The sequence below is a fragment of the Streptomyces sp. NPDC030798 genome, assembly GCF_055572275.1.
Genome location: NZ_JBVIDR010000009.1, coordinates 56070 through 109772, shown reverse-complemented (window position 1 = coordinate 109772; position 53703 = coordinate 56070). Strand labels below are relative to the sequence as shown.

At 69.0% G+C, this 53703-nt stretch carries 65 protein-coding genes and 2 pseudogenes (1 of these 67 cut by a window edge); 15 read left to right on the top strand and 52 right to left on the bottom strand.

Features of this window, described 5'->3' with window-relative positions; all coding sequences use genetic code 11:
• Nucleotides 1-116: 116 nt before the first annotated feature.
• The 3 genes from glmM to rplM form a co-directional block, all read right to left on the bottom strand.
• On the bottom strand, nt 117-1475 hold the full coding sequence (gene glmM, locus ACZ404_RS21600; RefSeq protein ID WP_468442206.1) for a phosphoglucosamine mutase: 1359 nt from the start codon (nt 1473-1475) through the stop codon (nt 117-119).
• 165 nt (nt 1476-1640) lie between these two features.
• On the bottom strand, nt 1641-2153 hold the full coding sequence (rpsI, locus tag ACZ404_RS21595; RefSeq protein ID WP_020941689.1) for a 30S ribosomal protein S9: 513 nt from the start codon (nt 2151-2153) through the stop codon (nt 1641-1643).
• Between the two features lie 42 nt (nt 2154-2195).
• Nucleotides 2196-2639, bottom strand: a complete 444-nt coding sequence (rplM, locus tag ACZ404_RS21590; protein WP_014674395.1) for a 50S ribosomal protein L13 — start codon at nt 2637-2639, stop codon at nt 2196-2198.
• A 266-nt stretch (nt 2640-2905) separates the two neighbouring features.
• Between rplM and ACZ404_RS21585 the strand changes: the two genes are divergently transcribed.
• Nucleotides 2906-3784, top strand: a complete 879-nt coding sequence (locus ACZ404_RS21585; protein ID WP_468442204.1) for a hypothetical protein — start codon at nt 2906-2908, stop codon at nt 3782-3784.
• A gap of 6 nt (nt 3785-3790) precedes the next feature.
• Here ACZ404_RS21585 and truA read toward each other — a convergent pair whose 3' ends face one another.
• The 38 genes and pseudogenes from truA to ACZ404_RS21395 all read right to left on the bottom strand — a co-directional run.
• Complete coding sequence (gene truA / locus ACZ404_RS21580) at nt 3791-4645, bottom strand: tRNA pseudouridine(38-40) synthase TruA (protein WP_468442202.1); 855 nt, start codon at nt 4643-4645, stop codon at nt 3791-3793.
• Between the two features lie 91 nt (nt 4646-4736).
• Complete coding sequence (rplQ, locus tag ACZ404_RS21575; RefSeq protein WP_468442200.1) at nt 4737-5249, bottom strand: 50S ribosomal protein L17; 513 nt, start codon at nt 5247-5249, stop codon at nt 4737-4739.
• A 96-nt stretch (nt 5250-5345) separates the two neighbouring features.
• Nucleotides 5346-6368, bottom strand: a complete 1023-nt coding sequence (locus tag ACZ404_RS21570; protein ID WP_003966937.1) for a DNA-directed RNA polymerase subunit alpha — start codon at nt 6366-6368, stop codon at nt 5346-5348.
• A 252-nt stretch (nt 6369-6620) separates the two neighbouring features.
• Nucleotides 6621-7025 (bottom strand): 30S ribosomal protein S11, encoded by a 405-nt coding sequence (rpsK, locus tag ACZ404_RS21565; RefSeq protein WP_003956432.1) that lies wholly within the window; start codon nt 7023-7025, stop codon nt 6621-6623.
• Between the two features lie 65 nt (nt 7026-7090).
• Nucleotides 7091-7471: a 30S ribosomal protein S13 gene (gene rpsM, locus ACZ404_RS21560; protein WP_361119960.1), complete on the bottom strand. Its 381-nt coding sequence runs from the start codon at nt 7469-7471 to the stop codon at nt 7091-7093.
• A gap of 192 nt (nt 7472-7663) precedes the next feature.
• The gene (gene rpmJ / locus ACZ404_RS21555; RefSeq protein WP_003998809.1) at nt 7664-7777 is read right to left on the bottom strand and encodes a 50S ribosomal protein L36; all 114 of its coding nucleotides are present in this window, start codon (nt 7775-7777) and stop codon (nt 7664-7666) included.
• Between the two features lie 65 nt (nt 7778-7842).
• Nucleotides 7843-8064 (bottom strand): translation initiation factor IF-1, encoded by a 222-nt coding sequence (gene infA / locus ACZ404_RS21550; protein WP_003948620.1) that lies wholly within the window; start codon nt 8062-8064, stop codon nt 7843-7845.
• A 337-nt stretch (nt 8065-8401) separates the two neighbouring features.
• Entirely contained in the window at nt 8402-9238 is an 837-nt protein-coding gene (map, locus tag ACZ404_RS21545; RefSeq protein ID WP_468442197.1) for a type I methionyl aminopeptidase, read from the bottom strand.
• A gap of 101 nt (nt 9239-9339) precedes the next feature.
• The gene (locus tag ACZ404_RS21540) at nt 9340-10005 is read right to left on the bottom strand and encodes an adenylate kinase (protein ID WP_468442195.1); all 666 of its coding nucleotides are present in this window, start codon (nt 10003-10005) and stop codon (nt 9340-9342) included.
• Nucleotides 10005-11318 carry a preprotein translocase subunit SecY gene (secY, locus tag ACZ404_RS21535; RefSeq protein WP_468442193.1) on the bottom strand — a complete coding sequence of 438 codons (1314 nt, stop codon included), beginning with the start codon at nt 11316-11318 and terminating at the stop codon, nt 10005-10007. The genes ACZ404_RS21540 and secY overlap by 1 nt, the downstream gene beginning before the upstream one ends.
• 191 nt (nt 11319-11509) lie before the next feature.
• Entirely contained in the window at nt 11510-11965 is a 456-nt protein-coding gene (gene rplO / locus ACZ404_RS21530; RefSeq protein ID WP_030745257.1) for a 50S ribosomal protein L15, read from the bottom strand.
• Nucleotides 11966-11967: 2 nt separating this feature from the next.
• Nucleotides 11968-12150 carry a 50S ribosomal protein L30 gene (gene rpmD / locus ACZ404_RS21525; RefSeq protein WP_003974250.1) on the bottom strand — a complete coding sequence of 61 codons (183 nt, stop codon included), beginning with the start codon at nt 12148-12150 and terminating at the stop codon, nt 11968-11970.
• Nucleotides 12151-12152: 2 nt separating this feature from the next.
• Nucleotides 12153-12758 carry a 30S ribosomal protein S5 gene (gene rpsE, locus ACZ404_RS21520; protein ID WP_003998815.1) on the bottom strand — a complete coding sequence of 202 codons (606 nt, stop codon included), beginning with the start codon at nt 12756-12758 and terminating at the stop codon, nt 12153-12155.
• A 36-nt stretch (nt 12759-12794) separates the two neighbouring features.
• On the bottom strand, nt 12795-13178 hold the full coding sequence (gene rplR / locus ACZ404_RS21515; RefSeq protein WP_468442191.1) for a 50S ribosomal protein L18: 384 nt from the start codon (nt 13176-13178) through the stop codon (nt 12795-12797).
• A 3-nt stretch (nt 13179-13181) separates the two neighbouring features.
• Nucleotides 13182-13721, bottom strand: coding sequence for a 50S ribosomal protein L6 (gene rplF, locus ACZ404_RS21510; RefSeq protein WP_468442189.1), 540 nt, complete (start codon nt 13719-13721; stop codon nt 13182-13184).
• A 24-nt stretch (nt 13722-13745) separates the two neighbouring features.
• Nucleotides 13746-14144: a 30S ribosomal protein S8 gene (rpsH, locus tag ACZ404_RS21505; protein ID WP_116148541.1), complete on the bottom strand. Its 399-nt coding sequence runs from the start codon at nt 14142-14144 to the stop codon at nt 13746-13748.
• Nucleotides 14145-14353: 209 nt separating this feature from the next.
• Nucleotides 14354-14539, bottom strand: coding sequence for a type Z 30S ribosomal protein S14 (locus ACZ404_RS21500; protein ID WP_003948630.1), 186 nt, complete (start codon nt 14537-14539; stop codon nt 14354-14356).
• Between the two features lie 5 nt (nt 14540-14544).
• Nucleotides 14545-15102: a 50S ribosomal protein L5 gene (gene rplE, locus ACZ404_RS21495; RefSeq protein ID WP_061920719.1), complete on the bottom strand. Its 558-nt coding sequence runs from the start codon at nt 15100-15102 to the stop codon at nt 14545-14547.
• Nucleotides 15102-15425, bottom strand: a complete 324-nt coding sequence (gene rplX, locus ACZ404_RS21490; protein WP_076097138.1) for a 50S ribosomal protein L24 — start codon at nt 15423-15425, stop codon at nt 15102-15104. The genes rplE and rplX overlap by 1 nt, the downstream gene beginning before the upstream one ends.
• A 2-nt stretch (nt 15426-15427) precedes the next feature.
• Complete coding sequence (gene rplN / locus ACZ404_RS21485) at nt 15428-15796, bottom strand: 50S ribosomal protein L14 (protein ID WP_003998823.1); 369 nt, start codon at nt 15794-15796, stop codon at nt 15428-15430.
• Between the two features lie 95 nt (nt 15797-15891).
• Entirely contained in the window at nt 15892-16176 is a 285-nt protein-coding gene (gene rpsQ, locus ACZ404_RS21480) for a 30S ribosomal protein S17 (RefSeq protein WP_014674375.1), read from the bottom strand.
• Entirely contained in the window at nt 16176-16400 is a 225-nt protein-coding gene (gene rpmC, locus ACZ404_RS21475; protein WP_003974259.1) for a 50S ribosomal protein L29, read from the bottom strand. The genes rpsQ and rpmC overlap by 1 nt, the downstream gene beginning before the upstream one ends.
• Nucleotides 16400-16819 (bottom strand): 50S ribosomal protein L16, encoded by a 420-nt coding sequence (gene rplP / locus ACZ404_RS21470; protein ID WP_468442186.1) that lies wholly within the window; start codon nt 16817-16819, stop codon nt 16400-16402. The genes rpmC and rplP overlap by 1 nt, the downstream gene beginning before the upstream one ends.
• Nucleotides 16820-16824: 5 nt before the next feature.
• Complete coding sequence (rpsC, locus tag ACZ404_RS21465) at nt 16825-17646, bottom strand: 30S ribosomal protein S3 (RefSeq protein ID WP_003998826.1); 822 nt, start codon at nt 17644-17646, stop codon at nt 16825-16827.
• A complete protein-coding gene (gene rplV, locus ACZ404_RS21460) occupies nt 17646-17993 on the bottom strand; it encodes a 50S ribosomal protein L22 (RefSeq protein WP_006130776.1) in 348 nt (115 codons plus the stop codon). The genes rpsC and rplV overlap by 1 nt, the downstream gene beginning before the upstream one ends.
• A gap of 45 nt (nt 17994-18038) precedes the next feature.
• Nucleotides 18039-18320 carry a 30S ribosomal protein S19 gene (rpsS, locus tag ACZ404_RS21455; RefSeq protein WP_030641188.1) on the bottom strand — a complete coding sequence of 94 codons (282 nt, stop codon included), beginning with the start codon at nt 18318-18320 and terminating at the stop codon, nt 18039-18041.
• Nucleotides 18321-18332: 12 nt separating this feature from the next.
• Nucleotides 18333-19169: a 50S ribosomal protein L2 gene (gene rplB, locus ACZ404_RS21450; protein ID WP_028420773.1), complete on the bottom strand. Its 837-nt coding sequence runs from the start codon at nt 19167-19169 to the stop codon at nt 18333-18335.
• Nucleotides 19170-19207: 38 nt separating this feature from the next.
• Complete coding sequence (rplW, locus tag ACZ404_RS21445; RefSeq protein ID WP_468442183.1) at nt 19208-19627, bottom strand: 50S ribosomal protein L23; 420 nt, start codon at nt 19625-19627, stop codon at nt 19208-19210.
• Nucleotides 19627-20283, bottom strand: a complete 657-nt coding sequence (gene rplD / locus ACZ404_RS21440; protein ID WP_468442181.1) for a 50S ribosomal protein L4 — start codon at nt 20281-20283, stop codon at nt 19627-19629. The genes rplW and rplD overlap by 1 nt, the downstream gene beginning before the upstream one ends.
• 8 nt (nt 20284-20291) lie before the next feature.
• Complete coding sequence (gene rplC, locus ACZ404_RS21435) at nt 20292-20936, bottom strand: 50S ribosomal protein L3 (RefSeq protein WP_029380970.1); 645 nt, start codon at nt 20934-20936, stop codon at nt 20292-20294.
• A gap of 16 nt (nt 20937-20952) precedes the next feature.
• Nucleotides 20953-21261 carry a 30S ribosomal protein S10 gene (gene rpsJ, locus ACZ404_RS21430; RefSeq protein ID WP_003948644.1) on the bottom strand — a complete coding sequence of 103 codons (309 nt, stop codon included), beginning with the start codon at nt 21259-21261 and terminating at the stop codon, nt 20953-20955.
• Nucleotides 21262-21873: 612 nt separating this feature from the next.
• On the bottom strand, nt 21874-22410 hold the full coding sequence (locus tag ACZ404_RS21425) for a hypothetical protein (protein WP_468442179.1): 537 nt from the start codon (nt 22408-22410) through the stop codon (nt 21874-21876).
• A complete protein-coding gene (locus tag ACZ404_RS21420) occupies nt 22407-24419 on the bottom strand; it encodes a hypothetical protein (protein ID WP_468442177.1) in 2013 nt (670 codons plus the stop codon). Before ACZ404_RS21420 ends, ACZ404_RS21425 begins: the two co-directional genes overlap by 4 nt.
• A gap of 36 nt (nt 24420-24455) precedes the next feature.
• Nucleotides 24456-24815, bottom strand: a complete 360-nt coding sequence (locus tag ACZ404_RS21415) for a hypothetical protein (RefSeq protein ID WP_468442175.1) — start codon at nt 24813-24815, stop codon at nt 24456-24458.
• 210 nt (nt 24816-25025) lie between these two features.
• Nucleotides 25026-25361: a hypothetical protein gene (locus tag ACZ404_RS21410; RefSeq protein WP_468442173.1), complete on the bottom strand. Its 336-nt coding sequence runs from the start codon at nt 25359-25361 to the stop codon at nt 25026-25028.
• Nucleotides 25362-25712: 351 nt separating this feature from the next.
• Entirely contained in the window at nt 25713-26891 is a 1179-nt protein-coding gene (gene mycP / locus ACZ404_RS21405) for a type VII secretion-associated serine protease mycosin (RefSeq protein ID WP_468442171.1), read from the bottom strand.
• Between the two features lie 1662 nt (nt 26892-28553).
• Entirely contained in the window at nt 28554-29099 is a 546-nt protein-coding gene (locus ACZ404_RS21400; RefSeq protein WP_468442169.1) for a hypothetical protein, read from the bottom strand.
• Nucleotides 29100-29152: 53 nt separating this feature from the next.
• Nucleotides 29153-29239: pseudogene (locus ACZ404_RS21395) on the bottom strand (hypothetical protein); the annotation flags it as partial.
• Nucleotides 29240-29286: 47 nt separating this feature from the next.
• Here ACZ404_RS21395 and ACZ404_RS21390 point away from each other — a divergent pair.
• Nucleotides 29287-29478: pseudogene (locus ACZ404_RS21390) on the top strand (ATP-binding protein); the annotation flags it as partial.
• 111 nt (nt 29479-29589) lie between these two features.
• On the opposite strand, the gene ACZ404_RS21385 reads toward ACZ404_RS21390, so the two are convergent.
• The 7 genes from ACZ404_RS21385 to ACZ404_RS21355 all read right to left on the bottom strand — a co-directional run bounded on the left by ACZ404_RS21385 (nt 29590) and on the right by ACZ404_RS21355 (nt 39337).
• Nucleotides 29590-32610, bottom strand: coding sequence for a glycosyl hydrolase 115 family protein (locus ACZ404_RS21385; protein ID WP_468442167.1), 3021 nt, complete (start codon nt 32608-32610; stop codon nt 29590-29592).
• A gap of 115 nt (nt 32611-32725) precedes the next feature.
• On the bottom strand, nt 32726-33499 hold the full coding sequence (locus ACZ404_RS21380; protein ID WP_468442165.1) for a hypothetical protein: 774 nt from the start codon (nt 33497-33499) through the stop codon (nt 32726-32728).
• Nucleotides 33500-33677: 178 nt separating this feature from the next.
• Nucleotides 33678-34871, bottom strand: a complete 1194-nt coding sequence (gene tuf / locus ACZ404_RS21375) for an elongation factor Tu (protein ID WP_468442163.1) — start codon at nt 34869-34871, stop codon at nt 33678-33680.
• Between the two features lie 156 nt (nt 34872-35027).
• Nucleotides 35028-37154: an elongation factor G gene (fusA, locus tag ACZ404_RS21370; RefSeq protein WP_468442161.1), complete on the bottom strand. Its 2127-nt coding sequence runs from the start codon at nt 37152-37154 to the stop codon at nt 35028-35030.
• A gap of 39 nt (nt 37155-37193) precedes the next feature.
• A complete protein-coding gene (gene rpsG, locus ACZ404_RS21365) occupies nt 37194-37664 on the bottom strand; it encodes a 30S ribosomal protein S7 (RefSeq protein WP_003998848.1) in 471 nt (156 codons plus the stop codon).
• 2 nt (nt 37665-37666) lie between these two features.
• Nucleotides 37667-38038, bottom strand: coding sequence for a 30S ribosomal protein S12 (rpsL, locus tag ACZ404_RS21360; RefSeq protein WP_003948652.1), 372 nt, complete (start codon nt 38036-38038; stop codon nt 37667-37669).
• A 324-nt stretch (nt 38039-38362) separates the two neighbouring features.
• Nucleotides 38363-39337: a glycosyltransferase family 2 protein gene (locus ACZ404_RS21355; protein WP_468442159.1), complete on the bottom strand. Its 975-nt coding sequence runs from the start codon at nt 39335-39337 to the stop codon at nt 38363-38365.
• Nucleotides 39338-39483: 146 nt separating this feature from the next.
• Here ACZ404_RS21355 and ACZ404_RS21350 point away from each other — a divergent pair, with 146 nt between their 5' ends.
• A complete protein-coding gene (locus tag ACZ404_RS21350) occupies nt 39484-40773 on the top strand; it encodes a hypothetical protein (RefSeq protein ID WP_468442157.1) in 1290 nt (429 codons plus the stop codon).
• Here the strand turns inward: ACZ404_RS21350 and ACZ404_RS21345 are convergent.
• From ACZ404_RS21345 to ACZ404_RS21335, 3 genes are all read right to left on the bottom strand, one after another.
• Nucleotides 40770-41039 carry a MerR family transcriptional regulator gene (locus tag ACZ404_RS21345; protein ID WP_468442155.1) on the bottom strand — a complete coding sequence of 90 codons (270 nt, stop codon included), beginning with the start codon at nt 41037-41039 and terminating at the stop codon, nt 40770-40772. The genes ACZ404_RS21350 and ACZ404_RS21345 overlap by 4 nt on opposite strands.
• Nucleotides 41036-41839 (bottom strand): hypothetical protein, encoded by an 804-nt coding sequence (locus ACZ404_RS21340; protein ID WP_468442153.1) that lies wholly within the window; start codon nt 41837-41839, stop codon nt 41036-41038. Before ACZ404_RS21340 ends, ACZ404_RS21345 begins: the two co-directional genes overlap by 4 nt.
• A 310-nt stretch (nt 41840-42149) precedes the next feature.
• On the bottom strand, nt 42150-42914 hold the full coding sequence (locus ACZ404_RS21335; protein ID WP_468442151.1) for a WhiB family transcriptional regulator: 765 nt from the start codon (nt 42912-42914) through the stop codon (nt 42150-42152).
• A 202-nt stretch (nt 42915-43116) separates the two neighbouring features.
• Here ACZ404_RS21335 and ACZ404_RS21330 point away from each other — a divergent pair, with 202 nt between their 5' ends.
• From ACZ404_RS21330 to ACZ404_RS21310, 5 genes are all read left to right on the top strand, one after another.
• Nucleotides 43117-43608: a helix-turn-helix domain-containing protein gene (locus tag ACZ404_RS21330; RefSeq protein ID WP_468442149.1), complete on the top strand. Its 492-nt coding sequence runs from the start codon at nt 43117-43119 to the stop codon at nt 43606-43608.
• A gap of 403 nt (nt 43609-44011) precedes the next feature.
• Nucleotides 44012-44425 carry a hypothetical protein gene (locus ACZ404_RS21325; protein ID WP_468442147.1) on the top strand — a complete coding sequence of 138 codons (414 nt, stop codon included), beginning with the start codon at nt 44012-44014 and terminating at the stop codon, nt 44423-44425.
• A 112-nt stretch (nt 44426-44537) separates the two neighbouring features.
• Nucleotides 44538-45137: a phage tail tube protein gene (locus ACZ404_RS21320; protein ID WP_468442145.1), complete on the top strand. Its 600-nt coding sequence runs from the start codon at nt 44538-44540 to the stop codon at nt 45135-45137.
• A gap of 98 nt (nt 45138-45235) precedes the next feature.
• Entirely contained in the window at nt 45236-45526 is a 291-nt protein-coding gene (locus tag ACZ404_RS21315; RefSeq protein WP_468442143.1) for a hypothetical protein, read from the top strand.
• A 188-nt stretch (nt 45527-45714) separates the two neighbouring features.
• A complete protein-coding gene (locus ACZ404_RS21310; RefSeq protein ID WP_468442141.1) occupies nt 45715-45969 on the top strand; it encodes a hypothetical protein in 255 nt (84 codons plus the stop codon).
• Between the two features lie 18 nt (nt 45970-45987).
• Here the strand turns inward: ACZ404_RS21310 and ACZ404_RS21305 are convergent, their stop codons facing one another.
• Entirely contained in the window at nt 45988-46782 is a 795-nt protein-coding gene (locus tag ACZ404_RS21305) for a hypothetical protein (RefSeq protein WP_468442139.1), read from the bottom strand.
• A gap of 482 nt (nt 46783-47264) precedes the next feature.
• On the opposite strand from ACZ404_RS21305, the gene ACZ404_RS21300 reads away from it, so the two are divergent.
• The 7 genes from ACZ404_RS21300 to ACZ404_RS21270 all read left to right on the top strand — a co-directional run.
• Complete coding sequence (locus tag ACZ404_RS21300) at nt 47265-47468, top strand: hypothetical protein (RefSeq protein WP_468442137.1); 204 nt, start codon at nt 47265-47267, stop codon at nt 47466-47468.
• 383 nt (nt 47469-47851) lie between these two features.
• Nucleotides 47852-48775 (top strand): hypothetical protein, encoded by a 924-nt coding sequence (locus ACZ404_RS21295; protein ID WP_468442135.1) that lies wholly within the window; start codon nt 47852-47854, stop codon nt 48773-48775.
• Between the two features lie 30 nt (nt 48776-48805).
• Entirely contained in the window at nt 48806-49996 is a 1191-nt protein-coding gene (locus ACZ404_RS21290) for a phage tail protein (RefSeq protein ID WP_468442133.1), read from the top strand.
• Nucleotides 49993-51264, top strand: a complete 1272-nt coding sequence (locus ACZ404_RS21285; protein ID WP_468442131.1) for a phage tail family protein — start codon at nt 49993-49995, stop codon at nt 51262-51264. The genes ACZ404_RS21290 and ACZ404_RS21285 overlap by 4 nt, the downstream gene beginning before the upstream one ends.
• A gap of 18 nt (nt 51265-51282) precedes the next feature.
• Nucleotides 51283-52203: a phage distal tail protein gene (locus ACZ404_RS21280; protein WP_468442129.1), complete on the top strand. Its 921-nt coding sequence runs from the start codon at nt 51283-51285 to the stop codon at nt 52201-52203.
• A 43-nt stretch (nt 52204-52246) separates the two neighbouring features.
• Nucleotides 52247-53434, top strand: a complete 1188-nt coding sequence (locus ACZ404_RS21275; protein ID WP_468442127.1) for a hypothetical protein — start codon at nt 52247-52249, stop codon at nt 53432-53434.
• A gap of 33 nt (nt 53435-53467) precedes the next feature.
• A protein-coding gene (locus ACZ404_RS21270; protein WP_468442125.1) for a hypothetical protein crosses the window boundary here: on the top strand, nt 53468-53703 show its start. The gene runs 784 nt beyond the window's last position; only the first 236 of its 1020 coding nucleotides appear in the window; it begins with the start codon at nt 53468-53470; its stop codon lies beyond the right edge, outside the window.

The following is a 53703-nucleotide window of genomic DNA, read 5'->3' as shown; positions in this document are numbered from 1 at the left end:
TCTCTCTTCCGTCGAGGCGGGAACCCCCTCGACCAAAGTGAACAGTCAGCTGTCGGTCGTGCGCTCTCTGTCGCATTCGTTCGGGTGACGCGCGGGCCTCAGCAGCCGGAGAGGACCTAGCCCAGCGCCGACTTCACCGCGTCGGCCAGGCGTCCGGCCACGGACCGCGCCTGCTCGATGTCCGCCGCCTCGACCATCACCCGTACCAGCGGCTCGGTCCCGGAGGGACGCAGCAGCACCCGGCCGGTCTGCCCCAGCTCCCGCTCCGCCTCGGTGACGGCGGCGGCGAGGTCGGCCGACGTGCCGACCCGGGACTTGTCCACGTCCGGCACGTTGATCAGGACCTGCGGCAGCCGCTCCATGACGGACGCCAGCTCGCGCAGCGTACGGCCGGTCTCGGCGACCCGGGCCGCCAGCAGCAGGCCGGTCAGCGTGCCGTCGCCGGTGGTCGCGTGGTCGAGGATGATGACGTGCCCGGACTGCTCGCCGCCCAGGGCGTAGCCGTGCTCCTTCATCTCCTCCAGCACGTACCGGTCGCCGACCGCGGTCTGCACGAGCCGGATCCCGGCCCGCTCCATGGCCAGCTTGAAGCCCAGGTTGGACATCACCGTGGCGACGACGGTGTCGGCGCGCAGCACGGACCGCTCCCGCAGGGCCAGCGCGAGCACGGAGAGGATCTGGTCGCCGTCGACCTCCTCGCCGGTGTGGTCCACGGCCAGGCAGCGGTCGGCGTCGCCGTCGTGCGCGATGCCGAAGTCGGCGCCGTGCTCGACGACGGCGGCCTTCAGCTTGTCCAGGTGCGTGGAGCCGCAGCCGTCGTTGATGTTGAGACCGTCGGGTTCGGCGCCGATCGTGACGACCTGGGCACCGGCCCGCCGGAACGTTTCGGGAGAGACACCCGAGGCCGCGCCGTGCGCCTCGTCGAGGACGACCGTCAGCCCGTCCAGCCGGTTCGGCAGCGCGCCGAGGAGATGGCCGACGTAGTCCTCGAAGCCCTCGTCGTAGGACCGCACCCGGCCGACCCCGGCACCGGTGGGCCGCTCCCAGGGCTCGCCGTGGCGGTGGGACTCGTAGACGGCCTCGATGCGGTCCTCGAGCTCGTCGGCGAGTTTGTGGCCGCCGCGGGCGAAGAACTTGACGCCGTTGTCCGGCATGGCGTTGTGGCTCGCGGAGAGCATCACACCGAGGTCCGCGCCGAGCGAGCCGGTCAGGAACGCCACCGCGGGCGTCGGCAGCACGCCGACCCGCAGCACGTCCACGCCCGCGCTCGCCAGACCCGCCACGACGGCGGCCTCCAGGAACTCCCCGGACGCGCGCGGGTCCCGCCCGACCACGGCCTTCGGCCGGTGGCCCGCGAACGTGCCCGCCTCGGCCAGCACGTGCGCCGCCGCGACGGACAGGCCGAGCGCCATCTCGGCGGTCAGGTCCGCGTTGGCGACACCGCGCACGCCGTCCGTGCCGAAGAGTCGTCCCACTTGTCCTCCTGAGGAAGCATCAGTTCGTGCGCGGCCGGGCATCCCATCACACCAGCCTCTGAGCACCTTGTGCCGTTATACGCCCAAGTCCTGTGATAAACGAACGCCCCGGTGGCACAGTGGCGTGCCGCCGGGGCGTTCGGAGTACGTGCAGGCAGCTGCTGATTAGCGCTTGCTGTACTGCGGGGCCTTGCGGGCCTTCTTCAGACCGGCCTTCTTGCGCTCGACCGCGCGGTCGTCGCGCTTGAGGAAGCCGGCCTTCTTCAGCGGGCCGCGGTTGTTGTCCACGTCGGCCTCGTTCAGCGCGCGGGCGACACCGAGACGGAGCGCACCGGCCTGACCGGAGACACCGCCACCGGCGATGCGGGCGATGACGTCGTAACGGCCCTCGAGCTCGAGCACCTTGAAGGGCTCGTTGACTTCCTGCTGGTGCACCTTGTTCGGGAAGTAGTCCTCGAGGGTGCGACCGTTGATCTTCCACTTGCCGGTGCCCGGGACGATCCGGACGCGGGCGATGGCGTTCTTGCGGCGACCCAGGCCGGCGGCCGGCTGGGGCTCGCCGAAGCGGGAGGCCAGGGACTCGGAGGTGTACTCGCCCTCGACGGGGACGTCCGACTCCGTGGTGTAGCTGTCGATGTCAAGCTCTTCGAGCGGCTGCTCGGCAGTGGTCTCGGCCACGATTCTCCTCAGATTCTCTTCAGTCTTAGGGGGTGGCCGGACTTACTGCGCGACCTGGGTGATCTCGAACGGCACCGGCTGCTGGGCAGCGTGCGGGTGCTGGTCACCCTTGTAGACCTTCAGCTTCGAGAGCATCTGACGGCCCAGGGAGTTCTTGGGGAGCATGCCCTTGACGGCCTTCTCGATGGCCTTCTCCGGGTTCTTGTCCAGCAGCTCGTCGTAGCGGACGGAGCGCAGACCGCCCGGGTAGCCGGAGTGGCGGTACGCCATCTTCTGGGTCCGCTTGTTGCCGGAGAGGTGCACCTTGTCGGCGTTGATGATGATGACGAAGTCACCAGCGTCGACGTGCGGCGCGTAGATCGGCTTGTGCTTGCCCCGCAGAAGAGTGGCAGCGGTGGTGGCGAGACGGCCCAGGACAACGTCCTGAGCGTCGATGACGTGCCACTGGCGCGTCACATCGCCGGGCTTGGGGCTGTACGTACGCACGGTTCGTAGCCTTCGCTTCGAGTGAATGGTCCTGAACAGGTCACCGAAACGATCACGACAGCCTTGACCGCACCGCGGTGACGCAAACCGCGTGCTGGTCGCTGGTCATCGGCCCGGTGGACCGGTGTAAGGGCCCGTCCCGTGAGAATGAGCAAGCCAATACACAACGAAGAAGCAGGTTACCCGGGCGCCCCCGGACCGGTCAAAACGAGGCATGCCGCCGCTCGCACTCCAGCACCCCCCGCCCCCCGTCTAAGATGCGCCCCATGAGTTACGGGCAGGGGGGACCCCAGTCTCAGTGGGATCCCTGGAAACCGAGTTCCCAGCAGCCCTGGAGCAGCGGCGGCAGCGACGGGTCACCGGACTGGGCCGCGCTGGCCGAGGCCTCGGAGACGCGGAACAAGCGCCGCAAGCTGCTGTTCGTCGGTGGGGGCGTGGTCGCCACGGTCGCGGTCGGCACCGCCGTCGCGATGGCCGTCGTGTCCGCGAACAGCGACAACCACGCCTCGAACAAGCCCACCAACCTGCCCGCCAGCGGGGCCCTGCCCAGCGGCTCGGCCACCGCGCCGTCCTTCGCGCCCACCAGCGCGCCGCCGCCGCTGGACCCCAGGGACTTCATAGCCAGCGTGAAGAAGGACACCGCGCCGCTGAGCCCGGAGACCCTCTTCCCGGGCACCCAGCTGACCATGAACGGCACGGTGTACAAGAAGGGCGCCACGGCCGACACCACGAACTGCGCCTCCGCCGCCGACGCCACCCTGCCCAAGGTCCTCACCGCCAACGGCTGCACCCGCCTGATGCGCGCCACCTACACCAAGGGCGGGATCGCGGTCACCGTCGGCGTCGCCCTCTTCGACACCCAGGCCCAGGCGACGAAGGCCAAGTCCCAGACCGACGACAAGAGCATCGTGCGCTCCCTGTCCGGCAAGGGCGTCAAGCCGTTCTGCGACGGCGCGATCTGCTTCTCGACCCGCAACGCCGTCGGCCGCTACGGCTACTTCACGATCGTCGGCTTCACCGACGGCAAGAACGTCACGAAGAAGGACACGAAGGTCTTCGCCGTCGGCAACGACCTGCAGAAGTTCACCTTCGACCAGATCTACCGCCGCGGCCAGGCCCAGGCCTCGGCGGCCGCCGAGCAGTAGGTCCGCTCAGCAGCACCCCGCCGGCGGAAGCGAGCGCTTGTTCCGCGCCTCCTTGGTGCGCGCGGCCAGCAGCTCGTCGGCGGGGTAGCCGACCTCCTCCAGGGTCAGCCCGTGCGGTCGTACGACATGCACGGCCGAGTCGCGCACCCCGGCGGCCAGCACCTTCCCGGGCCACTGAGGGTCCCGGTGCCCGTCCCCGACGAACAGCAGCGCGCCGATCAGCGAGCGCACCATGTTGTGGCAGAACGCGTCGGCGCGGACGGTGGCCGTGATGATCCCGTCGTCGCCCCGCGCCAGGCTCAGCTCCTGCAGGGTCCGGATCGTCGTCGCCCCCTCGCGCTTCTTGCAGTAGGCGGCGAAGTCGTGCTCGCCGAGCAGGTGCCGCGCCGCCTCGTTCATGGCGTCGACGTCGAGCGGCCAGTCGTGCCACAGGACGTGGTTGCGCAGGATCGGGTCGACACCGCCGGGGTTGTCGGTGACCCGGTAGGCGTACCGGCGCCAGACGGCGGAGAAACGGGCGTTGAACCCGCTCGGCGCCGGCCTGAGGGCCCACACCCGCACATCCTTCGGCAACCGCCCCGCGAGGCGCTTGAGCAGCTTCTGGTTGTGTTCGCGCCAGACTCCCTCGGGCAGGTCGACGTGGGCCACCTGCCCGCGCGCGTGCACCCCGGCGTCGGTCCGTCCGGCGACGGTCAGCTCGTACGTCTCCCGTGACCGCGTCACCGTGCGCAGGGCGTCCTCGATCTCGCCCTGCACGGTCCGCTTCCCGCCGGCCTGCTTGGCCCAGCCGTGGAAGTCGGTGCCGTCGTAGGAGACGTCGAGGCGGACACGGACGTACCCGGGCTGTACTTCATCACTCACGGGGGAATCCTCTCAGGGCGCTGCTGATCGAAGAAACGCGAAAGCGGGCCCGCCCCGAAGGGCGAACCCGCTTCCCGCGTCAGGCAGGGCCTCAGGCGTCCTTGGACTCCTCGGCAGCCTCCTCGGCGGGAGCCTCGGCGGCCTCGGTCTCCTCGACCTTGGTCTCCTCGGCCTTGGCCTCGTCGGCCTCCTTGACCGCGCGCTTGGTGGCGGCCTCGGCCTCACCCACGGCCTTCTGCTGCACCGTCAGCGCCTCGACCAGCTCGATGACGGCCATGGGCGCGTTGTCGCCACGGCGGTTACCGATCTTGGTGATGCGGGTGTAGCCACCGGGACGGTTCTCGTACCGCGGGCCGATCTCGGTGAAGAGCGTGTGGACGACGCCCTTGTCCGTGATGACCTGGAGCACCTGACGGCGGTTGTGAAGGTCGCCCTTCTTCGCCTTGGTGATCAGACGCTCGGCGTACGGGCGCAGGCGGCGGGCCTTCGCCTCGGTGGTGGTGATGCGGCCGTGCTCGAAGAGGCTCTTCGCCAGGTTGGCGAGGAGCAGCTTCTCGTGCGCGGCGCTGCCGCCCAGACGGGCACCCTTGGTGGGCTTCGGCATGGTTCTTCTCCTGTGTGTCTGCCCCGGCCGTATCAGGTACCGGGGTCAGGAACCCGATGAGCGGATGCTCACCGGCAACAACCGATCAAGTACTGATCAGTACTGCTCGGTCTCCACGAAACCCGCGTCCGCGTCGTCGTCGGCGCCGAAGGCGTCGGCAGCGGCCGTGGGGTCGAATCCGGGCGGGCTGTCCTTCAGGGCCAGGCCCATGCCGGCCAGCTTCGCCTTGACCTCGTCGATGGACTTCGCACCGAAGTTGCGGATGTCCAGGAGGTCGGCCTCGGAGCGCGCCACGAGCTCACCCACGGAGTGGATGCCCTCGCGCTTGAGGCAGTTGTAGGAGCGGACGGTGAGCTCCAGCTCCTCGATCGGCAGCGCCAGGTCGGCGGCAAGGGCGGCGTCCGTCGGGGACGGGCCCATGTCGATGCCCTCGGCGTCGATGTTCAGCTCGCGGGCGAGACCGAACAGCTCGACCAGGGTCTTGCCGGCGGAGGCCATGGCGTCACGCGGACGCATCGCCTGCTTGGTCTCGACGTCGACGATCAGCTTGTCGAAGTCGGTGCGCTGCTCGACACGGGTGGCCTCGACCTTGTACGTGACCTTCAGCACCGGGCTGTAGATGGAGTCGACCGGGATACGGCCGATCTCCTGGCCCACCTGCTTGTTCTGCACGGCGGAGACGTAACCGCGGCCGCGCTCGACCGTCAGCTCCATCTCCAGCTTGCCCTTGCCGTTGAGCGTGGCGAGGACCAGGTCGGGGTTGTGCACCTCGACACCGGCCGGGGGCGCGATGTCGGCGGCGGTGACCAGACCCGGGCCCTGCTTGCGCAGGTACATCACGACCGGCTCGTCGTGCTCCGAGGAGACGACCAGCTGCTTGATGTTGAGGATCAGGTCGGTGACGTCCTCCTTGACGCCCGGCACGGTGGTGAACTCGTGCAGGACGCCGTCGATGCGGATGCTGGTGACAGCGGCACCGGGGATCGACGACAGGAGGGTGCGGCGGAGCGAGTTGCCGAGGGTGTAGCCGAAGCCCGGCTCCAGCGGCTCGATCACGAACCGGGAGCGGAACTCGTCGACGACCTCTTCGGTCAACGAGGGACGCTGAGCGATCAGCATGTGTGGATCAGATCCTTCATTCGTGGACGCCCGCTATTTGACGTCCGACGGAAACCGCGCCCATGAAAAGCGCGGGTACTGCAAGGGTACGGGCGATACGGCCCTGGAGAGCCGTACCGCCCGGTACCACAGCCGTTGAGGCGACCGCGCGTCAGACGCGGCGGCGCTTCGGCGGGCGGCAGCCGTACTGCGACATGTGGGGGATGACCCCCACACCCCCAGCCGGAAGCCGAGCCGCCGTGAGCCCCTGCGTCAGACGCGGCGGCGCTTCGGCGGGCGGCAGCCGTTGTGCGGGGTCGGGGTGACGTCCTGGATGGAGCCGACCTCGAGGCCCGTGGCCTGCAGGGAGCGGATCGCGGTCTCACGACCGGAACCCGGGCCCTTCACGAACACGTCGACCTTGCGCATGCCGTGCTCCTGGGCGCGGCGGGCAGCCGACTCGGCGGCCATCTGCGCGGCGAACGGCGTGGACTTCCGCGAGCCCTTGAAGCCGACGTGGCCGGCGGAGGCCCAGGAGATCACGTTGCCGGACGGGTCCGTGATGGAGACGATCGTGTTGTTGAACGTGCTCTTGATGTGCGCGTGGCCGTGAGCGACGTTCTTCTTTTCCTTGCGGCGCACCTTCTTGGCAGCGCCCTGACGACCCTTGGGGGGCATCCTTTAACTCCTACGGGAGGTGGTCGGTCCTACAGCGAAGACCGTGGACAGGTGTCCGCTGCGGACTACTTCTTGCCCGGCTTCTTCTTGCCGGCGATGGCGCGACGCGGGCCCTTGCGGGTGCGGGCGTTGGTGCTGGTGCGCTGGCCGCGGACGGGCAGACCGCGGCGGTGACGCAGACCCTGGTAGCAGCCGATCTCGACCTTGCGGCGGATGTCGGCCTGGATCTCGCGACGGAGGTCACCCTCGGTCTTGATGTTGTTGTCGACGTACTCGCGGATCGCGACCAGCTGCTCTTCGGTCAGGTCGCGGACGCGGGTGTTCGGGTCGATGCCGGTCTCGGCCAGCGTCTGCTGGGAGAGGGTCCGGCCGATGCCGAACACGTAGGTGAGGGCGACTTCCACGCGCTTGTCGCGCGGGATGTCAACACCGGAAACGCGTGCCATTCAATGGCTCCTGGTGATCTTCGGAGGTCTGCCGCAGAACCGGTTCCCGGCCGCCGTATCAGGTACGGACCGGGTCCCCGGCCTCCGAACCGGGGGTGTCAGGCGGACGCTCGTCCGCCCGGGTTCTGCGTATGAACATTCAGCTTGCGTCGCGCGAATCCCTGCGATGGATGCAGAGGGATCGGTCGTGCGTCAGCCCTGGCGCTGCTTGTGGCGCGGGTTCTCGCAGATGACCATGACCCGACCGTGACGGCGGATCACCCTGCACTTGTCGCAGATCTTCTTGACGCTCGGCTTGACCTTCATGGGATTGAGGTTCTCCGGGTCAGTTGCCGGCGGCCCCGCGCGTGAACACGGGACGTGGGCAAGATCTACTTGTACCGGTAGACGATCCGGCCACGCGTCAGGTCGTACGGAGACAGCTCCACCACGACCCGGTCGTCAGGGAGGATGCGGATGTAGTGCATGCGCATCTTGCCGCTGATGTGTGCCAGGACCTGGTGGCCGTTCTGGAGCTCGACCTTGAACATGGCGTTCGGCAGAGACTCGACGACAGTGCCCTCGATCTCGATGGCACCTTGCTTCTTGGCCACGCTTCGCCCTTCGAATCGACTACCTTGATCGACTCTCGAGCTTCCCCTTGCGGGGCGCATGCGGACATGCGGGTGCACGAGAGCCGACGAGTCAGTCTACGTCAGCGCACCCGGAAACACGAATCGAGGGAGTCTGCCCCGCAGGGGTGATCGTCATGCGCGGGCCGTGCGCCGCCCAGCTGGTCGGGCGCCGCCGTGATGCCGTGCTCCGCCGACTTCGCCCTGCCGCCGGCCCACTCCTCGACGCAGCTCTCGCGGGCTCGGCGCCCCGGGCGCCTCACAGGCTTCGAGCGGCTGCGCCGGCCTCCGACCGGCGGCCGTGGGCGCGGGCCGTCCGTCAGCCCAGGGGGTCGGGCGCCGCCGTGATGCCGTGCTCCGCCAACTTCGCCCTGCCGCCGTCCGGCGCCGTCAGGACCAGGGGACCCTGTTCGGTGAGGGCGACCGAGTGCTCCCAGTGGGAGGACCAGGTGCCGTCGGTGGTGATGACCGTCCAGTCGTCCGAGAGGACCTCGGTGCGCGGGGTGCCGAGCGAGACCATCGGCTCGATCGCGAGGCAGAAGCCGGGGACCAGCTTCGGGCCCTTGCCGCGGCGGCGGTCGACGTAGTTCAGCAGGTGCGGGTCCATGTGCATCTCGGTGCCGATGCCGTGGCCGCCGTAGTCCTCGATGATCCCGTACTTGCCGCCGCCCGGCTTCGGCTGGCGGCGGATGTACGTCTCGATGGCGCGGGAGACGTCGACCAGGCGGTTGCCCTGCTTCATGGCCGCGATGCCGGCCCACATCGACTCCTCGGTCACCCGGGAGAGCTCGATCAGCTCCGGGGCGTGACCGGAGCCCACGAAGGCGGTGTAGGCCGCGTCGCCGTGCCAGCCGTCGACGATCGCGCCGCAGTCGATGGAGATGATGTCGCCGTCCTTGAGGACGACGTCGTCGGAGGGGATGCCGTGGACGACGACGTCGTTCACGGAGGTGCAGATGGTGGCGGGGAAGCCGCCGTAGCCGAGAAAGTTCGACTTGGCGCCGTGCTCGGCGAGGACCTTGCGGGCGACCTCGTCCAGGTCCTTGGTGCTGGCGCCGGGGACCGCCGCCTCCCGGGTGGCCGCGTGGATCGCGGCGACCACCAGCCCCGCCGCACGCATCTTCGCGATCTGCTCGGGGCTCTTGATCTGCACCATGGGGGGCCTGCGCTCTCCGTCACTCGGGTCGGGTCGGGTACGTACTCAACAGTACGGCCGCGGCGCCCCGGGGAGGGCACCGCGGCCGGAAGGACCGCGCTCTACTGGTGTTCGGCCTTCTCCCGCTTGAGGGCCTCCAGCGCCCGCTGCGTGATCTCGTCCACCGGGCCCAGGGAGGAGATCGTCACGACCAGGCCCTGCGCCTTGTAGTAGTCGATGATCGGCTCGGTCTGCGTGTGGTAGACCTCCAGCCGCTTGCGGACGGTCTCCTCGGAGTCGTCGTCGCGCTGGTACAGCTCTCCGCCGCACACGTCGCACACGCCCTCCTGCTTCGGCGGGCTGTACGTCACGTGGAAGACGTGGGAGGAGTCGTTGCGGCAGATGCGCCGGCCGGCGATCCGCTTGACGACCTCTTCCTCCGGGACCTCCAGGTCCAGGACGGCGTCCAGCTTGATGCCCTCGGTCTCCAGCAGCTCGTCCAGCGCCCCCGCCTGCGACACGTTGCGCGGGAAGCCGTCCAGCAGGAAGCCCTTCTCGGCGTCCGGCTGCTCCATGCGGTCCTTGGCCATCGCGATGGTGACCTCGTCGGGCACGAGGTTGCCGGCGTCCATGTACGACTTCGCGAGCTTGCCCAGCTCGGTCTGCCGGCTGATGTTGGCCCGGAACAGGTCACCCGTGGAGATGTGCGGGACGGCCAGCTTCTCTGCGAGCCGGACGGCTTGCGTTCCCTTACCGGCACCAGGCGGCCCGACGAGGACGATACGCATCAGCGGAGGAACCCTTCGTAATTGCGCTGCTGGAGCTGGCTCTCGATCTGCTTCACCGTCTCCAGACCCACACCCACGATGATGAGGATGCTCGTCCCGCCGAACGGGAAGTTCTGGTTCGCGTTGAAGCCCACCAACGCCATTGTCGGCACGAGAGCGATCAGACCCAGGTACAGCGAACCCGGCCAGGTGATCCGGTTGAGCACGTAGCTGAGGTACTCAGCGGTCGGTCGGCCAGCCCGGATGCCCGGGATGAAGCCACCATACTTCTTCATGTTGTCGGCGACTTCCTCGGGGTTGAAGGAGATCGCCACGTAGAAGAACGCGAAGAAAACGATGAGCAAGAAGTACGAAACGATGTAAATCGGGTGATCACCCTTGGTCAGATTCTGGGTGACCCACTGCTTCCAGCCCGAGTTGCCGCCCGCGAACTGCGCCACCAGTGCCGGAATGTAGAGCAGCGAGGAGGCGAAGATGACGGGAATCACACCGGCCTGGTTCACCTTGAGCGGGATGTACGTGGACGTACCGCCGTAGGAGCGCCGGCCGATCATGCGCTTCGCGTACTGCACCGGGATGCGGCGCTGGGCCTGCTCGACGAAGACGACGAGCGCCACCATGACCAGGCCGACCAGGATGACGGTGCCGAACTCGATCCAGCCGCCGGCCAGGGTGCCCTGCTTCTTGATGGCCCAGACGGCGGACGGGAAGGTCGCGGCGATCGAGATGAACATCAGGATCGACATGCCGTTGCCGATGCCGCGGTCGGTGATCAGCTCACCGAGCCACATGACGACGGCCGTACCGGCGGTCATGCAGATGACCATGGTGATGGTGGTGAAGATCGCCTGGTCCGGGACGATGTTCGCGGCCTGCGAGCAGCCGTTGAAGAGGGCGCCGCTGCGGGCGGTGGCCACCAGGCCGGTGCCCTGCAGGATGGCGAGCGCCACGGTCAGATAACGCGTGTACTGCGTGATCTTCGTCGTGCCCGCCTGGCCCTCCTTCTTCAGGGCCTCCAGACGCGGGATGACCACGGTCAGCAGCTGGAGAATGATGCTGGCCGTGATGTACGGCATGATGCCGAGCGCGAAGACCGTGATCTGCAGCAGCGCGCCACCGCTGAACATGTTCACGAGACCGAACAGGCCCTGGTTGCCGGACGCCTCGGTCACGCACTGCTGGACGGCCTTGTAGTTGACGCCGGGGATCGGGACGTGGGTACCGACCCGGTAGACCACGATGATGGCCAGCGTGAAGAGCAGCTTCTTGCGCAGGTCGGGCGTCCTGAACGCCCGGGCGAACGCGGTGAGCACGGTGCCTCCTGCGACCCCCGCGCAACTGCGTCAAGGGTGACGGTCTTGAGGTTCGACGAATACGAAAAAGAACAGTGCAGGCCACCTTACCGGCGACACTGCCCCCCTTGGAACGACCAACCGGGGATACCCCATTGTGGGGTATCCCCGGTCGGGATCGTCTACGACGTCATCGAGCGTCCTGAAAAGACTCAGACCAGCTCGGTGACCGTACCGCCGGCGGCGGTGATCTTCTCCTTGGCGGAGCCGGAGACGGCGTCGACCGTCACCTGCAGCGCCACGGAGACCTCGCCCTGGCCGAGGACCTTGACGAGGCTGTTCTTGCGAACGGCACCCTTGGCCACCAGGCCCTCGACGGTGACCTCGCCACCCTCGGGGTACAGCGCGGCCAGCTTGTCGAGGTTCACGACCTGGTACTCGGTCTTGAACGGGTTCTTGAAGCCCTTCAGCTTCGGGAGGCGCATGTGGAGCGGCATCTGGCCACCCTCGAAGCGCTCCGGAACCTGGTAGCGGGCCTTGGTGCCCTTGGTACCACGACCGGCCGTCTTACCCTTCGACGCCTCACCACGACCGACACGGGTCTTGGCGGTCTTGGCGCCGGGGGCGGGACGGAGGTTGTGGATCTTGAGCGGGTTCTGCTCCGCCATGATCAGTCGACCTCCTCGACCGTCACGAGGTGGCGGACGGTGTGCACCATGCCGCGGAACTCGGGGCGGTCCTCCTTGACGACCTGCGTGTTGATGCCCTTGAGACCAAGGGAGCGCAGGGTGTCACGGTGGTTCTGCTTGCTGCCGATGTAGGACTTGACCTGCGTGATCTTGAGCTGCGCCATGATTACGCACCCACCCCGGCACGCGCACGCAGCAGGGCCGCGGGGGCGACGTCCTCGAGCGGCAGACCGCGGCGGGCCGCGATCTCCTCGGGACGCTGCAGGCCCTTGAGGGCCTCCACGGTCGCGTGCACGATGTTGATGGCGTTGTCGGAGCCGAGCGACTTCGACAGCACGTCGTGGATACCGGCGCACTCGAGCACGGCGCGCACCGGACCACCGGCGATCACACCGGTACCGGGGGACGCGGGCTTGAGCAGCACGACGCCGGCAGCCTTCTCACCCTGGATGGGGTGCGGGATGGTGCCCTGGATCCGGGGGACCTTGAAGAAGTGCTTCTTGGCCTCCTCAACGCCCTTGGCGATGGCGGCCGGCACCTCCTTGGCCTTGCCGTATCCGACACCCACGGTGCCGTCACCGTCGCCCACCACGACCAGCGCGGTGAAGCTGAAGCGACGACCACCCTTCACAACCTTGGCGACACGGTTGATCGCGACGACGCGCTCGACGTACGCGGTCTTCTCGGCGGCAGCAGCGCCGCCGTCACGGCCCTTCCGGTCCCGCCGCTCGCCGCCACCGGCACCGCCACCGCGGCGCTGGGGTCCAGCCATTGGATTACCTCTCTCTTTCCGCTAGCTACAAGCGGCTCAGAACTTGAGCCCGGCTTCGCGGGCGGCGTCCGCCAGAGCGGCGATGCGCCCGGCGTACTGGTTACCACCACGGTCGAACACGACGGCCTCGACACCGGCGGCCTTGGCACGCTCGGCGACCAGGGCGCCGACCTGCTTGGCCTGCGCGGACTTGTCGCCCTCGCCGCCGCGGATCGACGCGTCCAGGGTGGACGCCGACGCCAGGGTGTGGCCCTTCAGGTCGTCGATCACCTGCGCCACGATGTGGCGGTTGGAGCGGGTCACGACCAGACGGGGACGCTCCGACGTACCGTTGATCCGCTTGCGGATCCGGATGTGACGGCGCTTGATCGCGGCGCGCTTGTAGGCGTCGCCCTTGAGGATCTTCTGCCCGTATGCCATGGCTTACTTACCCGCCTTTCCGACCTTGCGGCGGATGACTTCGCCCTCGTACTTGACGCCCTTGGCCTTGTACGGGTCGGGCTTGCGCAGCTTGCGGATGTTGGCCGCAACCTCGCCGACCTTCTGCTTGTCGATGCCCTCGACCTGGAAACGGGTCGGGGTCTCCACCTTGAAGGTGATGCCCTCGGGGGCCTCGACCACGATCGGGTGGCTGTAACCGAGCGCGAACTCGAGGTTGGCGCCCTTGGCGGTCACGCGGTAACCGACACCGCTGATCTCGAGCTTCTTCACGTAACCCTGGGTCACGCCGGTGATCATGTTCGCCACCAGCGTGCGGGACAGGCCGTGGAGGGCCTTGTTCTGACGCTCGTCGTTGGGGCGGGTCACCTGCAGGGTGCCGTCCTCGCCCTTGGCGATGTCGATCGGTGCCACGACGGTGTGGGTCAGCGTGCCCTTGGGGCCCTTGACCGACACAGTGCGGCCGTCGATGGTGACGTCCACGCCGGCGGGAACCGCGATGGGGAGCTTGCCGATGCGCGACATAGCTGTTTCCTCCGTTCCCTTCTGCTACCAGACGTAGGCGAGGACTTCCCCACCCACGCCCTTCTTGCCGGCCTGCTTGTCGGTGAGGAGCCCGTGCGACGTGGAGATGATCGCCACGCCGAGGCCGCCGAGCACCTTCGGCAGGTTGGTGGACTTCGCGTACACCCGGAGACCGGGCTTGGAGATCCGCTTGATGCCCGCGATGGAGCGCTCACGGTTCGGGCCGAACTTCAGCTCGAGGGTGAGGTTCTTGCCGACCTCGGCGTCCTCGACGCGCCAGCCGGTGATGAAGCCCTCCTGCTGGAGGATCTCCGCGATGTGAGACTTGATCTTGGACGCCGGCATCGTCACGGAGTCGTGGTACGCCGAGTTCGCGTTCCGCAGACGCGTCAGCATGTCTGCGATCGGATCAGTCATGGTCATGAATTGGCCTGTGGCCTCTCTCGCCGGGGTTTCCTGGTGCGCCATCCCTCTCCCCGATCCGAGACGGGACGGGTGCGGCGCGGTGGACCTACGGCGTAGTAAGTCGTACGGGCGGCAGACGCCCAACCCCACAAGCCTAAGGCATGCGAGGGAGGGCCCCTGCCGACCCAGATGCTTACCGAGAGCTTCCGGAAACCCTAAATGCGGGGTTACCAGGAGCTCTTGGTCACGCCCGGCAGCTCGCCACGGTGAGCCATCTCACGAAGGCACACGCGGCACAGGCCGAACTTGCGGTACACGGAGTGCGGACGGCCGCAGCGCTGGCAGCGGGTGTAGCCACGCACACCGAACTTGGGCTTGCGAGCAGCCTTGGCAATCAGAGCCTTCTTCGCCATCTCGCTCACGCCTCCTTGAACGGGAAGCCGAGGTGACGAAGGAGCGCGCGGCCCTCAGCGTCGTTGGTCGCCGTGGTGACCACGGTGATGTCCATGCCCCGGGTACGGTCGATCTTGTCCTGGTCGATCTCGTGGAACATGACCTGCTCCGTGAGACCGAAGGTGTAGTTGCCACGGCCGTCGAACTGCTTGGGGGACAGGCCGCGGAAGTCGCGGATGCGCGGCAGCGCGAGCGACAGGGTGCGGTCCAGGAACTCCCACATGCGGTCGCCACGGAGCGTGACGTGGGCACCGATCGGCTGGCCCTCACGCAGCTTGAACTGCGCGATGGACTTGCGGGCCTTGGTGACGGCCGGCTTCTGACCGGTGATGGTGGTCAGGTCGCGGATCGCGCCCTCGATCAGCTTCGAGTCACGGGCGGCGTCGCCGACACCCATGTTGACCACGATCTTGACGAGGCCGGGAACCTGCATGACGTTCTCGTACTTGAACTCGTCACGCAGCTTGCCCGCGATCTCCTCGCGGTACTTCTGCTTCAGACGCGGAGTCGTGGTGGTAGCCATCAGATGTCCTCACCCGTCCGCTTGGCAACGCGGATCTTGTTGCCTTCGTCGTCGAAGCGGTAACCGACACGCGTGACGACCTTCTGACCGTCCTTCTCAACGACCAGCTGGACGTTGGAGACGTGGATCGGCGCCTCGGTCGTGACGATGCCGCCGGCCTGGGAACCGCGAGCGGTCGGACCGGCCTTGGTGTGCTTCTTGACCCGGTTGACACCCTCGACCAGGACGCGCTCCTCGCGCGGGTAAGCGGCAATGACCTTGCCCTGCTTGCCCTTGTCCTTGCCGGTGATGACCTGGACCAGGTCGCCCTTCTTGATCTTCATGCTTACAGCACCTCCGGAGCCAGCGAGATGATCTTCATGAACTTCTTCTCGCGCAGCTCACGCCCGACCGGGCCGAAGATGCGGGTGCCGCGAGGGTCGCCGTCGTTCTTCAGAATGACGGCGGCGTTCTCGTCGAAGCGGATGTACGAGCCGTCCGGACGGCGGCGCTCCTTGACGGTGCGAACGATGACCGCCTTGACGACGTCACCCTTCTTCACGTTGCCACCGGGGATCGCGTCCTTGACGGTGGCGACGATGACGTCACCGATGCCCGCGTAGCGGCGACCGGAGCCACCGAGCACACGGATGCAAAGGATCTCCTTCGCCCCCGTGTTGTCGGCGACGCGCAGTCGCGACTCCTGCTGGATCACGTCTATCTCCTGATCGTCTGCCGGTTCCCCGGGGGCCGTCTCTCAACGGCCCCCGGAGCCTGGCGGAACTGACCTGCGGGTTTGCCCCGCAGGAATTACTTGGCCTTCTCGAGGATCTCGACGACGCGCCAGCGCTTCGTCGCGGACAGCGGCCGGGTCTCCATGAGGAGGACGCGGTCGCCGACGCCCGCAGCGTTCTGCTCGTCGTGGGCCTTGAGCTTGTTCGTACGGCGGATGACCTTGCCGTACAGCGCGTGCTTGACACGGTCCTCGACGGCGACGACGACGGTCTTGTCCATCTTGTCGCTGACGACCAGACCCTCACGGGTCTTGCGGAATCCGCGTGCCTCGGTGTTCTCAGTCACGTTGCTCTCGCTCATCAGGCGCTCTCCACCGTCTCGATGCCCAGCTCGCGCTCACGCATCAGGGTGTAGATCCGCGCGATGTCCTTACGGACGGCCTTCAGCCGACCGTGGTTCTCGAGCTGACCCGTCGCCGCCTGGAAGCGGAGGTTGAACAGCTCTTCCTTGGCCTCGCGGAGCTTCGCCAGAAGCTCCTCGTTGCCCAGCTCGCGCAGCTCGGACGCCTTGGTACCGGCCGACATCACGCTTCACCTGCCTCGCGCTTGACGATCCGGCACTTCATCGGCAGCTTGTGGGCCGCACGAAGGAGCGCCTCACGGGCGATCTTCTCGTTGGGGTACGACAGCTCGAACATCACACGTCCGGGCTTGACGTTGGCGATCCACCACTCCGGAGAACCCTTACCGGAACCCATGCGGGTCTCGGCCGGCTTCTTGGTGAGGGGACGGTCCGGGTAGATGTTGATCCAGACCTTGCCGCCACGCTTGATGTGGCGGGTCATGGCGATACGAGCGGCCTCGATCTGGCGGTTCGTCACGTACGCCGGGGTGAGCGCCTGGATGCCGTACTCGCCGAACGCAACCGTCGTGCCACCCTTGGCAGCGCCGCTGCGCTTGGGGTGGTGCTGCTTGCGGTGCTTGACCCTACGGGGGATCAGCATGTCGGTCAGGCCTCCGTTCCGGTGCTCTCAGCCGGAGCGGACGCGGGAGCCTCGGCCTTGGGGGCCTCGGCGCCGGCAGCCTGCTGCGGCTTGCGACCGCGCCGCTCGCCACCACGGCCACCACGGGCCGGGCGGTCGGCACCACCACGGGCCGGGCGGTTACCCGCACGGGCCGCAGCGTTCTCGGCGCGGACCTCGGCGATGTTCTTGACGTCGCCCTTGTAGATCCAGACCTTCACACCGATGCGGCCGAAGGTCGTCTTGGCCTCGAAGAAGCCGTAGTCCACGTTCGCGCGGAGCGTGTGCAGGGGCACGCGGCCCTCGCGGTAGAACTCCGAGCGGGACATCTCGGCGCCGCCGAGGCGGCCACCGCACTGGATCTTGATGCCCTTGGCGCCGGCCTTCATGGCGGACTGCATGCTCTTGCGCATGGCCCGACGGAAGGAGACGCGGGAGGAGAGCTGCTCGGCGACGGCCTGGGCAACCAGCTGAGCGTCGGTCTCGGGGTTCTTGACCTCGAGGATGTTCAGCTGGACCTGCTTGCCCGTGAGCTTCTCGAGGTCACCGCGGATGCGGTCGGCCTCGGCGCCACGGCGGCCGATGACGATGCCCGGACGCGCGGTGTGGATGTCCACGCGAACGCGGTCACGGGTGCGCTCGATCTCCACCTTGGAGATGCCGGCGCGCTCCATGCCGGACGTCATCATCCGACGGATGGCGACGTCTTCCTTGACGTAGTCCTTGTACAGCTTGTCGGCGTACCAACGCGACTTGAAGTCGGTCGTGACACCGAGCCGGAACCCGTGCGGGTTTACCTTCTGGCCCATTACCGGGTTCCTTCCTTGCTGCTGACGACCACGGTGATGTGGCTGGTCCGCTTGCGGATCCGGTAGGCACGGCCCTGGGCACGCGGACGGAACCGCTTCAGGGTCGGGCCCTCGTCGACGTAGGCCTCGGAGATGAAGAGGCTGTCGACATCGGTGTGGTCGTAGTTGTGCGCGGCGTTGGCGATGGCGCTGTCGAGCACCTTGCCGACGGGCACGGAGGCTGCCTGCGGAGCGAATCGCAGAACAGCCTGGGCCTCCGTGGCGTCCATGCCACGGATGAGGTCCACCACACGGCGGGCCTTCATGGGCGTGACGCGGATGTACCGCGCCTGGGCCCTGGCTTCCATGGTTGTCCCTTCAGAGTTACTTACGTGTCTGAATGCGATCCGCTACTAGCGGCGCTTCGACTTCCGGTCTTCCTTGACGTGGCCCCGGAAGGTGCGGGTCGGCGAGAACTCGCCGAGCTTGTGGCCGACCATCGACTCGGTGACGAACACCGGGATGTGGGTCTTGCCGTTGTGCACCGCGATCGTGTGGCCGAGCATGGCCGGGACGATCATCGAGCGACGGGACCAGGTCTTGATGACGTTCTTGGTGCCGGCTTCGTTCTGCGTGTCCACCTTCTTCATCAGGTGGTCGTCGACGAAGGGCCCCTTCTTCAAGCTACGAGGCATCTCAACCCGTCCTTAGCGCTTCTTGTTCGTCTTGCGGCGGCGGACGATGTACTTGTTCGACGCCTTCTTGGGCGAACGAGTACGGCCTTCCTTCTTGCCCCACGGGGACACAGGGTGGCGACCACCGGAGGTCCGGCCCTCACCACCACCGTGCGGGTGGTCAACCGGGTTCATCACGACACCACGGACGGTCGGGCGGACGCCCAGCCACCGCTTACGGCCGGCCTTACCCCAGTTGATGTTGCTCTGCTCGGCGTTGCCGACCTCGCCGACGGTGGCGCGGCAGCGCACGTCGACCAGGCGGATCTCACCGGACGGCATGCGGAGGTGGGCCATGGAGCCCTCCTTCGCGAGCAGCTGCACCGAGGCGCCGGCGGAGCGGGCGAACTTGGCGCCGCCGCCCGGACGCAGCTCGATGGCGTGCAGCGTGGTACCGACCGGGATGTTGCGCAGGGCGAGGTTGTTGCCCGGCTTGATGTCGGCCCCGGGACCGTTCTCGACGCGGTCGCCCTGGTTCAGGCCACGCGGCGCGAGGATGTAGCGCTTCTCGCCGTCCGCGTAGTGCAGGAGCGCGATGCGCGCGGTGCGGTTGGGGTCGTACTCGATGTGCGCGACCTTCGCCGGCACGCCGTCCTTGTCGTGACGACGGAAGTCGATCACGCGGTAGGCGCGCTTGTGTCCGCCACCCTGGTGGCGAACGGTCACACGACCGGAGTTGTTACGGCCACCCTTGCTGTGCAGGGGGCGGACCAACGACTTCTCCGGCGTGGACCGCGTGACCTCGACGAAGTCGGCGACGCTGGCGCCACGACGGCCCGGCGTAGTCGGCTTGTACTTGCGGATTCCCATTTCTCAGTCCTCGTCCGATATCGGACGATCCGACCCGCTTACGCGGTCGGACCGCCGAAGATGTCGATACGGTCGCCCTCGGCGAGGGTCACGATCGCGCGCTTGGTGGCGGCACGCTGGCCGAAGCCCGTGCGGGTCCGCTTGCGCTTGCCGGCGCGGTTGATCGTGTTGACCCCGGTGACCTTGACGTCGAAGACCGCCTGGACGGCCTGCTTGATCTGGGTCTTGTTGGCGTTCGGGTCGACGATGAACGTGTACTTGTTCTCGTCGAGGAGCGCGTAGCTCTTCTCGGAGACGACCGGCTTCAGCAGGACGTCACGGGGGTCCGTGTACGACTTGCTCAGCGGGGTCTCGACGGTGTTCTTGCCCTCGGTGGCGTGGCGGCGCGCCTTGGCGACGCGGGCGGCCTTGGCGGCCTTGGCGGCCTTCGAGGCAATGCTCGGGTGACGGGTAGCCATCAGGCTTCGCTCCCTTCGGTGTCGTTGGCCTTGTTCGGGCCGGCGACGAAGGACTCGAAAGCGGCCTGGGTGAAGACCACGTCGTCCGAGACGAGAACGTCGTACGTGTTCAGCTGGCCCGGCTCCAGGATGTGGACCTGGGGCAGGTTGCGGGCGGACAGCCACGCGGCCTCGTCGGAGCGGTCGACGACCAGGAGCAGGTTCTTGCGCTCGCTGATCTTGCCGAACAGGCTCTTGGCGGCCTTGGTGCTGGGGTTCTCGCCCTCGACCACGCCGGAGACGACGTGGATGCGGTTGTGACGCGCCCGGTCGGTGAGGGCACCGCGCAGGGCGGCGGCCTTCATCTTCTTGGGGGTGCGCTGCGAGTAGTCGCGCGGCACGGGACCGTGCACGACGCCACCACCGGCGAACTGCGGCGCGCGGGTCGAACCCTGACGGGCGCGACCGGTGCCCTTCTGGCGGTACGGCTTCTTGCCACCGCCGCGGACCTCGCCACGCGTCTTGGTCTTGTGGGTGCCCTGGCGGGCGGCAGCCAGCTGCGCGACGACGACCTGGTGGATCAGCGGGACGCTGACCTTGGCGTCGAAGATCTCCGCGGGGAGCTCGACGGAACCGGCCTTCTCGCCCGCCGGCGAAAGGATGTCAACAGTGCTCATCGGTTACCTCAGGCCCCCTTGGCCGCGGTGCGGACCAGGACGAGGCCGCCGTTCGGACCGGGAACCGCGCCCTTGATGAGCAGCAGACCCTTCTCCGCGTCAACGGCGTGGACGGTCAGGTTCTGGGTGGTGACCCGCTCGTTGCCCATGCGACCCGCCATGCGGAGGCCCTTGAACACACGGCCCGGGGTGGCGCAGCCACCGATGGAACCGGGGGAGCGGTGCTTGCGCTGGGTGCCGTGTCCGGCGCCGAGGCCACGGAAGTTGTGGCGCTTCATGACACCGGCGAAGCCCTTGCCCTTGCTCTTGCCGGTCACGTCGACCTTCACGCCGGCCTCGAACACCTCGGCGGTGATCTCCTGGCCCAGCGTGTACTCGGAGGCGTCCGACGTGCGGATCTCAACGAGGTGACGACGGGGGGTGACGTCGGCCTTGGCGAAGTGGCCCTTGAGGGGCTTGTTCACCTTGCGCGGGTCGATCTCGCCGAAGGCGATCTGCACGGACTCGTAGCCGTCGACGTCGTTCGTACGAACCTGGGTGACGACGTTCGGGCCGGCCTTGACGACGGTGACCGGAACAACACGGTTGTTCTCGTCCCACACCTGCGTCATGCCGAGCTTCTCGCCCAGGATGCCCTTGATCTGCTTAGCCATTCTCAGATCACCGGCCTCAGAGCTTGATCTCGATGTCGACACCGGCCGGGAGGTCGAGTCGCATCAGAGAGTCAACGGTCTTGGGGGTCGGGTCGAGGATGTCGATCAGGCGCTTGTGCGTGCGCATCTCGAAGTGCTCGCGCGAGTCCTTGTACTTGTGCGGCGACTTGATGACGCAGTACACGTTCTTCTCAGTGGGCAGCGGCACCGGGCCCGCGACCGACGCACCAGTGCGGGTCACCGTCTCGACGATCTTCTTCGCCGAGGAGTCGATGACCTCGTGGTCGTAGGCCTTGAGCCGGATGCGGATCTTCTGTCCCGCCATGGCTACTCAGTAGTCCTGTCTCTCTTACGCTCTGGAACCCGGCGGATTCCTTCTGCTGCCTTCGGTTTCTCCGACCCACGCGGTCGGGCGTGTCGCGCTTCCGCTGACACAGATGTCCCATCTCTCGAACATCCCTGCGGGGAATGCGACGGCCCTTCCGGAACCGCGGACCGGGGACCTCGGGCCCACCGGGCGCCTGGCCGGTGCCGCGCCCACGCTTCCCGGAAGATTCCCGTACTTCCAACCCGCGCGGGGTTGACGAGTACCGTGGGACTCGCTTCCGGTCCTCCCGGCGGGAGGCGCGCAGCATCAACACTCGACCGAGCAACTCGGACAGTCTGCCATATGGGGCGGGGGGCTGGCCAATCGGGTCGATGAGGGTACCCGTGGGGTGACGTAGGTCAAACCCGGGGTGACGCGGGCGCCATTCGCTGTCCTCGACCGTGCACGTACGCCCGTCATCGCGTGCGTGAGTCCGCGGCCGGCGCGTCGACCGGTCCCCGGAGAGCGAGCTGCGCGCCCTGGTGGACGTGGGCGCGTCGAAGTCGCACAACCAGCGATGCCGCGATCACCGGCAGGCCTGCCTGATCGCGAAGCGAGCGGCTGAGGGGGCTACCCGCAGCCCAGTGTTTTGACGGTGGCCGGGAAGTAGGCGCGGATGAAGGTTTCGATGTCTTTGCGGTGGGATTCGTCGTCTACTTTCACTCCGGGTAATTGGAGGGTGAGTGCGAAATGATCGCCCTTCCCGCTGTTGCACTGAGTCGCGGCAACCGCACCGTCGGTGCCGACAAGCGCCTCGTACCATGCATTGATTTTTCGGGCGCTCGTCACATGCGACACCGAACCGGTCTCCTCCGCCATGTACCGGAGATCGGCTGGACCATCAGCCCACCAGAAGCGCAACCTGAGCACGGGATCTTCACCGGACAGTAGAGTGCATGGAGCCGAGAGGGCTGCAGAACGGTCAATCCTGTTGAGCTCGTGATAGTCGCTACCCGACGCCAGCAACCGACGTGTGATGTCCGGATCGACACGCGTTCCGCAAATGACTTGAGGCGGCGACTGAGAAGAGTCCGTGCAAGACACTGCGGTGGCCGCCAACGACAAGTAGACCAGGCTGAGCAGCGTGGCCTGCAGGCAGTTTCTCATGTGGGTTGCTTCCCTGAGACACCGGCGGCTTGGGCGGCGCCACTCTCGGAAGCCTCAACGACCATGGACCTGGTGACGAAGTTTGCATGACCGTGCGTGGTCTGAACCTTGTGCCACTCGTCCGCAAGGGCCATCAGCTGGCCGTTCCTTGCCTCGAAGGCATCAGTGTTGCTCTTGCTCTGACGCTCGTCCAGCCGCTTCTGCTCATCCGCCAACCACTTGTCCGTGACATAGTCGAATCCGGCCTGGACGTCATCACTGGCGACCGGAATATAACTGATCGCTTTATCGAACAGCGGCTTGGTCGCGAACGTCGCCGTCTTCGGATCGCCCTGCGCCTGGATACGCGCCTCCTCCAGAAAGCCGACAGTTCGCCCCGCTCGGACCAGCGGTTCCGTCGAACTGGAGTGGTCGTCGTGGATGCTCGAGACCATGGCCTGGTTCAATCCCCCGTTCAGCGTGCCGTACGCGTCCTTGTCCTTCGAGACCTGCTTGGCGACCTCGAAGAGCTGCCCCTGGTCCAGGGGAGACTTCGAGATGTCGATCTCGCTCATGGACGCATGCACAGTCGCCCCATGGTTGACCAGAACCGAGGCCACGGGCTGCCGCAGGGACGGGGGAAACTTGTCGCCCCTTTCGGCCAGGTAGCCGATCGCCGACTTGAAGACCCCCTCGTTCTGCGTGGTGTGGGCCACATAGCGCGCGTGTTTGTCGGACGGGTCGATCCCGGTCGTAGCCGCCTGCAGGGCCCTGCCGAAGCCGGCGCGGTCGTCCCCGTCCAGACCGGCCGCGTACGTGCTGACCGCCGGGCCCCCGTGCTCGTGCAGGACGACGTTCCAGTCACGCTCCTTCATCAGGTACTTCATACGGGCGTCCGAGGAGAGATAGTGCGCGGCGGTAGCCGGGTCCCGGCTCATGATGCCCAGCGCGCCGTCCACCGGATCGTTGGCGAACCAGCCACCCCGCTCGCCGCTGTACTCGCCCTTCAGCCGCCAGATGCCCGGATCGCTCCTCTCCGCCGCGATCATGTCGTCGGTCAGGTCCTCGAGCATCTTGGGCGCGTACCCGTGGCCCTTGCTCATGAGGGTGACGAGGGACTGGTAGCCCACCGCCTTGTCCAGGCGTACGCCCTGCGCGTCCGTGGCGTGGTGCTCCACGCCGGCATGTCGCATGCCGGCGCGCCAGTGCCGGTACCAGGCCGAGTGCGTGTCCCTCGTCGCCGTAGCGAGTGTGTTCGCCAGGCCCGACTCGATCGTCGCGTACGTCCCCGATCCCGGGCCGCCCCGGGCATGGATCAGATCGTTCAGTTCGTTCGTGAGCGTGATCGTGCCCGCGGGTCCGAGGTCGTCCAGCAGAGTGCGGGAAAACGCCTCGTCACCGGAGTTGTCACGGAACACTCGCTCCAGTTCGCCCAGTTGCCGCTGCGACAGGTGCCCGCCGCGGCTCAGCTTCCGCAGCGCTCCCTCCGCCGCCAGCGCCTCGTACTTCTCGACGTCCCCGACCGCCCTGCCGTTGAATCCGTGTCCTGCGACCAGCGGATCCGCGTCGACGACCACGGCCTTCAGCGCGACCTCGACGCCCGCGTCCGCATCCGTCACCGCCCGTACCGCCGCGTCGATGCGGTCCTGCCAGGTCCGTACGGCCGACTCGTCGGCCTCTTTCACCCGCGCCGGATCCGCGCTCACCCGGCCACCGTCCGAGACCAGCATCCCGGCTGCCAGCGCTTCCTTCCGGGCCGCCGTCAGCCGGGCCTTCAGCTCCGTGAACTGGACGTGGGCGTCCCGGAGCAGGGAGGCGATCGCCTTCGCCTCCGTCTGCGCGTACTGGAACTCCGTCAGCGTGACGCCGAAGCGCCCGTGCGCCGCCTCCGCGCTCATGCCCCTCCAGGAGGGGGCGATCGTGATGCCGTGGACGTCCCGGCGGTAGGCCTTCTCCTGTTTCGCGAACTCCGCCGCCATGCCGTCCCAGCGTTCGGCGGCGCTGGTGAGGGCGGTGAGGTCCGTGCTCATGATCTCGTGGTACGTCGGCATGCCCGGCCGCCCCCGTCAGTACCGTTCCAGCGCCGAGGTGCGGCGCAGCTCCGACCCGACGGCAAGGTCGGCGCCGGTCAGCACCGTGTTCGTGCTACGCAGCGCGTCCTTCTCGGCGCCCAGCCGGTCCATCAGGTTCTTCACCTGGGCGCCCCACGTCCCGTGGGCCTTGCGCAGCGCCGCGGAGGTCAGCCAGCCGTCCCCGTCCCGGGCGCCGAACGCCTTCACGGCCGCGCCGGTCTCGTCGTCGGCCCATTCCCCGGCCTTGCGAGTGCCCGGCTCGATGTGGTCGTGGATGGCCCTGGCCGCCGCCCTCTTCTCGGCCGGCGAGGAGGCCAGCGCCCCCGCCCCGAAGCCATCGGTCAGAACGCCCACCCCACACCCCTTGCCGCTCTCGGCCCGCAACCGTCAGTGCTTCAACCGATGGACGCCGATCTTCGTCACGGGTGACATCTGTTTCTCACCGTCGCTGTTGAGCCATCAGTCGGGGCCCACCTCTGTGCGGAACTCCTCCAGCGTCATGGTCTGGTCGGAGCTCGGGAGGGTGACGTCACGTCGCCGCCGCGATCAGCACCACCGGCCACGTCAGGCAAGGTCACGAAGCGCTTGGCGGTGTGCGCTGAACTCGTCGTTCAGCGCGTTTTCGCGAAGCGAGTCCCGTGTCTTGGTGCCGAGTCCCAGAGTCTTTCCCCAGGCGTCCGCCATGTCGGCGCCCTGTTGCTGAAAGACTTCCGCGCTGTTGTCGCTCCCGCCCGTGCGCACGGTGTTCCACCAACTGGTGACAAGGTGCCCGACCGGGTCGGTCTCGTACGGCGGCGGTGTCGCGGCCTGCTTCGTCGCCGTCATGAAGACGCCCCGTTGCCATTCCTTCGCCCGGGCATCTCCGAGGCCGCGCCGGACGTCGGTGGCGACGGCGTCCAAGGAACCGAGCACCCGAGCGTTCCGCGCTGGTGGAACGGGTGAGCTGGTTGCGGGTGGCGTCCTTGGCGTCGAACGCCTTCACCACGGCGCCGGTCTCGTCGTCCGCCCAGCGGCCCGCCGCCTTGGTGTCCGGCTCGATGTGGTCGTGGAGGGCGTTCACCGCCGCTTGCTTCTCGGCGGACGAGGAGACAGGTCAGGCTTGCCGCCACGGGTCGATCCGCCACCCACCTTAGTAAACGGCCTGTGATCTGGACGAGTTGAGATGCGTTTCTTCGATTCGGTGGAGCCGCGCAAGGCGCTCACTGCTTGAGGCCGAGGTAGTGAGGGCTGCCGCGACTGCCTAGTCCTTGCTCATGCCGCGGACCGGCGTCGCCTCGCGAGGACGAAGGCCGTCGCGGTTCCGCCCGCGATGACGACCGCGCCGGCGCCCAGTCCGATCCAGAGCGTGTTGTCGTCGCCGTCGCTCTTGGTGGACGCGGCGGCCTCGGCCTTCTGCCCTGCGGGCCGCTTCGCCGGCGTCGAGGCAGTGGCCTTGGGGGATGCCGATGCCGCCGCTGCCAGGTCGGGGAGCGGATAGACGTCCGCCGGGCCCGGGTCGCCCGGGTTCTGTAGGGCTACGCGGGGGCGCACAATGCCGTAACCGATGGAGTCGTTGCGCTTGGCGCCGTTCGTGGGGGCGCCGATGGTGTTGAGCATGACGCGGAGGACCTGGTTGTTGGTCCACTTCGGGTGGGCGGACCAGATCAGGGCGGCGCTGGCGGAGGCAAGGGCGGTGGCGTCACTGGTGCCCTCGGACTTGCAAAGTCCTGTCTTACCGCCGCAGGCATGGACCATGTCCTCCCCAGGCGCAGCGACATCGACCTGCGGACCGTATGTGGACCATGTCGCCCGGTGGAGATCCTCGCTAACGGCTGCCACGCCCACGACGCCAGGTGTGGCCGCAGGGTATTCAACAGGATTTCCCTTGTTCCCGGCATTACCTGTAGCTGCAAAAATGAGCGAGCCACGTCTCAGGGCGTACCTCACCGCAGCATCGAGCTGGGATGAATGAGCGGGTGACGACAGAGAAATGTTGATCACTTGGGCACCCTTATCCGCCGCATAGCGGATGGCTTTACTGAGGTAGGAAGGGCCCGAGAAAGGGTTTACGTCGTTGATACCGGGCATCCGGATAGGAAGAATTTTGGCACCTGGCGCGAGACCGTAGGCGCCCTCGCCGCCACGATACGCACCCGTACCGGCGATCAGCCCCGCCATTCCCGTGCCGTGACCGTCGATATCCGTATGCTCGTCACCGGGTTGCTTCGAAGCCAAGTCCAGTCCGGCAAGGACCCGTCCTTTCAGGTCCGGGTTACGAGGGTCCACTCCCCGGTCGATCACAGCTACGGTGATGCCCTTGCCTGTGCTCGTCCGCCACATCTCCTCCGCACGCATGGCACTAAGGAACCACTGTTGTGAGCGGGTGGAGTCGGCGACAGCCTGAGTTGTTGCACCGCCCACCAGCAGCAGACCGACGACTGCTGCGATCACAGCCCGAACTCCTGTACTCCACCCCTTGCCGGTGGGCATGTGCATCTCTTCGTACCCTTTGGTCGTCAGTCGGTGGTCGGCGGTTCGTTTCGGCGGTCGTCCCGCTGCTTGTCATTCCGCTGCCGCGCGCGACTGGTCGGTCCGCCCGGAACGCCGCGATCACCACGCCGCGCACGAGTTTCACTCGGCACACCGCCCGAGATGCCCCCTCGCATAGGTGCGGACGGTACGGAGGCACCGGGTCGGGCTGGAACACGCCCCGTCCTCTGCGGCGTACCGCCGATGATCCCCTCGCGCGGCGTGGCACCAGGACGCTCTCCGGAGGGCCCCACAGTGCGGGTGGCAGGCTGACCTACCGCTCCCGTGTTCGGCAGGCGGCTGGTCGACCCGCGACCGGCCGCAGACTCGCCACTGGGCGAGACACCAGGCAGTCGCCCCGACGCCTTACCCATGCCGGGAGACGCAGCAGGGCGCCCACCCGTGATCCCTGAGGCTGTCCGACCACCTGTACCGGAGGTAGGCACCTCTCGTGCAACGGAAGGGCCGACCGTGCGGGGGGAATTGGTCAGACTACGGCCCGGGGCAGGGCTGATTCCTGTGGGTTGCCGGCCCGCAGCTCGCCCAATGGGCCCCTGTACGGACTGTCCGGATCGCCCACCAATCGGCCTCGCCGATCCGCCCGACGCTGAAGGCAGACGTACAGAGCCACCGGGCATCGGCGGGACCGGACCACTCGTCGGTGGCAGAGGTCCCGTTTCCGGATGGACCGTCGTGGGTGGTCCTCCCGCAGGGGGTGCGTGGGGAGGCTGATGAACCTCTGGAAGTGTGGCGGTCGAGTCGATGTGCGTCGCAGGTACATCAGTCGTCGGCGGACGCAGGTGGTGGGAAGTAGAGCCGACGGTCGGTGAGTCAGTGTGAAGCTCGGGGCCAGCGCTCACTGATCCTGGATGCTCGGCTCGGACGGTTCCGGCACGTTCAGAGCTGGAACCGGGAACGAGACCGCTGCTGTCAACGCGACTGGAAGTGCCACCCCCGGGGCGAGCAAGGTCCTCGGACGCGTGATCCCGGCCAGGTGTGATTACCTCGGGCGGCGGCGGAAACTTAGGCCTCTCCAGCCCGTTCATCTGCGTGGCGGACTGCGTGTACGACTGCCCCAGCTTGACCATCTGGTCCGCCGCCTCCTGGCGGACCTTCTCCTGGTCGGCCTTCAAGGCGGCCAGGTTGGCGGCGGACTTCGCGCGGACGGAGGCGGAGTCCGGGTCGTTGTGGGCCGAGATCGCCGCGTCCAGGTTCGCCTGGGAGCTCTTGGCGTCGCGCGGGATCGACGCCTGGGCCGTGGCGATCGCGTCCGACGCCTGGCCCAGCCACTTTCCCGCGCCCTCGCTGAAGTCACCCAGTCGCAGCGTGGAGTTGGCCAGGTCGCCTGCCCAGGTGCGGAACGCGTCGGCTCCCTCGCCCTTCCACTCCACCCACTGCGGGCGGACCTTCAGCTCTTCCCCGATCTTGCGGATCTCCTTGGCGGCCGCGGTCAGGCGGTCGGCGGCGGCCTGCACCTCGCCGGCGTTCGCCTGGTCCAGCCACGCGAGCATCTCCTCGTGGCTCATGCTCTCGAAGGGCGTGCCCTTGCCGGTCATCGAACCTCCCCCGTCGACGTCGCAACCATCAGATCGTGCCACCCGCGTCGCCCGCCGGCGGCTGCGCCGGCTGCTCGGGCGTCGTCCCGCCATCGTGGTGCTTCTTCGGCAGCGACGGGTCGTAGGCCCCGCCGTAGTGCCGGGTCGTCTCGGCGCTGATCGCCGCCATCCGGGCGCGGACGTCCGCGTCGATGTTCTGGTAGCCCTTGTGCGAGGCCACGACCGCGATGGCCATGCCCTCCATGGAGTCGGCCAGCAGCTTCGACAGCGTCTCCAGTTCGCTGACCACCGTCTCGTACGCCGTGTGGAGACCGGCGGCCTCCGACCAGGTCCCTCCCCCGCCGCCGAACTGACGGCGTGAAAGGCGCGCCTCCCCGACCTTGCCCGGGCCGGCGTCCGAGCCCTTGAGGTCCCGGATCAGGTCGTCCACTCTCTTCTTGAACTCAGTGAAGGACGACAGCTCGGTGACCAGGTCCGCCGCCGCCCCAGCAGCGGCACCCGCCACACCAGACAGCCCGAACAGGCCGGTCAGCAACGGCGCCAGCGGCGCGTCCGTCCCACCATCGCTCGACAACTTGGCACCTCCCCCGTGCGTTCATCAAGCCGAAGCTCCGGCTACCACTCTAGCTACCCCCTGTGACACCCCGCAGCCGAGGCATACGCCGTGAAGTACTTCCAGGCCATCGGGGTCAGTGCGAGGCGGGGGCCATGGGTCGACTTCGAGTCGCGGACGTGGAGGGTGCCGGGGGTGACGGCACGCTCTCCGCATCGAGGTCACCGACACGCGCGGTGAACGGCTGCCGGAGGTGCAAGTCCCGGAGGACGTCGCCGAGTCCGGCCGGGGGCTGGTCATCGTCGACGCGCTCGCGGACCGGTGGGGGGCGGCCGAGGAACGCTTTCCGCGCAAGACCGTCTGGGCGGAACTGTGCTGCTCGGAGCCGGATCCCGCCCCCGTCCCGAACGGGATGTTCGCCCACCGGATCGTCGTGCGCAGCGAACGGGTCCACGTCGTCCAACTGACCTACCCGGGCTGGTGGGACAGACGGGCGCCACCAGGTCACCGCTCACCCCACCCGCCGGCTCTCCAGTGGCCCCAGGTACAGCTCCGGCAGGCCGCCCGTGTCGATCAGCAGGCGCTGCACCACCACCGTCGGGTCCACCATCCAGAACTTCAGACGGTGGACGCCGGGCAGTGCAAGCCGGTGGCGGGTGGCGGTGCGGTTGATGTTGTCCGAGGTGTTGCGGGCCCAGGTGATGTTCAGGAGGCCGTCGTCCGCGCCCGCGTTGATGTCGACCGACTGGGGCACCGCGTCGTCGAAGGACACCGCGTAGCGCAGGTTGCCCGTCGGGAGGGTGGGGTTGCGGGGCGAGACATGGGCCCAGACCGTGATCTCCTCCGGCTGGGACAGCAAGGTCACCTCGTACTCCAGGTGGGGGGAGGAACCGCCCGGTGTGCGGCGGGGGGACGTCACCGGCCAGGGGGTCATACCCGCGCCCGTGCGACCGATGCCGGGCAGCCGGCGCCAGTCGCCGACCGCGCGGTCGTAGTGGTCCGCGTCGATCGCCACGTAGCCGCCGGCCTCGACGAAGCCTCGCGGGTTCCGGAGGAAGGGGCGGTCCGCCGCGCAGCGCACCACCACCGACGCGCCCGCGCCCCGCACCGTCATCGTGCCCTCGGTCCGGCCCGCCGGTGCCCGGGTCCAGTCGACGTGGACCTCCAGGCGGACCTGCTGGTCGACGCGGCCGCGCGGGTGGTCGACGCGGAGCCAGGGGGCCGAGGCCTCCACGTGGTAGTCGAAGGGGGTGCGGCCCCGGTTGAAGATCTCCACGTACTGCTGCGGGCGGGTCTGGTACGGGCTGAAGTCCGGGAGTCTCGCCTCCGAGGCGGTGCCGTTCGGCCACCAGGCGCCGCTGTCCTCCGCGCCGTCCAGCGAGACGCCCAGTTCGGCGGACTGCGGTGGCTCGATGCGTCGTACCGCCGGGAAGAGGACGTCCGGCAGGGCCACGTCGTCCTTCTCCGGCTGCTGCCAGCCCGCGTTCGGGCCGTAGCGGTCCACGTCGCCGTAGTCGATGTGCGGCTGGGTCTGGAAGCCCGCCCATTTGCCGTTCGCCACCGAGGAGTTGAAGCGGTCCGCCAGGGACAGGTCGCGGGCCAGGCCCTGTTCGGCCTCCGTGGCGCGGTCGTTCGTCGCCGCCCTGCCCTGCCGTGCGTAGAGGAGGTTCGTGAACTCGGCCTGCCGCAGTCCGTACAGGTTCGCCGTCGCGCTCACCTCGTAGCCGACCAGTTCGTACCAGGCGTCCTGGAGTTCGGCGGGGAGCCGTCGCGCTATGCGGTCCGCCCGGCGGCTCAGCCGGCGCCATTCGTCCGTCACCCGTTCGAGCTCGCGGTGTGCGAAGGAGTACGGGGTCTGCTGATCGTCGTAGCCCACCTGGCCCGTGTCCGAGAGGGTGATGCGGCGGTTCAGCAGCTCCGGCTTGCGGCGGGCCTGGAGGTGGCCGTACGCGGCAAGGACCGAGGCGATCCGGGAGGCCTGGGAGGGGCCGAAGTTCTGGCGGGCGAAGCGGTGCTCCCACTCCTGAAGTCGGTCCAGGGGCCAGGCCTCCGGGTTCCAGGCGTACGTCAGGAAGAACTCCGTCGGGACCTCGTTACCCTTCAGGTCCCCCACGTTCGCCACCCACAGGCCGTGGTTGCCGTAGGCGTGCGCCTGGTGGAGCTGGTCCCAGACGTTGCGGAGGTTGGCGGTGTCGACCCACTTGTAGTTGCGGCCGGCGCCGACGTAGTCGAAGTGGTAGTACAGGCCGTAGCCGCCGGGGCGGGTCTCGGTGGGGTGCTTGCGGATGTTGCCCCAGTTGTCGTCCGTCAGGACCACCGTGACGTCGTCGGGGGCGCGCAGGCCGCGGTCCCAGTAGCGCTGGACCTCCTTGTAAAGGGTCCAGACCTGGGGGGTCTCGGCGGCCGGGCGGCCGGTCACTTCCTCGATGATGCGGCGCTGGTCCGCGATGATCTGCTGCATCAGGTCGATGCCGTCGCCGTCGGGCAGGCCGGTATCGCCGTTGCCGCGCATGCCGAGGGTGACGACGCCCTCGAAGCCCTGGTCGACCATGCGCTGGATGCCGGCGCGCCAGTAGGCGCGGATCGCCTGCGGGTTGCGGCGGTACGACCACTCCCCCGTGCCCCCGTAGGGGTCCTTGCCGCCGCCCGCGTGCCGGTTCCACTCCTCGATGCCGCGCATCATCGGGGCCTCGTGAGACGTGCCCATGACAATTCCGTACTCCGCGGCCCGCCGGTGGTTCTCCGGGTCGTCCTCGGCGAAGGCCCGGCCCCACACCGCCGGCCAGAGGTAGTTGCCCTTCAGGCGCAGCAGGACCTCGAAGACCTTCTCGTAGAACGCCGCGTTGAAGCCGCCCGGGTGGCCCGGCGCCCTGCCGGGGCCGAAATACGCCGGGGCCCAGGTGCCGAGGGCCGGGTTCTCGTCGTTGATGAAGATGCCCCGGTACTTCACCGCCGGAGTGCCCTGGGTCCAGCGGCCGGGGCGCACCCATATCCCGGTGCGCCGCTGCGGCGGTACGTCGTCCCACCAGTGCCAGGGCGAGACGCCGATGCCGTACGAGACGTCGTACGCGCCGAAGATCGTGCCGCGCGGGTCGCTGCCGGCGACGACCAGGGCGCGCTCCACCCCGGGCATCGGCTGGTCCACGACCGTCTGGAGGGAGGTTTCCCAGCGGCCCCGTACGCCGGACACGTCCAGCCTGCCGCTGTCGATCAGACCGTCGATCAGGGGGCTGCGGCCGATGGTGCCCAGGAGGACCGGGAAGCGGCCGATCGTCGAGCCCGGGCGGAGGCCCGTCACCCGTTCGAGGTCGTCGCGGAGGTCGCCGGCGACCCGTACGACACCGGGGTGGTCGTCGGGAGCGACCACCACCGGGGCGCCCACCAGTGAGAACGCCCCGCCGGTGAAGGAGATGTACGACCCCGGGTCCGCGACCCGCAGTCCGGTGCCGGCCCCGGCCGACCCCACCCCGGACGCCAGCACCGGCACGGCAGCGAGCCCGGCCCCCAGCACAGTCCTGCGACGGACAGACATGCCTCACCCCTCCACCCGCAATTTGGTCAGCGGCATGACAAATGCTGCGGGAGTGGCCCGGCGGGGACAACGGGTCGTGCGCGCCGAATAGTTTCGAACCGGCGGCGCGGACGGCTCAGGCGCGGCCCGTCTCCGGGGCAGAGCCACGCTCGGGGGCCTGGTCCGCGGGGACGAGGTTGTTGCCGCTGAGCACGTCCCCGCGCTGCGGCGTGCGCAGTGATGCCCGCAACTCCCCCACGCCGGGGTCGGAGAAGGACACGGTCAGGGTGTAGGGCGGCTGGCCGGTGATGGTGTGGTGGGAGTCGATCGGCGCCTGGAGCCCGTCCATGACCTCGGCGCCGTCCTGGCCCGGGCACAGCGCCCGTACGGGCAGGGTGACCCGGACGCCTCCGCCGCCGCGGGCGTCGATGCGCATCCTGTGGTCGGGGCCCGGCGTGGTGGGGCGGTGCCAGGTGACCGGCAGTCCGTGCGCGCCGCCGACCAGCCCGTGCGGGCCCTCGATCTCCACCGCCACGCCCGCCCCGCCCAGCGTCGGGGACAGCTTCAGCGGGCGCTCGCCGCCGGGGGCGAGGAGGAGTTCGAAGGTGAAGCGGGCGGGAGCGCCGGCCGACTGCTCGTAACCGTAGGAGCCGAGGACGAGGTGGGGGCCGGGGCGTGGCGCGTCGTGGGGCGGCGGCGCGGCGGCGCCCGCGGGCAGGGGGAAGTGGTGGTAGTTCTCCGACCCGCAGCGGTCGCCGTCGGACACGCCACCCCCGGGGAGGGCGACGGCCCTGGCCGGGCCCGGTGCGAGCCGTCCCACGAGCGAGAACAGTCCCTGCTGGTAGCCGACGCCGAGCACGACGGCGGCCACGGCCAGCCACGGAACCACCGCCCGCACCTTGTCGAGCATGACACCCCCTCCGGAACGGTCGGGTCTCCGACGGTCCAGGTCCTTGATCATTTCGGTTCGCAGCGCGGGAGAGTACAACCCTGGCGGGTCCTGCGCCGGAAACGGCGAAGAGGCCCGTACGACCGAAGTCGTACGGGCCTCTCCTGAGGTCGGTCAGCGACCCTCAAGCAAGCGGAACTTACTTGACGATCTTGGTGACCTGGCCGGCGCCCACGGTGCGGCCACCCTCGCGGATGGCGAACTTCAGGCCCTCTTCCATGGCGACGGGCTGGATGAGCTCCACCTTCATCTCGGTGTTGTCACCCGGCATGACCATCTCGGTGCCCTCGGGGAGGGTCACCACGCCGGTCACGTCCGTCGTACGGAAGTAGAACTGCGGACGGTAGTTGTTGAAGAACGGCGTGTGGCGGCCACCCTCGTCCTTGGAGAGGATGTAGGCCTGCGCCTCGAACTCGGTGTGCGGGGTGACCGAGCCCGGCTTGATGATGACCTGGCCGCGCTCGACGTCCTCGCGCTTGATGCCGCGGAGCAGCAGACCGACGTTCTCACCGGCCTGACCCTCGTCGAGCAGCTTGCGGAACATCTCGATGCCGGTGACCGTGGTGGAGGTCTTCTCGGTCTTGATGCCGATGATGTCGACGGTCTCGTTGACCTTGAGGACACCACGCTCGATACGGCCGGTGACGACCGTACCGCGACCGGTGATGGTGAAGACGTCCTCGATCGGCATCAGGAACGGCTTGTCGACGTCGCGCTCCGGCTCCGGGATCGCGGTGTCGACGGCGTTCATGAGGTCCAGGACGGACTGGGTCCACTGCGCGTCGCCCTCGAGGGCCTTCAGCGCGGAGACACGGACGACCGGCAGGTCGTCGCCCGGGAACTCGTACTCGGAGAGGAGCTCACGGACCTCGAGCTCGACGAGCTCCATGATCTCCTCGTCGTCCACCATGTCGGCCTTGTTCAGGGCGACCACGATGTACGGAACGCCGACCTGGCGGGCCAGGAGCACGTGCTCCTTGGTCTGCGGCATCGGGCCGTCGGTCGCGGCGACCACCAGGATCGCGCCGTCCATCTGGGCGGCACCGGTGATCATGTTCTTGATGTAGTCCGCGTGACCCGGGCAGTCGACGTGGGCGTAGTGACGCGCCTCGGTCTGGTACTCGACGTGCGCGATGGAGATGGTGATACCGCGCTGACGCTCCTCGGGCGCCTTGTCGATGTTGTCGAACGGGGTGGCCTCGTTCAGCTCCGGGTACGCGTCGTGCAGCACCTTGGTAATGGCGGCCGTGAGGGTCGTCTTACCGTGGTCGATGTGACCGATGGTGCCGATGTTGACGTGCGGCTTAGTCCGCTCGAACTTCGCCTTCGCCACTGGGGTCCTCCTGTGGAGTGGTTCTGTACGCCTTACTTCATCGGCGCCAGGTGATCTTTGCTGTAATGGCCCGGAACCCGGGGCAAACGCTCACGATTGCGGACGTTTGCCCCTGGAGGCTCCGGAGTCAAGCCTACGGCGTGTGAACGGAGTGCGTTACTCGCCCTTGGCCTTCGCGATGATCTCCTCGGCGACGTTCCGCGGAACCTCGGCGTAGGAGTCGAACTGCATGGAGTAGCTGGCGCGGCCGGACGTCTTGCTGCGCAGGTCGCCGACGTAACCGAACATCTCCGAAAGGGGCACGAGGCCCTTCACGACGCGGGCGCCGGCCCGCTCCTCCATGGCCTGGATCTGGCCACGGCGGGAGTTGATGTCGCCGATGACCTCACCCATGTAGTCCTCGGGCGTGGTGACCTCGACGGCCATCATCGGCTCCAGGAGCACGGGCGAAGCCTTGCGCGCGGCCTCCTTGAAGGCCTGCGAACCGGCGATCTTGAAGGCGAGCTCGGAGGAGTCCACCTCGTGGTAGGCACCGTCGAGCAGCGTCACGCGGACACCGGTCATCTCGTAACCGGCGAGGATGCCGAACTGCATGGCCTCCTGCGCACCCGCGTCGACCGAAGGGATGTACTCCTTCGGCACGCGGCCACCGGTCACCTTGTTGACGAACTCGTACGAGGCGTCGCCGCCCTCGATCGGCTCGATCGCGATGATGACGCGGGCGAACTGGCCGGTACCACCCGTCTGCTTCTTGTGGGTGTACTCGACCTTCTCGACCGACTTGCGGATGGTCTCGCGGTACGCGACCTGCGGCTTGCCGACGTTGGCCTCGACCTTGAACTCACGGCGCATACGGTCGACCAGCACCTCGAGGTGCAGCTCGCCCATGCCGCCGATGATGGTCTGGCCGGTCTCCTCGTCCGAGTGGACCTGGAAGGACGGGTCCTCCTCGGCCAGGCGCTGGATCGCGACGCCGAGCTTCTCCTGGTCGCCCTTCGACTTGGGCTCGATGGCGACCTGGATGACCGGCGCCGGGAAGTCCATGGACTCCAGGATGACCGGCTGCTTGTCGTCGGACAGCGTCTCACCGGTGGTGGTCTGCTTCAGGCCCATGACGGCGACGATGTCGCCGGCGCCCACCGACTCGATCTCCTCACGCTTGTTGGCGTGCATGCGGTAGATCTTGCCGATGCGCTCCTTCTTGCCCTTGACGGAGTTCAGCACCGAAGAGCCGGACTCCAGGCGGCCCGAGTAGACCCGGACGAAGGTGAGCTTGCCGAGGTGCGGGTCGCTCATGATCTTGAACGCCAGCGCGGACAGCGGCTCGTCGTCGGACGGCTTGCGCTTGATGACCGTCTCCGGGTCCTTGACGTCGTGGCCCTCGATGGCCTCGATGTCGACCGGGGACGGCAGGTAGCGCACGACCGCGTCGAGCAGGGGCTGGACGCCCTTGTTCTTGAACGCGGTGCCGCAGAACACCGGGGTCACGGTGGTGCCGGTGCCCTTGCCGGACGCGATGGTGATACGACGGATGGCCGCGTACAGCTGCTCCTCGGTGGGCTCCTCGCCCTCCAGGTACAGCTCCATCAGCTCTTCGTCGTTCTCCGCGACGGCCTCGAGCAGCTTGCCGCGCCACTCCTCGGCGGCCTCGGTGTGCGTGGCCGGGATGTCGACGATGTCGTACATCTCGCCCTTGGTGGCCTCGGCGGACCACACGAGGGCCTTCATCTTCACGAGGTCGACGACACCCTTGAAGTCCGCCTCGGCACCGATCGGCAGCTGCATGACCAGCGGCTGAGCGCCCAGGCGGTCGGTGATCATGTCGACACAGCGGTGGAACTCGGCACCGGTGCGGTCGAGCTTGTTGACGAAGCAGATGCGCGGAACGCCGTAGCGGTCCGCCTGACGCCACACCGTCTCGGACTGGGGCTCGACGCCGGCGACGCCGTCGAACACCGTCACGGCACCGTCGAGCACGCGCAGGGAACGCTCCACCTCGACGGTGAAGTCGACGTGGCCCGGCGTGTCGATGATGTTGATGGTGTGGTCGACGTCTTCCAGCGGCCAGTGGCAGGTGGTGGCAGCAGAGGTGATCGTGATGCCACGCTCCTGCTCCTGCTCCATCCAGTCCATGGTGGCAGCGCCGTCGTGGACCTCACCGATCTTGTACGAAACGCCGGTGTAGAACAGGATCCGCTCGGTGGTGGTCGTCTTGCCCGCGTCGATGTGGGCCATGATCCCGATGTTCCGGACCCTGGCCAGGTCAAGTGAAGTGGTAGCCATAAGGCTTCAGTCTTCTCTCGGTCTCGATGTGGGTAGCGACTACCAGCGGTAGTGCGCGAAGGCCTTGTTGGACTCGGCCATCTTGTGGGTGTCCTCGCGCTTCTTCACGGCCGCACCGAGGCCGTTGGAGGCGTCGAGAAGCTCGTTGAGGAGACGCTCGGTCATGGTCTTCTCGCGACGGGCGCGGGAGTAACCGACCAGCCAGCGCAGCGCCAGGGTGTTGGCGCGGCCGGGCTTGACCTCGACCGGCACCTGGTAGGTGGCGCCACCGACACGGCGGGACTTGACCTCGAGGGTCGGCTTGATGTTCTCGAGAGCGCGCTTCAGCGTGATGACCGGGTCGTTGCCGGTCTTCTCGCGCAGGCCCTCCATGGCGCCGTAGACGATGCGCTCGGCGGTGGAGCGCTTGCCGTTCAGCAGCACCTTGTTGATCAGGGAGGTCACCAGAGGAGAGCCGTAGACCGGGTCGATGATGACCGGGCGCTTCGGGGCGGGGCCCTTACGAGGCATTCTTACTTCTCCTTCTTGGCGCCGTAGCGGCTGCGGGCCTGCTTGCGGTTCTTGACACCCTGGGTGTCGAGCGAGCCGCGGATGATCTTGTAGCGAACACCCGGCAGGTCCTTCACACGGCCGCCGCGCACGAGCACGATGGAGTGCTCCTGCAGGTTGTGTCCCTCACCCGGAATGTAAGCGGTGACCTCGATGCCGCTGGTCAGACGCACACGCGCGACCTTGCGGAGGGCCGAGTTCGGCTTCTTCGGGGTGGTCGTGAACACACGCGTGCAAACGCCGCGACGCTGAGGGGAACCCTCGAGTGCGGGCGTCTTGTTCTTCTCGACCTTGTCCTGCCGGCCCTTGCGGACCAGCTGCTGGATCGTAGGCACTACTTCTCCGGTTTCTGTGTGCCGATGGGTACAGCTAACCTGGAACGTCGCCGACCCACGCGGTCGGGTGTGTCGAATCCGCCGGACTCCCGCCGCTAGGCAGAAAGAGGCACAGATTACGGTGGCCGGTGTCGGCTCCGCGTGCGGTGTGAAGGCACGCACCAGAGCCAGGGCACACCCCAGGCACAAGGTCTGAGCGTACCTACCGCGCAGACTCCGGTCAAAACAAAAGCAACGCACCGCCGAGCGGGCCGGTCCGAAGGCTCCGACCTGCGCATCCGTCCCGCCCACCACCCATTACCACACCAGCGGGCGCAGCGCGAATCAGGACCGCCGGGCCGCCTCCTGCGCCTGCTCGGCCGTGTCGTGTCCCACGAAATAGGTGGGCCGGTTCTGCAGGGCCGTGTAGATGCGGGCCACGTACTCCCCGAGCAGTCCGACGCAGATGAGCTGCACCGCGCCGATGAACAGCACCCCGGTGAACAGCGAGGTCCAGCCGGCCACGGTGTGGCCGAGGACGTGCGCCCCGAGCGTGTACACCATCAGCCCGAGGCACACCACGAACGCGAAGCCGCCGAGCCAGGTGGCCAGCCGCAGCGGGGCCGCGGAGAAGCCGGTGACGCTGTCGACGGCGAGCCGGATCATCCGGCCGAGCGGGTACTTGCTGCGCCCGGCCGCACGCGGCTCCCGCTCGTAGCGGACCTGCCCGCTGGGGAAGCCGAGCCAGGGCACCAGCAGCCGGTACACCCGCTGCTGGTCGGGCAGCGCCTTCAGCGCGTCGACGGCCGCGCGGCTGAGCAGCCGGAAGTCGCCGGCCTGAGCGGGCACGGCGGGCCCGGCCAGGCGCCGCACCAGCCGGTAGTACAGCCCGGCGGTCCACCGCTTGAACCCGGAGTCGCTGGCCCGGTCGGCGCGCACGCCGTAGACGATGTCGAGCCCCTCGCGGCGGGCCAGGGCCAGCATCTCGGGGATCTTCTCCGGCGGGTCCTGCAGATCGGCGTCGAGGCTGACGACGTACGCGCCGCACGCCCGGTCGAGGCCCGCGGTGAGGGCGGCCTGGTGGCCGGAGTTGCGGCGCAGGCGGATCACGCGCAGCTCGGGCCAGCCGAGCCGGAGGGCGGCGAGCAGCTCGGCCGTGCCGTCACCGCTGCCGTCGTCGACGGCGACGAGCTCGTAGGGCACGCCGAGGCCGTCGAGGACCGGGCGCAGCCGGCCGACGAGGACGGGCAGCGCCTCCACCTCGTTGTACATCGGTATGACGACGGACAGTTCGGTCGTCGGGTCCGCTCCTCGGGCCACCCGGTCCTCCCCCCTCGGCCGCGTCCGTGCGACGCTTCTGGCCGCACAAGCGACTCACATGTGATCTTGCGACCGAGACTTCACGACCGTCCAGGCGGCAGCGGCACGACCTCTGGCCCGGCGGTCGGGCGAGGGGGACCACAGGCATGAGCACGGCTTCCAGGGACACCGAGGCGGACCCCGGGGCGGACCCCGCCCTGCCCGGCGAGCAGGACGGCCGTTCGCGCCCGAGCCTCCGCCTCACGCTGCCGCCCGGCGCACGGCCGTATGCCGCACCCCTGGTCCTGTACTGCGTCACGAAGCTCGTCGGGCTCACCATATTCGCCTGGCTGCTCGAACACGCCGGGGACTACCGGACGAAGGACCCCCGGTTCGGCGGCGGCGCCCACTGGTGGGACGTGCTGTCGAGCTGGGACGGGTGGTGGTACTTGCAGGTCGCGCAGCACGGATACGACCCGAAGCCGCTGCAGCCGCTGCCGCCGGGCGGCATGTTCACCGTCCAGCAGAACTCCGTCGCCTTCTTCCCTCTCTACCCCGGGCTGATCCGGGGTGTGTCGGAGGTCACCGGGCTCGGGCTGTTCGGCTCGGCGATCACGGTGTCGGTCCTCGCGTCGCTGGCGGCGGCGGCCGGCATCTACGCGGTGATCTCGACGCTGGCCGGGGTGCGGGCGGGGACCATCGCCGCCGGGCTGTGGGCCGTGGTGCCCGGGGCGGGCGTCGAGTGGGCGGTGTACTCCGAGTCGCTGTTCGTCGCCCTCGCGGCCTGGGCCTGCTACTGCGTGATGCGCGGCCGCTGGGTGGCGGCGGGTCTGCTGGCCTTCGCGGCCGGCCTGAACCGGCCCACGTCGGCGGCGCTCATCGGCGCGGTCGGGCTGGCCGCCCTGGTCACGCTGGTACGACGGGACGGCCGGCGCGAGCACGGGGTGGCCGGGCCGGTGTACGCGATGATCGCCGCGCCGCTGGGCCTGCTCACGTACATCACGTGGGTGGGCCTGAGCATGGGCAGGTTGACGGCGTACTTCACGCTCCAGCGCGAGGGGTGGGCGCACTACTTCGACTGGGGCGCCTACACGCTGGACGTCCTGCGCAACATCGCCGTCGGCCGCAACAACTACCTCTTCGCCTACCCCGTGCCCGACCTCCTCGCCTTCCAGCTGGTGATCGCGCTGCCCTTCCTCGTCGCGCTGATGCTGCGCAAGAGGCCCCCGCTGGTGCTGGTCGCCTACACCCTGGCCGGCATCGTGACGGTCCTCGGCACCCAGCAGATGTTCGGCAACACCTCCCGCTACCTCCTCCCCGCCTTCCCCCTCCTCCTCGCCCCCGCCGCCGCCATGAGCCGCCTGAAGTGGCCGGCCCTGACGGTGTTCTTCGCCACGGCGGCGGTGGCCTCGGGGTGGTACGCGCATTATGTGATCTTCGAGTTGGGGATTCCCTAGGGGTTGGGGCAGGGGTTCCGGGGACCGGCCTGGTTGCCGTCCGGGGCTGTGGCCGTGCGGCGGGGACGACGGGTGGTGCCGCGGGCCGCTCGTTCGGCGGCGAAGACGTCCTCCAGCCGGAACAGCTGGGCCCGGCCCGCCTTTCCGGCCGCCTCGAGGTGACCCAGCTGGACCCACTTGCGGATCGTGGCGGGGGCCACGCCGACCTCCTGGGCGGCGAGCGGGGCGGGGATGAGGGTGGGGAGGCCGCCGGCACAACCGCTCATCGGGCTCCCCCCTGCTCGCCGGCCCGGCGCTGCCACTCACCCTCGTCCCAGGTGTGCCGGTAGGCGGGGTCGTCGTGGCAGCCGCACAGGCTGTCGGTGCAGCGGCACGCGGGGTTGATGCACAGCACCGCGCCCCGGTCGGGGAACGCCCGCAGCGAGACCGAGTCGCACCAGGGGCAGCGCCCGGACACGCGTACGACGGTCTCGGTGTCGCCCAGGGCACGGGCGCAGCGGCGGGCCATGCGGCGCGTCTCGTCGCGTACGTGGGCGGCGAGGACGGGGTCGACGGCCACGCGGTCGAGCAGCCCGGCGATCCTGCGCAGCCGCTCGGGCACCGGGGCGCGGCGGGCGCGGGGCAGACCGAGCCGGTCCCGGACGGCCTCCTCCAGTTCGACCACGCCGTCGGTGATGTCGCGGAGGGTGTCGGAGATGTGCAGGCGCAGGGGCGCGGCACTGTGCCCGGGGGCGACCAGGCCGTGCCGCTGCTCCAGGAGCAGAGCCTCCTCACGTTCCTCGCGGAGCCGGTCGGCGAGGTCCGCGGGGGGCGGGGGCGGCGCCTGGCGGTGCGCCGGCGCGCTACGGCCCGGGACGAGCTCGGCGTGCAACTCCGGGAACTGTTGCAGGAGCGTGCCGATCCAGAGGGCGGCCTGGGTGGTGGGGCGGTCATCGGGTACCGGGGGGTGACCGGGTGCGGGGCGGGCACCGGGTGCGGGGCGGGTGCCGGATGCCGGGCGGGTGCCGGGTGCGGGGCGGGTGCCGGGTGCGGGGTGGGCGCCGGATGCCGGACGAGCGCCGGTCACGGAGGCGTCTGACGCCGGGCGGGCACCAGGCGTAGGGCGGGCACCGGCCTCCGGGCGGGCACCAGGCGTAGGACGGACAACGGCCTCCGGGCGGGCACCGGCCTCCGAGCGGGCGTCGGGTGCGGGGCGGTCACCGGATGCGGGGCGGGCGCCGGGTGCGGAGGCGTCGGACGTCGGACGGGCACCACGTATCGGACGGACACCGGCCTCCGGGCGGGCACCAGGCGTAGGACGGGCACCGGCCTCCGGGCGGGCGGCGGGCGCGGGGCGGGCGTCGGGCGTCGGGCGGGCGTGGGGCATCGGGCGTTCGTCAGGCAAGGCGGCCTCCGTTGCGGGCGGCGCCGAGGAGGGTGCCGGTCGGGTGAGGGTCGGCGTGGCACCGGGGCGTCGCCGGGGTCTTCTCCGTCGCCGGACGGTCGCCTGACGCCGGACGCTCCACGGCCACCGGACGGTCGCCGGGCGTCGGACGCTCCACGGCCACCGGACGAGCGCCGGCCACCGGGTGCTCCACCGACACCGGACGGGCGCCGGTCGCCGGACGCTCCACGGCCACCGGACGGGCGCCGGTCGCCGGGTGCTCCGCGGCCACCCGACGCTCGGCGGTCGCCGGGCGCCCCTTCCTCGCCGGGCGTTCCACCGCCGCCGACGGCCTCTGCGGCGTCGGACGCGTTGCCGGGGCTCGACGCGTCGCTGTCGCCGGGCGCGTCGCCATCGCCGCCGGCAGCGGCCTCGCCGCCGGCTTCGACGGCGTCGGCTGTTGCGCCGTACTCGGGGCCATCGCCCTCTCCGCACCCCCGGACGTCGCCGTGAGGAAGTCCCCCGCGAGCGGGACCGGGCGGCCGGAGCGCCAGAGGCGGCCGCCGCAGACGCCGTCGAACCAGCTCTCCGCCGGCGCGACCGCCTCCTCGCAGCGGCGGCGCACCGTGCAGCCGGCGCAGGCGCGCAGCGCGGGAGCCGCCTCCTTCACCTTCTTCGAGAACACGACCTTCGGCGGCAGCCCGGCGCAGGCTGCGGCGGACTGCCAGCCCGGGGGTTCCGGCGCAGGATGCGCGGAGCACGAGCCGAGGACGGACATGAGGCCTCCCTGGTGTGACGGGTGGGGCGTAAGCGCCGTCCAGACTTACAGATTGCGCGCGCGCTCGCAACAAAGTTCCGCCACCGCCACCTCCAACACCCGCCACGCCACACCTTGTTCACATTGCTTGCACGAGCGCACGTAATACCGCGCGCGCAAGCAAGCTAAACTCGTGGCCTCCGAGAGGGAAGCGAGCACAAAGATGACCAGCCAGGACCTGGACGCGTTCGCGGCGTGGGTCGAAGACCTGATGCGCGACCGCGGATACGACATCGACAGCCCGCGGGGGGGCGGGAAGTCACGGATCGCGGACGAGGCGGGGGTGCACCGCGCCGCCGTCACCCGCCTGTTGCAGCGGCAGAGCATGCCGGACCTCGAGACCACACGCCGGCTCGCGAGAGTGCTCGGCGTGCCGGTGCGCGACATGCTCATCCGCTCCGGCAGGCTGACCGCCGAGGAACTGGCCGACCCCCACGATCATCTGGCCTCCCCCGCACCCAGCACCGAGTTCGGCCGCAGGCCCACGCTGGAGGAGGTCGCCGAACTGCTGGGGGTGCCCACCGACCGGCGCGAGATGTTCGTCAGGGTGGTGGAGCAGTTCCTGCCGACCGGGGCCGAGGCCGCACCGCAACTCCAGCCGGAGACGCGGATGCCGGTGGAGGCGGCGGCCGGCACATCACCCGCCCGCGACTGACGCACCCAGCCCGCACCCCGAGACTCACCCCGCGACCGACGCCCCCGCGACCGCGCCGCGACTCCGAACGCCGGAGAACACACGAGAACACCCGCCGGCACCCGCGAGCCCCTGAGCCGACGGGTGCACCGCCATGTCCGGGCACGCGACCCCAGTGGCCCCAGGCGCCCCGCCACACACCGCCGCCCGCCCCCCCAGGCGCCGCGCATTCACATCTCGCAGCGCATGACTTCACCTGTTTAGTTGCGTGCGCGCACGCTCTCTGTCACAGTTGGTGCAGCGGCGGAGCTGTGCCCGCAGGAAAGGGCGTCGCTCCTGCCGCTTCCCGGTGCCGGGGTCCCGGGCCCCGTGCCCGCCACCCACCCCGCGCCCCGCGCGCCCGCAGCCCTGAGGTGACCCGGCAATGACCACACCCACACCACCGAGCGCCTTCCCGGACGTCGAGGCCCTGGTCGTCGACATCCTGAAGCAGGACCCGGCGCTCTCCACGGCGCTCGTCACCGTCCAGCCGCCCTCGAGCTTCGACGGCACCACCGCCGCCGTCCTCGTCAACCGGCGCGGCGGCGCCTGGGTCGGCGAACTCCACGTCGACCAGCCGCTGATCGAGCTGGAGGTGTACGGCCCGACCAAGCAGGCCGCGCACGTCCTGGCCAACGAGGCCCGCCGCGCACTGCTGGCCACCGCCGGCAACCAGTACGGCACGAACCTCATCACCGAGGTGGAGGAACAGGACGGCCCGCGCTGGCTGCCCGACTACCTCTACCACGCGGCGAACCGGTACGTGAGCGTCCACAAGGTCTACCTGGACGTCTACTGACCGCCCTCGCGCCGCACCCCACAGACCGAAGGCCCCGCCACCCCGGCGGGGCCTTCGCCGTACCCGGACCAGCCGGGCACGGCAGCCTTCCCTCACAAGGAGAGACACCACCATGGCAGGTACCAACTCGTCCGAGATCCGCGTCGCCGGCGTAGGCCGCCTGTACGTCGCCGCCGCCGACACCAAGGTCCCGACGACCTTCTCCACCGACTCCGCCACCGACTGGGCGAGCTGGAAGAACCTCGGCTTCACCACCGGTGACGGCGTCACCTTCAGCAAGAAGGACAAGCTGGAGCCGATCGACGTGTGGCAGGCCGTCAGCCCGGTGCACTTCGTGTACTCGGACCGCGACCTGACCCTGAAGTTCTCGCTGCTGCAGTTCAACGAGGACACGCTGCCGTTCTTCATGGGCGGCGGCAGCGTCGACGCGGTGACCGGTTCCACCGGCGTCTACAAGTACGACGTCGCCGAGCGCCCGTTCGCCGACGTGCGCGCCCTGGGCCTGGAGTTCACCGACGTCCGGGCCGGCGACGGCACCGCGGTGACCTACCGCTTCGGCATCCCGCGCGGCCAGGTCACGGCGGCAGACGACATCAAGCTGGCCCGCAAGGCGGCCTCCCAGCTCGGCATCACCTTCACGGCGATGTCCGCCGCCGACGGCTCGGCGCTGGCGTCCTTCGTGATGAAGGACTCGGCGTACGCCGCGAGCTGATCCGGCCGGACCACCGTGGTGGGGCGGGCTCCGGCCCGCCCCACCGCCCTCTCATCCCCACCGACTCACTGACTTCCGGACTTCAAGGAGCACCCACCATGGCCCGTTTCGACGTCAACGCAGCCCGCGCCCAGCGCCTCGAAGCCCTCGGACGCACCTGGTCGTTCGAGCTCGACGGCGAGAGCTACACCCTGCCCACGGAGCTGACCCGCGCCACGGCGAAGGCGCTGCGCAAGCTCGACGACAACGACGTCGACGGGCTGCTGAAGCTGCTGATGGGCGAGAAGCAGTTCGCCCGGTTCGAGCAGCACGAGGTCACCATGCAGGACATCGCCGCCGTCCTGGAGGCCTACGGCAAGGAGACCGGGCTCGGCCTGGGGGAAGACTGAGCCTCGTCGGGTTCGTCGACGAACACGCCGAGGCCCTCGAAGCGGACCTGCTCCGCTATTACGGCATCGACCTGCTCGACTGGCACCGGGACCGGCTCTCCGCCCGGCGACTCGCGCTGCTGATCAAGCACCTGCCGCGCGACAGCGCCCTCAACCGGGAGCTGCACGGCGAGGCGGCCGAGTGGTCGGTGACGGACCATCTGCTGGCGGCGGCCGTGGACCATCTGGCGGCCGCCAACTGGATGTTCGCGTGCGTCAACTCCGACGAGCACGACCAGCCGGAGCCACCGGCGCCGGTACCTCGCCCGGAGTACCGGGACGGCGAAGGGAAGGGAGAAGAGGACGGCGGCGAAGGGGACGGCGAGAAGAGCCGGGTCCAGGATCCGTCCGGCCCCGGCGGGCAGACCCCCTCGCCGACCCAGCTCGCCCGGTTCTTCGGCTGAGCGGCCGGCCGACCGGGCTCACCGCCGTCCGGGTGTTCCCGGCTGCTGCTCGTCGCGGCGCCGGGGCGGGGACGCCCTGCCCTCCAGTTCCTCGGCGAGGGCGCGGGCCTTGTCGGACAGACGGGGCCGTCCCTCGCTCCGGGCACCCGGCGGGCCGGGCTGTTCCTGTGCCTCCGTGCGGTGCCCCTTGTCCCGGCCGGTGCCCGCCTCGCCCTGCCGGGGCAGCGGGGGCACGCTGGGGCGGCCGTTGCGCCGGACGACGGGCCGGCGTTCCGAGGAGGCCGATCGTTTCTCCCGTACCTCGCGGGCGGAGAGCAGAAGGCCGGCGGCCGGACCGGAACCGGCCCCCTCCCCCGTTTCCGGGTCGGCCGTACGGTCGGGCACCTCACCCGCCGTGACGTCCGGCACCGGTCGCCCGGGCCCGGTCCGCGTCTCGCCGGCCTGCTCGTTCCGTCCGGAGACGGGGTCCGGGCCGTCGCCGGCACCGGCCTCGAACACCGCCACCGGGGTACCGTCCGCCACGGACCGCTCCCGTTCGCCGCGCCGCTCGACGCGCGTCAGCTCGGCCGGTGGCCGCAGGAGCTGGACGTAGGGCAGCGGGATGACCTCTGCGCCCGGGGCGCCCTCGGGGCGCCCGGCCCGCCGCGGGCGGCGCCCCGTGCGGGCGTCCTCCTGGCCCTGCAGGTAGGCCGCCGTGATCCGCTGCTCGTACGCGCTCCGGACGACGGGAAGCTGCTCGTCGACCACATCGGCCCAGCCGGCGCTGTAGGCCGACAACTCACGCCGGTCGAGCTCGGCGCGCGGAATGATCACCAGATCTTCCGGCTCGTAGCCGAGACGCAGAACCAGCTCGGACAGACGAGCGATGAGATGAGGCAGATCGGGGGCTTGTTCCAGCCAATCGACTGCATGCCGTTGTTCCGCGTTACTCGCGTCCCCGTCCACCCCGTAGGCCTTGCTCTCGCCCCTGCCCCATCGCGCCCCCCGCGCGAGAACGGCTGCCCTGCCGCCGTCCACCGTCGTGTGACTGGTCCTCAGGTCCCGTGTACTACCGGGACGTTCACTCGTGATTCACCGACGGGAGGAAACGGCCGGATCCTACTCCACACCTTCGACACACCTCGCAGGCGACCCCGTGCGTCGCCGCAGGTCGCACCGGTTCGGCCACGGAGCGTTTTCGGCAAACACGGAACGACACCACCTGTTTCTCGTACACTAGTTCGAACAGACGCTTCGCCCACCACAGGAGCGCCCCCCTGTACCTCCAGCACGGACAGACCGGAAAGCAGGACGACATGGCGACTGGCACGAGCAACATCCCGGAACAGCCGATCGACACCTACACCCGCCTCGCCGATCTCCTGCGCACGCCCGCGCCCGACCGCGAGACGCTGCTCGACCGGCTGTACGAGGAACTGCTCGCGCGGGAGTCGAAGGCCTACGCGGCGGGGTGGACGGACGCACTGACGGAGGCGCGACGCGCGCGACCGCGCGGGTAATCGGCCGACTGCCGGCATCCGCAGCGAGCCCGCCAGGCCGAGCCCGGCGGGCTTTCGGCATGTCGATGCTTCTACGGCTTACAGGTGTAGAAGACCAGCATGAGCCCCTCCGAGGCCACGCCCGCACAGAACCAGGCCAGAAATTTCGGGAAAGACGCCCGCTCCACACCCTGTCGCCAGCTGGACCACATCAGGAGGGCGATGAAGAAACAGAACAAACCCGCAAGAAAGAAGCAGCTACCGATGACCCAGAACAAAAAATCGACCATTTATTCCCCCTGAATCCCACGCCGAAACCCCGAGATTACCGGGGATCCGCGACGCGAGCAAGACCAAGAACGGGACAAATCCCCAGGTGAGCGACACCAACGAGGAGCAGACGCATGGGACAGCACACCACGGACGAGGTATACGACCGACTGACCGAAGTAAAGCAGCAACTCGAAAAGAATGTCACCACCGCTCACTTCGACGCCAAGATGGTCGAGCTGAAGACGGCGATCGAGAAGGGCGGGAAGAAGCCTGAAGAAAAGAAGGCCGAGCCCAAGAGCGCCTGGGACATCATCAAAGAAAAGCCGATCGTCAAGCAGGCTCTGGAGCTTTTCAAGCAGTTCAAGGACGCCTTCCACAGTGTGGATCCCTCGGCGCAGATCCTCATGATCGCCGGTGTGGTCGGCGGTGCCGTCGCCCTCTACGGCAAGGTCCGCGCACTGATCACCGGAACCCTCGAGAAGATCAAAGGCTGGACGGAGACATTCAAGAACCTCACGCTGAAGGCCACGGGCCGCTTCACGGGACAGCGCCGCTACTACGGGCGGGACGACGACGGGAGGTTCCGGCTCCGGCCGGAACGCACCGCCGGCGAGCGGCAGCAGGCCCTGCGGGAGAGCAGGCGGCGAAACCGCCGTGGCGGTGGCTCAGGTCTGCCCGGGACGGGCGACGCGCGCGATCTCGGGCAGGCGCTCGGCAGGGTCAACAGTCAGGTCGAGGCATTCGACAGGCTCAAGTCCAAGCTCCCGTCCGCAGCCAGGATGAAGCGGACCGCCGGCGCGGCGACCAAACTGAGCGGCGCTCTGGAGAAGGTCACCGAACGGCTCCGCCCCGCGGAACTCGACGACCTGACCGCGGCCACGGACAGGCTCAATCAGAAGATGTCCGCCTTCGACCACGAGAAGCTGCCCAAGCCCCGGACGCTGCGGGACATCTCCAAGGCCGCCAAGGAACTCCACGACAACGCGGACAAGGTGCGAGAGATGTTCCAGAACCTCGCCACCGCCTCCACCCGCGCCGCCGACGCCATCTCCTGACGATCCAGCTCTCTTAGAAGGAGGTGCTCCATGAGTCTCGTCAGCTCCCTGAAGAAGGCATCCGGCTCGCTGGAGGACTTCAAGTCCAAAGCCTCCGGTGCCGGCGCCGCCGCCAAGGCAATCGGCAGCGCCGGCCAGAAGGGCGCCGGTCAGCTGAAGTCCCTCAAGACGGCCGCGGATGGCTCCGGAAAGGAGCTGAAGGACCTCAAGTCCGCGTCCGACAAGGCCGAGAAGTCTCTCGGCAAGGCCGGGAAGACCGGGTCCAGCGCCGGGAAGAATCTCGGGAAGTACGAGTCCGGGGCCAGCAAGGCGGCCAAGGGCCAGGACAAGATGAACAAGTCGATGAAGGGCAACTTCTTCGGCCTGCTCATGCAGTTGCTGCAGCCGCTCATCGACAAGGTCATCGACATGGTGACCAACTCCAAGACCATGCAGAAGGTCATGAAACAGGCCTTCACCGTCATCAAGACCGTGATCAGCAGCGTCATGAAGGCCATCGGGCCGATCATGAAGAACGCCGGGAAGCTGATCAAGTCGGTCTGGACCGGCATCAAGTCGGCGATCTCGTCCGTCGTCAAGGCGATCACCTCCGTCATCCGCTCCAACGTCAACGCCTGGAAGTCGGTCATCAGCAACACGCTGAAGGCGATCCGCACGGTCGTCTCCGGCGTCTGGAAGGGCATCAAGGCCGTCATCTCACCGGTCGTCAGCTGGATCAAGTCGGTGATCCCGAGCGCCTTCCGCGCCGTCAAGGACCGGCTGTCCAGCATCTGGGGCGGCCTGAAGGGCATCGCGGGCAACGCCTTCAACGGCATCAAGAGCGCGGTGACCGGCCCGATCAACGGCGTCATCGGCATCATCAACCGCGCGATCAGCGCCCTGAACGGCATCCACGTGTCCATCCCCGGCTGGGTCCCGATGGTCGGCGGCAAGACGTTCGGCGTCAGCCTGCCGCACATCCCCGCCCTCGCCACCGGCGGTGTCGTCATGCCCCGCTCCGGCGGTGTGCCGGCGATCCTGGCGGAGGCCGGTGAGGCCGAGGCCGTGCTGCCGCTCAGCAAGCTCGACCGACTGCTGCGCAGGGCCGCCGCGCAGGGCAGGGCCTACGCCGGCGGTCCCGACGGCGCGGCACTGCACATCGAGCACTACTACGCGGCCGAGCAGAGCAGCCCGCAGCGGACCGCCGACGCCCTGATGTTCCTGGCGAAGGCACGCGGATGAGCAGCGCGGTCGTACGCAACCCGTTCAAGGGGGCCGTACCCGTCCTGCGCTCGTTCCGGACCACGGTGGACCGTTCCCACTCGGGCCTGCGGTCCTTCACCGACCGCGTCAAGGACACCGCGGGCGACCTGGACCGTGTCGGCACCCCCGCCCGCCAGGGCGCCACCGCCGTCCAGAAGCTCAAGACGAACGCCGACACCGCCGCCCGTTCCGTCGCCAGGACCGGACGGACCGCCACCGGCGCCGGGTCGGGCATCAAGTCCGTCGCGAGCAGGGTCAAGAGCGCCGGGAGGGCGCTCGGAAGGCTCGGCGGCGCGCTCGGCGGTGTCCTCGCCGTCGTCGGCGCGCTCCTCGACGCCTCCGGCGTGCTCGGCGGCCTCCTGGACACGTTCGGCACCGCCATGACCATCGGCTCCGGCGTGATGATGCTGATCAACCTCGTCACCCGCGCCAACCCCATCGGCTTCGTCACCGGCATCCTGCTCCCGGTGGCCGGCTGGCTGCTGGACCTGGCGATGAACTCCGAGACCGGTCAGCGGCTGATGGAGCAGCTGGCTGCGCTGGTCCTGAAGTACGTCGAGGGGTATCTGACGATCCTCACGCCGGTGCTCAAGGTCATCGCGACCGTGGTGAGCACGTACATGACCGGCTCTCTGCGCATCATCAGCGGCACGCTCACCGTCCTCGGCGCGGTCATCGGCACCGGATTCGCCGTGCTCAAGGCGCTCACCACCGGCGACACCCGCGCCCTCAGCGGGAGGACGTCGGCGATCTGGAGCGGCTTCAAGAGCGCCGTGCAGCCCGTGCTCGACTGGATCCGCAGGGACATTCCCCGGATGTTCCAGCGGGTCAAGGACGCGACCGCGGGCACCCTGCGGGCGATCGGGCAGTTCGTCACCACCGGCGCGCAGACCGTCGCCGGGGTCGTGAAGGGGCCGGTCCAGGGGCTGATCGCGTTCGCCAACTGGATCATCGACGGGCTCAACAGCCTCAGCTTCAGCATTCTCGGCAAGAAGTTCGGCGTCCATCTGAACAAGATCCCGATGCTGGCCGAGGGCGGCATCGCGGTTCCCGGCGCCCACGCGCGCGCGGGACGCGTCCTGCCCCTCACCGCCCTGGACCGGCAGCGGGCGCTCGCCGCCCGGCACCGGACCTCCGCTGCCGCACACCCCCACCGCATCCAGGAGTTCCACGAGAGCCGGGGCGCCGGCGCCCTCGGCACGGCCGAGGACCTCCTCTTCCTGGCAACCGCCCACGCCCGCCCCTGACAGCGAGGTGACGGCCCGATGGCCGATACGACCACAACCGCATACACCGACGACCTCCCACCCGGCTCACTCATCACCCTCGACGGGCAGATGCAGTGGGCCGGACTGCTGATGGGCCCCGGTACGCCGTACGAGATCGACAGCGGCGGGCTCACCGGCTGGGAGGACCTGCCCGACTACGACACGTCCGACGCCGACCACCCCACCGCGCACGGCGCCTGGCCCGGCGCCCGCTACGCCAAGCCCCGCAAGGTCGGCGGCACGGTGTGGACCCTGCCGCCGCAGGACGACACCGCCTCCTCGCTCGCCGCGATGCGTGCCCTGCGCCAGGCGCTGCTCCTCGGCGACGAGGAACGCTGGCTGGCCGTACGGCTGCACGGCGAGACCCTGGCCGTCAGGGCGAGGGTCAGCCAGCGGGTGCTGGCCGCCGACCGGACGTACACCACGCAGGGCGTCTCCAAGGCGTCCGTGCAGTGGTACGCCACCGACCCGCGGCGGTACGCGGTCACCGAGCAGAGCGCGGTGACGGGTCCGCCGCAGCCGGAGAGCGGGCTCACCTGGCCGCTGACCTGGCCGCTGTACTGGGGGCAGGCGCCGTCCACCGGGGACATCGCGGTGGACAACGACGGCTCCGCGCCCACCCACCCGGTCCTCACCTTCACCGGCCCGTGCGTCAACCCGACCGTCACCGACCGGATCTCGGGCCGCCGGCTGCGCTACGAGATCCCGCTCGCCGCCGGCGACGCGCTGGTCGTCGACACCTCGGCGGGCACGGTCACCCTCAACGGCAGCGCCTCGCGCCGGCACACCGCCGCCGCCGACAGCAGCCCGGAGGAACTGTTCGCCTTCGAGCCGGGCACCGCCCAACTGGCGTTCCGCCCGGACACCTACGACACCGGAGCCCGGATGACCGTCCGCTGGCGCTCCGCCGACTGGTGAGCCCGCTCTCCCCGAAGACCCCGTCGTACGAAAGGAACCGCGTATGAACACCCGCTCCGCCTGGCTGCCGCTCACCGGTCAGACCCGGGAGGACACCCGGCTCACCGCCCTCGGCGCACTCACGCCGACCTCGCCCGCAAGCACCCGCTCCGGCGTGCTGCCCGGCTCCTACGACGGCAAGTACCGCATCTCCGGCTTCTGGCTCGCCGGGAACAAGGGCGCGATGACCGCCGTCGTCAGCTCGGGCCGGGCCGTCATCCAGGGCACGGAGAGCCGGGGCGCCTACCCGGTGACCGTCGTCGACGAGCCCACCCTCACCTTCGCCGACGGCGACGCCACCAACGACCGCATCGACCTCGTCGTCCTGCGGATCTACGACGACGCCTACGACGGCTCCGGCCGCACCGAGGCCGTCGTCGAGATCGTCCGGGGCACCCCGGGTTCCCCGGCGACCCCGCCCACCGCGCAGGGCCTCGCGCTGCCGCTGTTCCAGGTCAAGGTCCCGGCGGGGGCGAGCGCCGGGCACGGTGGCATCTCCTGGGACACGGCCCTGACCGACCTGCGCACCCCCACCGTGTCCCTCGGCGGCATCCTGCCGGCCACCGCCGGCGACACGGTGGCCGGCGCCTACCCGGGCCAGTACCGCGACCTCGACGGCACCCTCCAGCGCTGGGACGGCACGGCCTGGGTCGCCTACCCCAAGGGCGTCGGCGGCATCGCCCCGTCCACCGTCACCACCGGCGGCTACGTCGGCCAGTACCGGGACGCGCCGAACGGCGTGCTGCAGCGCTGGAACGGTTCCGCCTGGACGCCGGCCGTGACGACCTCCGCGTTCACCTCGTCGCTGGACTCCGGGTCCACCACGTCGACGACGTACACCTCCACGCTGGCGGGCACGACCGTCACCGCGCTGAGCGTCAACTTCACCGCGCCGCCCACCGGCGCGGTCCTGCTCCACTTCGGCGCGCGCATCACGACCAGCAACAGCAGCACCGCGTTCGGGAGCATGGCCCCCAAGATCACCCAGGGCAGCACCGTCTCCTTCGCCCCGAACGACGAGTACTCCTGCTCCTACGGCGGTGCCGTCGGCGGCTCCGTGGCCACCATGTGGCGGCTGTACGGGCTGACACCCGGCCTGGTCTACACGATGACCGCCATGTTCCGCTCCAGCGACGCGGCCGTGACCTGCTGGTTCGACAACCAGTTCCTGCGCGTCGACCCCGCCAACTGACCGCCCCTCCCCCTCTCCTCGAAAGGAGCCGACATGCCCGTACGCTCCGGCTGGCTCTCTCCCGACAGCCAGTCCCGGGAGGACACCCGGCTCGTGGCGCTCGGCGCCCTCACCCCCGTCTCGCCCGTCGCCACCCGCTCCGGCCTGCTGCCGGGCTCCGCCGACGGACAGAGCCGCCTCGCCGGGTTCACCGTCCAGGGCATCGCGAACTCGATGTCCGCCACCGTCTCCCCCGGCCGCGCCCTCGTCCAGGGCACCGACGCGCAGGG

Excerpts from the sequence above, each read along its gene's own strand:
- ACZ404_RS21320 (WP_468442145.1), top strand. The coding sequence starts at position 44,538 with ATGGCAGGTACCAACTCGTCCGAGATCCGCGTCGCCGGCGTAGGCCGC.
- rpsQ (WP_014674375.1), bottom strand. The coding sequence starts at position 16,176 with ATGAGCGAGAGCAACGTGACTGAGAACACCGAGGCACGCGGATTCCGC.
- rplF (WP_468442189.1), bottom strand. The coding sequence starts at position 13,721 with ATGTCGCGCATCGGCAAGCTCCCCATCGCGGTTCCCGCCGGCGTGGAC.
- rpsE (WP_003998815.1), bottom strand. The coding sequence starts at position 12,758 with ATGGCTGGACCCCAGCGCCGCGGTGGCGGTGCCGGTGGCGGCGAGCGG.
- rplO (WP_030745257.1), bottom strand. The coding sequence starts at position 11,965 with ATGGCGGAGCAGAACCCGCTCAAGATCCACAACCTCCGTCCCGCCCCC.
- ACZ404_RS21420 (WP_468442177.1), bottom strand. The coding sequence starts at position 24,419 with ATGAGCACGGACCTCACCGCCCTCACCAGCGCCGCCGAACGCTGGGAC.
- rpsC (WP_003998826.1), bottom strand. The coding sequence starts at position 17,646 with ATGGGCCAGAAGGTAAACCCGCACGGGTTCCGGCTCGGTGTCACGACC.
- ACZ404_RS21335 (WP_468442151.1), bottom strand. The coding sequence starts at position 42,914 with ATGTCCGTCCTCGGCTCGTGCTCCGCGCATCCTGCGCCGGAACCCCCG.
- ACZ404_RS21295 (WP_468442135.1), top strand. The coding sequence starts at position 47,852 with ATGGGACAGCACACCACGGACGAGGTATACGACCGACTGACCGAAGTA.
- rpsK (WP_003956432.1), bottom strand. The coding sequence starts at position 7,025 with ATGCCCCCCAAGGGTCGTCAGGGCGCTGCCAAGAAGGTGCGCCGCAAG.
- rplR (WP_468442191.1), bottom strand. The coding sequence starts at position 13,178 with ATGGCATACGGGCAGAAGATCCTCAAGGGCGACGCCTACAAGCGCGCC.
- rpmJ (WP_003998809.1), bottom strand. The coding sequence starts at position 7,777 with ATGAAGGTCAAGCCGAGCGTCAAGAAGATCTGCGACAAGTGCAGGGTG.
- ACZ404_RS21425 (WP_468442179.1), bottom strand. The coding sequence starts at position 22,410 with ATGAGAAACTGCCTGCAGGCCACGCTGCTCAGCCTGGTCTACTTGTCG.
- ACZ404_RS21315 (WP_468442143.1), top strand. The coding sequence starts at position 45,236 with ATGGCCCGTTTCGACGTCAACGCAGCCCGCGCCCAGCGCCTCGAAGCC.
- rplE (WP_061920719.1), bottom strand. The coding sequence starts at position 15,102 with ATGGCTACCACCACGACTCCGCGTCTGAAGCAGAAGTACCGCGAGGAG.
- ACZ404_RS21330 (WP_468442149.1), top strand. The coding sequence starts at position 43,117 with ATGACCAGCCAGGACCTGGACGCGTTCGCGGCGTGGGTCGAAGACCTG.
- rplB (WP_028420773.1), bottom strand. The coding sequence starts at position 19,169 with ATGGGAATCCGCAAGTACAAGCCGACTACGCCGGGCCGTCGTGGCGCC.
- rpsG (WP_003998848.1), bottom strand. The coding sequence starts at position 37,664 with ATGCCTCGTAAGGGCCCCGCCCCGAAGCGCCCGGTCATCATCGACCCG.
- ACZ404_RS21280 (WP_468442129.1), top strand. The coding sequence starts at position 51,283 with ATGGCCGATACGACCACAACCGCATACACCGACGACCTCCCACCCGGC.
- ACZ404_RS21275 (WP_468442127.1), top strand. The coding sequence starts at position 52,247 with ATGAACACCCGCTCCGCCTGGCTGCCGCTCACCGGTCAGACCCGGGAG.
- rplX (WP_076097138.1), bottom strand. The coding sequence starts at position 15,425 with ATGAAGATCAAGAAGGGCGACCTGGTCCAGGTCATCACCGGCAAGGAC.
- ACZ404_RS21300 (WP_468442137.1), top strand. The coding sequence starts at position 47,265 with ATGGCGACTGGCACGAGCAACATCCCGGAACAGCCGATCGACACCTAC.
- ACZ404_RS21570 (WP_003966937.1), bottom strand. The coding sequence starts at position 6,368 with ATGCTGATCGCTCAGCGTCCCTCGTTGACCGAAGAGGTCGTCGACGAG.
- ACZ404_RS21385 (WP_468442167.1), bottom strand. The coding sequence starts at position 32,610 with ATGTCTGTCCGTCGCAGGACTGTGCTGGGGGCCGGGCTCGCTGCCGTG.
- map (WP_468442197.1), bottom strand. The coding sequence starts at position 9,238 with ATGGTGCAGATCAAGAGCCCCGAGCAGATCGCGAAGATGCGTGCGGCG.
- ACZ404_RS21290 (WP_468442133.1), top strand. The coding sequence starts at position 48,806 with ATGAGTCTCGTCAGCTCCCTGAAGAAGGCATCCGGCTCGCTGGAGGAC.
- ACZ404_RS21285 (WP_468442131.1), top strand. The coding sequence starts at position 49,993 with ATGAGCAGCGCGGTCGTACGCAACCCGTTCAAGGGGGCCGTACCCGTC.
- ACZ404_RS21325 (WP_468442147.1), top strand. The coding sequence starts at position 44,012 with ATGACCACACCCACACCACCGAGCGCCTTCCCGGACGTCGAGGCCCTG.
- rpsM (WP_361119960.1), bottom strand. The coding sequence starts at position 7,471 with ATGGCACGCGTTTCCGGTGTTGACATCCCGCGCGACAAGCGCGTGGAA.
- ACZ404_RS21345 (WP_468442155.1), bottom strand. The coding sequence starts at position 41,039 with ATGAGCGGTTGTGCCGGCGGCCTCCCCACCCTCATCCCCGCCCCGCTC.
- rplQ (WP_468442200.1), bottom strand. The coding sequence starts at position 5,249 with ATGCCGAAGCCCACCAAGGGTGCCCGTCTGGGCGGCAGCGCCGCGCAC.
- rpsJ (WP_003948644.1), bottom strand. The coding sequence starts at position 21,261 with ATGGCGGGACAGAAGATCCGCATCCGGCTCAAGGCCTACGACCACGAG.
- ACZ404_RS21540 (WP_468442195.1), bottom strand. The coding sequence starts at position 10,005 with ATGCGTATCGTCCTCGTCGGGCCGCCTGGTGCCGGTAAGGGAACGCAA.
- ACZ404_RS21585 (WP_468442204.1), top strand. The coding sequence starts at position 2,906 with ATGAGTTACGGGCAGGGGGGACCCCAGTCTCAGTGGGATCCCTGGAAA.
- rpmD (WP_003974250.1), bottom strand. The coding sequence starts at position 12,150 with ATGGCGCAGCTCAAGATCACGCAGGTCAAGTCCTACATCGGCAGCAAG.
- ACZ404_RS21500 (WP_003948630.1), bottom strand. The coding sequence starts at position 14,539 with ATGGCGAAGAAGGCTCTGATTGCCAAGGCTGCTCGCAAGCCCAAGTTC.
- rpmC (WP_003974259.1), bottom strand. The coding sequence starts at position 16,400 with ATGTCGGCCGGTACCAAGGCGTCCGAGCTGCGCGAGCTGGGCAACGAG.
- rplV (WP_006130776.1), bottom strand. The coding sequence starts at position 17,993 with ATGGAAGCCAGGGCCCAGGCGCGGTACATCCGCGTCACGCCCATGAAG.
- ACZ404_RS21350 (WP_468442157.1), top strand. The coding sequence starts at position 39,484 with ATGAGCACGGCTTCCAGGGACACCGAGGCGGACCCCGGGGCGGACCCC.
- rplW (WP_468442183.1), bottom strand. The coding sequence starts at position 19,627 with ATGGCTACCCGTCACCCGAGCATTGCCTCGAAGGCCGCCAAGGCCGCC.
- fusA (WP_468442161.1), bottom strand. The coding sequence starts at position 37,154 with ATGGCTACCACTTCACTTGACCTGGCCAGGGTCCGGAACATCGGGATC.
- rplD (WP_468442181.1), bottom strand. The coding sequence starts at position 20,283 with ATGAGCACTGTTGACATCCTTTCGCCGGCGGGCGAGAAGGCCGGTTCC.
- ACZ404_RS21380 (WP_468442165.1), bottom strand. The coding sequence starts at position 33,499 with ATGCTCGACAAGGTGCGGGCGGTGGTTCCGTGGCTGGCCGTGGCCGCC.
- rplP (WP_468442186.1), bottom strand. The coding sequence starts at position 16,819 with ATGCTGATCCCCCGTAGGGTCAAGCACCGCAAGCAGCACCACCCCAAG.
- rpsS (WP_030641188.1), bottom strand. The coding sequence starts at position 18,320 with ATGCCTCGTAGCTTGAAGAAGGGGCCCTTCGTCGACGACCACCTGATG.
- rpsH (WP_116148541.1), bottom strand. The coding sequence starts at position 14,144 with ATGACCATGACTGATCCGATCGCAGACATGCTGACGCGTCTGCGGAAC.
- rplC (WP_029380970.1), bottom strand. The coding sequence starts at position 20,936 with ATGGCTAAGCAGATCAAGGGCATCCTGGGCGAGAAGCTCGGCATGACG.